Consider the following 57,671-nt stretch of genomic DNA (forward strand, 5'->3'; position numbering starts at 1 on the left):
CTCGAACCCAACTGGCTAAACCTAGGGGCATCTCCATGAGCGAACGCGACTCCAACTGCATGGATTGGGCTTCAGGCGGAAAGGGCGACGTATGCAGAAGCGAGCCCGAAGTTTTCTACTCGGCCCCCCCGGTAAGCTCTCACCCCACGGGTCATGGCGCACGCGGCCCCCACTGAAGTGGGAACTCCATGCCTCCGAGCCTGAGGTTTTTCTAGCCCCCCCGGTAAGCTCTCACCCTACGGGGCATGGCGCACGCGACCCCCACTAAAGCCCAATCCATGCCGCCCTACTGCATGGATTGGCTAAAGTGGGAACTCCATACCTCCGAGCCTGTGGTTTTCTAGCCCGTCCACGGTAAAGCTCTGTAGCTTCCCTGATTCGTTGACTTTCGGTGGCCAGGCAGGAGTATTCCGCACATGGCAACCGACATACTTCGCCGACGCTTAGCTGTTCACCCATTGCACTGGTTCGGTCACATGTTCAGTCTTGGTTTTACCTGCATTTGGATGGCTGCAGCGATCCAAATGCGGTGTGTCGGCGCTTCGCCCGCTTCTTACGTGCAGCCCCGTTTCACCGATCCTCAACGGCTGCAAAAAATTCGAGTCGTGTTGCCCGAGATCGATGAATGGTTTAGCTCTTTCTCGAAGACGGAACACCTTCCGGGCGTGGTGTACGGCGTGGTGGTCGATGGCGAGCTCATCCACCACGCCGAGCTCGGACTAGCCAACCTGGAACGCAAGATCAAGTGTGGCCCGGACACGGGATTTCGCATCGCATCGATGTCGAAAAGCTTCGTCTGTCTCGCGGTCTTTCGCCTGCGCGACGATCGTAAGCTGGGGCTGGATGATGCGGTTGAAAAGTATCTGCCCGAGCTGCGAAAGGTTCAACTACCGACGACGGATTCCCCGAGGATCACCATCCGGAATCTCATGACCATGACCACCGGCTTGCCGGAGGACAATCCTTGGGGCGATCGGCAGCTCGAAATTTCCCAGGAGGCGCTGCGCACGTTCGTCCGCGGCGGCTTGTCGTTCTCTAACCCTCCCGGACAGGAGTATGAGTATAGCAATCTGGGCTATGTGCTGCTTGGTCAGGTCATCGCGAAAGCCTCCGGGATGTCTTTTCAGAAATACATCAACACCCGGTTGCTGCGACCGTTGGGCATGACCAACACCTGGTGGGAGTTTGCAGATGTTCCCCCGGATGCCTTGGCCCAGGGCTACCGTTGGGAGCACAACGCCTGGATACCCGAGCCTATCTTGCACGATGGTGAAGGCGCCGCGTGTGGCGGGCTGATTACAACGCTCAACGATTTTGCCAAATACATGCGCTTTCACTTGGACGCCTGGCCAGCCCGGGATGGCGCTGAGCTAGGACCGATCCGACGGTCCACTGTTCGCGAAATGCAGAAGCCCTATGTGGTTTCTCGAGTAGGTGCCCAGGAGACGCTGCTGGACGGCGTCACACCGAATCCCAGCGTTGGTTTTTACGGCAACGGTTTAGGCTGGTCGATCGATAGCCGCAAGCTCGTGACCTTGGCCCACACGGGAGGCTTGCCTGGCTACGGCAGCCATTTCCGATTTCTCCCTGACTATGGGGTAGGGGTGTACGCCTTTGCGAATCGCACCTATGCTCCCGCTGCGCGGGCGTGCAGTAAGGCGCTGAATCTTCTGGTCGAGCGTGCGGAACTAAAGCCGCGGAGCGTTGTGGCTCCAGGTCTGCTTCAGACACGAGCGACCCAGGTCGCCGAGATGATCACTCATTGGCACCCCAAGCTGGAGGGAGAGATTGTCGCGGAGAATTTCTTCCTGGATCAAGCTCGAGCGGATCGAATGGCGGTTTCCCGCGATGTTCTGGGCAAGCTCGGTAAGATTCTCTCCATCCAACCAATCGTGCCCGAGAATCAACTGCGAGGCACCTTCAAGATGATCGGCGAGAATGGTCACATTCATGTTCATTTTACCCTGACCCCCGAGAAGAATCCAACGGTCCAGCAACTCGACCTGACTTTCGTGCCGAAGCCCTAAGGACCTGCCTTTCCCCCTTCGTTGACGAAGGAGGGAAGGGGATGCGGGCGGGGCCAAATGCCCTCGCTAGACACAACCCGCTACATAGGGAGCGGCCCAAGCCTTCTTGGACTTCTCCTTCGTTCTTCGTCGCTTACGTATTTAGTGCAATACGCTCGCTCCTCACGCCTCGGTTTTCGCAAAAACCTGCTGCGCAACCGCATGCAGTCGTACTGCATGGATTGGGCTACAGGGGGGATGGGTCAGTTCTGCTTCCGTAGACGATAGTGCCTGACTCGATCAAGGGAACGGTTGGTCAGAACCCATTGCTGATTCTGCAGCACGGGGAGCTGTCTGACTGGACGCCAGAGGTTGGTGTTCGAAAGACTGTCCGTAAACTCCAGCACATAGTTTGAACCGACATCCGGCCATCCTAATGCGAGACTCACCAAAGGCACCGTGTTCGTTTCGAGAGTTGGCGCGCCCAGGGGCCCTGTGGCAACGGTCAACCGACTGACGGGATCCACGCGCGATTCCAGTAACTCCAGCCTCGGTGGTGGTGGCAGCCGGTAGGCTGGAGCGAGCAGGGTTAAGATCGCTCCATCGACTTTCAGGTCATGATCACCCATTCCCCCATCTCGCACGGTCACCAGGAACTTAATGCCCTCCCCCGCCGAGATGGACACGGATCCGGACGGCAACTCGTACCAATGCGGCTGGGGATCCGTCGAGGTTGGGCCGAATGCGAATACGGTGGAGCAGGACACCGGCGAATGGATTCGGTTCGTCAGCACCACGTCACTTCCCGGAGACAGCCCGCGGACCCCGACTTGAAGAGCCCCGATCGGGAAGGAATACCCTGAGGGAAGCTGTCCAGAGTGGGGAAGTCTCAGCGGTGCAACCCCTCTGAATGCGAGCTCGGCTCTGGCGGACAGCGTGATCCAGTCTCCGCTGAGGCCAGGCAGCGAAACCACATTGGCTTGCTGAGAATCCAAACGCCCATCCCCGTCGCCGTCCCCCTTCGCGATCGTGACATCCGCCAGGGCGACCTGCAGGGCCAATGGTGCGGGCGAGGGTGAGCTCGGGGACGGTACCTGGTTCTCCACGTCATCGCTCGCGCCGTCCTGCTCCTCATCGGTCGGACCCTGGACCATCACGCTCGGTGAAACCTCTGAGGTGTTGCCATCGGGATCGATGGCGATGGTTGAGATGTATTGTCCGGCGGATAAATCGCCGGTATGTCGGGCTACGAAGGGCGTGGGACGGTCGGGAGACGTGGGTACCTCGATGCTTCCAAAGAAATTCTCGGGATTAGATGTTCCGGTTCGACCCACGTAGATTTCGATCCGCATCTCCACTGGATCTCTCGTCGCGCTCAGCTGCCCGGTCAATGCCAGGTGCGACCCGGAGAGCACCGCCGCCTCCAAGGTTGGGAAATTCAGCAACGTGTTGGGGCCGTCGTCCAGGTCTCCCTCGTCGTTGGTAGCGCTGAGGCTCCCATCCTCGTTGCCGACACCGCGCAGAGAAATCGCAAAACCGGTATTGTCAATTAGGTCATTCCTACTGATGGCATTTCCTAGGCCTGAAACAATATGCACCGCCGCCATGCGAGACGCTGGTTCGCCTGCGCGTCCGTTCCAGGAAATCTCATTGTCGACGATATCGAGGCCATCGACCGGCTCACCATTCCCTCCCACGCGGATGCCTTCGAAGAGTTGGTGGCTGATGAGGTTCCGGCGGATCAGGGCGCCGTCGCTGCCGCTATTGACTACAATGCCCACATACTGGTTCCGGTTCCCCGGCGAGAATTGATACTTCTCGGTGTCACCAATGGAGTTCTCCTCGATAGTCAGCTCTTGAGCATCCCGGCAGCTAATCCCGTAGCCGTTGAACATCAGTAAATTGCCTGCGCCCTGCGCACCAATTTGATTTCCCAGTCCTTCGACGGAGATCCCCACCTCATTTCCCAGGTTGCCGCCATCGAAACCCACGCCAATCTGGTTTCCCAGGACACGATTGTCCTGCCCTGAAACCGCTATCCCAACGAGGCTGTTGCAGACGATGTTCATTCCCTTCGGATTCTCCGCAGAGTCACCTATCCAGTTGCCGTTGGATTGAACGAAAATCCCTATCATCATGAGCCCACCGGAATCCGATGTGCTATCCGTGCCATTCGCAGCGACACCGATATAGTTGCCTTGGACAATGGTCTCGTCGGCACCTTCCGCCAAAATGAGCGCAGTTCCAGAATACAACGTCACGTCGGGATCAACCTCGGACTCCGCAGCAGTCACCGTGTCAACAATCCGGGCGCCGTTGTCCGTTCCGGCGATCAGGTTGCCGGAATCGATGCCCCCGATCTGGTTGCCAGCCCCCGTGACCAAAATTCCACCACCTTTGGTGAAGTTCTCCCAGTCGTCGGAAGTAATCCCGTTCGCTCGGGATAGCATTCCGGTGACGTCGGTGCCGATGTAACAGCGAACGACTGCCCCATCATTGCCATGTAGTTCCAGTCCATAGGAGGGAAACCATTGGATCACCAACCCGGCGATCACGCACCCGCCCGCTTCCACCACCAGACCACTGGCGGTTTGATCCTGTCCGACCGGGGCCGGGGAGATGTTTTCGCCGGAGAGCACCACGGATGGATTCCGGTTGGCCTTGTCCTTCTGGGTGAACCCTTCGATGATGGTCTGCGAGGTCAGTGGGGGCAGTGGGGTTTTAGGAGCGATGATCGCTGGATCGAGACGATCGCCATTCGCATCCTTGATGGCGAATTGGATCGCCTTCACACCCTCCAGATTGTTCGCCACCTGAATTGCCGCCCTCAGCGTGCATTCCTGGGTTCCGTCCGGCAGTTTACGGCCGGTATCGCAGCAGCAGTCGGTCGGATCCTTGTCGGGAAGGTCGGCCTCCGAGTTGACCACCAATTTCGCTGCGGAGATGGAATTCGCCTGCACGGTATCGAGGATCTCTCCGGGTTCCTTTTCACTGCTCAAGGCCAGTCGCGAGCGGAAATAGGATTGTTGATCGACGTTGGTCTGAGCCATTGCCACGACGAGGGAGTGGAACTTGCCTGGGGCCAGCGGGGGTAGCAGATAACCGACGGGAGATCTGATTTCTGCGGTGATGTTTTTGGTATCCAGAAAATAGAGCACTACCCAGTCATTCGATCCCGTCTCTGTGGAGGCAATGCGATAGGATTGGGGCGACAAGGTGTCATTTTGGACGCGGACATCAAACTGAGAAATCCCGGCGGCACCGACTATATTCGTGCGGCTTTGGCGGCCGGAAGGCGTTTTCTGGTAAACGTCGTCCGCTCCGAACGCGGGGCGACTCTCCGCCGCGGTCTTGATCCAAAGATCCCCGAGGACAGTGACCTTGACCGACTGTCGCGCCGTGACAGTGGAGACCTGGCCCGCGCCATCCTTCACTAGGATGGTACTGACCAGGCGCGATTCCCCTTGCTCTCCGGCCTCCACTGGAATGGTGAAGGTGCGTTCCGGCGCCCCTGGCGTGAGGAGCACCGGCCCGGGAAGAGGAATCGAACTGACCCGGAGCACATTGGTTTGTTCCGCCCGCAGAACGACATCCTTAAATTCGACGGTCCGTGCGGTGGTCTCCCGGAGGCTCAGTTTGATGGTGGCTTCAAACCGTTTGCCGGAGGCGTATTGAAGGCTCGGAGTGGTGATCTGAATTGCCACCCCGCTGGTGTTGAGCAGCGCATACTGAATGTTGTTGGCGACGAACCCATTGACCGGTCTGATGCTGCCATCACGCTCGCGCACGAACGTGCCTTGCAGGCTCGCTGGATCGGTTGAATTGCGGGTTTGCGTGAGATAGAGGCGTCCTTCGTCATCCCACGCGCCGGGCCAACTCGTTCGGAGAGTCGTGTCCAAGAACGGGCTTGGATTCAGATGCTGGGTGACCGGGGCGGCAAGGCCCCCTGAGGAGGGAATCAAGCCGGTGTTGAGCTCGAGGTACTTCCATCCGGTCGTGATTCCGGTGCCTGGCATGGGATACGTGTGCCAGCGGATAACTCCGTAGTTTCCAGCAATCTGAGTTCCATCGGGCGACCACACCGGAGCAACGAAGGAGGTTTTCGAGGTCGCGTAGGACGTGTAGGTGGTGTTGTTGTTCGGACCCCCCTTGAATTTGCCCACCTCCACGCTGATATGCGACGGGTCGAAGAGCTGACGTTTCGCGCCAGTGGCGACATTCAATGCAAAAACCGAACCCACTGGGCTCTTCCTCGGACAGGCCTCGTACTGTTGATCGAAGAACTCGCACCCGATTTCGTCAACGAACGCCGTCCCCGTGATTCCGATCTCCGTTTGGTCTGGTGACCAGGTCGGCCGCGGATAGGGCATAAACCGATAGATGTCCGGGAACGTCTTGACCACGGCTCCCTCGGCTGTGAGCACCAGCAAATCACCTTCCAGATCGAGCAGTGCCACCAAATCTCCGCGGGGTGACCAGGCGGGAACTCTGGACCGGGCGCGGAAGAGTCGAGGATTCCGACCACGGACATCGGAGAGGAAGACATTGTTGTTGAACACGTAGAGCACGCGAGTGCCGTCCGGAGACACATTGGCTTCCGACACATTCTGAAACCACCAGCGCCATCGGCTGGTTTCGAAACTCCAGATGGCCGTGCCGCCGTTCGTGGAGCCGGTTTGGTCCGCTCGCGCATCGAACATCAACACCCGCTCCTGGCCGCGAAGCGGCAGCGCAGGTCCGCACCAACCAAGCACCACGATCATCCACGCCGTCCACCGCAGAGTCGGATATTTCCAGGTACGCATAGGAATGATGGTATCGTGAACCGATTCGTAGGATTTACAATCCTGAAGAGCGGGTGAAACAGCTATTGCTCACGGGGGCTTCTGCGGTTCCGAGGCCTTCTCACGTTCCGCCTTCATTTTCGACTACAGCGTGACAAGCGGCTCCCCCACGGAGGTGCAGGCTAGCGCTTGGTGACTCGAAAGAACCGAGCTCTTTGTTCGGGCGAGACCGAGAAGGTCATCGTTCCTCCGGTTCCGATCAGCGTCTGGAGCAGTTGCCACGTCGGGCTGTTGACATCGTCCTTCTGTTCCACATCGTAGCGCGCCTGCGACTCCGTGGGAAAGTTCCATTCGAGTAGACCTTCTTTCCGCTCGGGGCCGCTTAGCCGCAACTCGGTCTGACTCTCGCTGACCACGAATTGGGAGTTTGCCACTGCCGCTGATGAGAAGTTCGGCTGCCATCGCAGCCCGGCAGGCGTCCCGATGAAAACCTTTTGGGCCGCTGCACCGGCGAGATTGTAAGCGATGGAGACCTGGTTCAAACCCGGCAGCAGGTTGAAGGTGGGGGTGTATTCAACAGCGGAACCGGGCAACTGGACGAACCCTTCATCAGGATAGGATCCGACCTCGGGACGAAGGCTCACCCCGATTTGATTCGCTTCGGCGGGCCCTGTGAACCGTAGGGTAGGAGTGACGGATATGCCGGTGGCATCCAAAGCCGGGAAGAGGAGGGCTGCACTGGGCAGGTCCGCCTCAGAGAAGCCATCGGACGTTACTTCGAACGGGTATTCTCCCAGCGGTGTGCCAAACACCGTCTCAGAAATGGTCCACGTTCCGAACATCGAGCTGGCTGCTTGATCGAAGGAGGTGAATAAAAGTCCGAACGCTCCATGGGTGGATTCCATACTGACCACCAGGGTCAGTGATCCATCCGGAGAGGTGAGCTGATAACCATCGACCAGGTCATCGAAGTCATCTGGGGCGGCGTCGAGGGACACGCCGACCCCGTATCCCACCGGTTCAGCCCCTTGGGAGTAACTGGAGACATCGAGGAAGAACTGAAGGCCTTGCACCGGCACGGCGGCGAGGGTCAGTGCGAGAAGGCTGCAGACAGGCTTAGCAAGATGCTGGCTTCGAGAAAGGCTCATAATTGATATCAAGAGTTTTGCGCATCCTTGCTGAGACACTAGCATCCTAGCTACTTGCCACCTGCCAAATCAAGGTTCTTGAACGGCGGGTTCGCGGGGCTTGACCGCGTCATTTTGTGATCAACCAAACCTCGGAGACCTCGCACCCGTAACCATTGCCGGACAAGCCAGGTTCGCGATGCCAACGGCTCCTGGTTCAGTTACAGACGAAAGGTTACCCCCGATGAGGACCTCTCGGCTCAGGATGGAACTCAGGTAGAGGTAGGCGAGGCGCTCGTGCCTCACGCTAACACTCCCGTCGGCTCCTACAGGATGCAGGGTTCAGAACTTGAAGCTGAGCGCGAGCGAGTGGAGATCGAGGCCGGGGTTTCGGTCGCCCATGCCAGCATTGGACATGTGCTGCAATCGATAGGATAGCGACCAGCGATCGCTCAGATGCACGTTAAACCCGAGATGACTGGTGAACTGAAACGGAACGCCGAGATCAACGCCATCGAAACTGTCGCGACTGAGAATGGTGGGGGAGCTACCGATCACCAGATCCACGGGGATGCGCGCACAGTTCAGAATGAGGACCGGACCCAACGAACCTACAAAGCCTTTGTCTTCCTTGGACAGCCGCCCGAGCATTCCTGCTGAAGCATCGATCCCGGCCCGGAGACTCCAATCCCGTCCGAATTCCAGCTGTCCCGGCAGCGCCCAGCGGGCGTAGGCCTCGGCCTGGTAAAAATGTTCGTCGATTCGGGTGGCGGAAAAGGCGGTTCGTATGCCGGCCATCTCCAGCCTCACCTTGCTGCCCGATTTCGGTTCCTCGGCCTTCGCTGTCACTGCCGCCGTCACCACCCACAAGCTGACTACCGTTGCAAATTTCATTTCAAAGTCTGATCGCCATGAGTCCAAACCAGGCGATGGATAGAAGCGGATTTGGAGAATCTTGCAGCAAAAAAATGCACGATTTCCATCTGCCGAGACCAAAGGCCAAGAAGGATAAACCCCCAGCTAATCTGATCTAAATTTTCAGATTCAACTTCCGGTCAGTTTTCGCACCCAGACGTTGCGAAAGCGGACGGGGTTCCCGTGATCCTGCAAATAGAGCGGACCTTTTTCTACCAGGCCATTGAGAGGGGAGGCGGTGGTTCGATCTCCCGCCACGGGGGTATGGTCTTGGATGAGGATCCCATTGTGGAGCACGGTGAAGGAGCCGGGCACAATCTTGCCGTCCGGCCCTTTCTTGGGCGTACGGAAGATGATGTCGTAGGTTTGCCATTCGCCTGGCTGGCGACAGGCATTCACCAGCGGGGCTTTGTTTCCATAGAAGGCGCCGCATTGACCATTGGGGTAGGTCTTGTTGTTGTAGTTGTCCAAGACCTGAATCTCATAGCGGCCCATCAGGTAGACCCCGCTATTCCCCCGGCCTTGTCCATCGCCCTGCACGTTGGAAGGAGTCGCGAATTCCAGGTGAACCTGGCAGTCCCCGAACTCTTCCTTGGAGAAGATGCCTCCGGGAGGCGTGCTTTCCATGACTCCGTCATGCACCTTCCAAGTCGGTTCCGCCTTCTTCTCTCCCCGAAATTGAGACAGATCTTTGCCATCAAATAAAATGATGGCGTCGGATGGGGCGCGGCCAGGGGATCCCGGATCCACGATGGGTGGCTGGGGATCTTCCTTTTTGGCATCGGCCGCGATGAGTCCGCGGGATTGGATGGCGATCAGGGCGATCAGCGGGAGAGCGAGGCCGCAGGCGACTTTGAGAATGGAAGAGTTGGATGTTGTCATGGAGCCGAATCTGACTGGTCTGCTGGGCGGCATATTCGATTTCAGTGCCCCGTTCTCAGCCTGGCTTCTCTCCTGCTCGTTCATTTTCATTGTCTGCTCTGACGTCGCTGGCTAGTTTCGAGAATCATCATTCGAATCGCATCCTTCCATTAGCCATGAAACCTATGCTCAACCGTCGCAGCTTCCTTTCCAAGTCCGCCACCGCCGGGGGTGGGTTGCTCATTCTGCGCAACAGCAAACTGGCGTTTGCCTATGAGGCGAACAGCAAGCTGAATATCGCCGGGATCGGAGTGGGCGGGCAGGGGCGGGGTAGCCTGGATGCCTTCCATCGTATGGGCAACAACCTGGTGGCATTGTGCGATGTGGATGCCAAGCGGGCCGGCGATATCTATCAGAAACATCCCGACGCGAAGTCCTATCAGGATTTCCGCAAGATGTTTGATGAGATGGAAAAGCAGATTGATGCGGTCTTGGTGGCGACCCCCGACCATACCCACGCCGTGGCCGCGGTGGCGGCCATGAAACGCGGCAAGCATGTGTACTGCGAGAAGCCGCTCACTCGCACCGTTTATGAAGCGCGCGTGATGCGTGAAACCGCCGCGCGGCACCGTGTGGTGACTCAAATGGGTAACCAAGGATCCGCTGACCGAGCGCTGCGTCGGGCAGTGGAACTGGTTTGGGGCGGCGTCATTGGCGACGTGCGGGAGACGCATGTCTGGTTTGGGGGCGGCAACGGTCCGATGGTGCGTCCCACCGACACACCGGCTGTTCCCGAAGGACTGAACTGGGACCTTTGGCTGGGCCCCGCCGAAAAACGGCCTTATAGCCCGGTGTATGTGCCGGCGAATTGGCGTGCGTGGCGGGCGTTCGGAAGCGGCATCATCGGGGATTTTGCCTGTCACACCGCGAACATTATGTTTCGGGCGTTACGGTTGGAACAACTGTGGCAGAAGTCGATGAACCCTGGCGCCAAGCAAGTGGTGATCCGGGTTCAAGCCTGGCCCAGTGAGGTCGATCTGGAAGGTTACCCCACCTCGTCCAAGGTGGTGATCGACCTGCCGGCACGCGGAGCTCTGCCTCCAGTGAAATCGACGTGGTATGCGAAGGAAAAGCCATCACCCGATCTCCTGCTCGGTCACAAGCAGGGGGCGTGGGGGGATCTGCTCGTCGGTTCGAAAGGGTCGCTGTACTCCGACAATCCCTGGAACGCCAATTACGTCCTGCTGCCCGAGAGCCGATTCGAGGATTTCAAAGGCGGGCCGGCAGAATCGCTGCCCCGCATCAAGAGTCACCAGTGGGAATGGATCGAAGCGTGCAAGGGCAATGGCAAGACCTTCTCCAGTTTCGACATGGGGGGCCCGCTCACGGAGTTGGCTCAGTTGGCGAACCTGGCAAGTTTAGTTGAAGGACCGATCGAGTACGACACTCTCAGCGGCAAGATCCTAAACTCGCGGCCCGCCCGCAAACTGCTCCATCGAGAATACCGCAAAGGCTGGTCGCTCTGACGTGACAAGCAGCTCCTACAGAGCTTGAAGGGAAGGCCGGGACTCACTCGCGGCGGAAGTTTGGCCCACGGAACACGCGGAGCACACGGAGTCGGAGGGGATTCTGAAGAACATTACCGGCAGTCGGCACGGCCCTGGCAAGTCCTTTCAGATCCGTGTGGTCGGCCTCGTCCGTGGGCAATATGTTCGGGCTCCTTGTGGTTTTCCACCCCCTCCACAGCCGTGTCATCGCGTCGGCGGCGTTTGCTGCTCGCGGTCAGAGGATGTCACTTAAAGCTTCGACCAAGGTTGGCGCTGCTAGGACCTGGGTCTCGGCTCCCAGGGCTTCTCCGCCGGGTCTCACTACCTTGGTGTCGATCCGTGCCAGGTCGGTCAGCTTGAATCCGGTTCGTTTCTCGATCTCGGAGACCTTGACTTGGTACATTTGGAAACGTTCCAGGTCCAAGGCTTCGGCGGCGATGGATTCCAGTTTTCCCTGGATCAGCTTGGCTTGCGACAGGATGAAGGCATGGGCTTTAAACCCGCCGTCGGCGCTGTCGCGGTAAGCCACGATTTTGAAGTATTCGCGCGGGATTCGGATCTTCGGTGTTCCGGCTGGCGCACCTGAAGCCACAAATTCAAGGTCATCAGGACGGAATAAAGGGCCTCCAAAAACGCTCAGTCGGAGGCGTTGTGGCGCCAGCTGCGACATCAGTTCATCTTCGAGCGACTTCCAGAGCGCCGGCGCGAGTCGGTTGAACTTCTCGTGCTGGGGAGTGGCGTTCGAATAGCAGAATGAATCGTCGTTAGCTCGCTTCGCTTCGGCTGGAGGGCCCCAGACGAGGTCCTCTCGTTTGGCGATGTGTCCCTTGTCAAACTTGGTCCGGGCGTAGAGCACGTCCCCGATCTGTGCGGTGTCGGGGATGCGCGAGTCTAGCGCCCAGCTTGCCTCCTTGCTGACCTTGGTGAGCCTGGCTCCATCAATGTTCCACGCCGCCAACGCGCATAGGCGACGCGATTTCCTCTGGGTGAGAGAAAAATGTGTGTAATGGGCATAACGCTGTCCGTTGGCACCGATCAGGTCCTTGGCGAGTGCCGAGGTAGGGACCGGCAAGCGAAGCGGAGTGCCGAGGAAGGACTCGTCGTAGCCCTTGCCTCCAAACGTTCGCGCCGCTTCTGCCCCGACGCCTGTGATGAGTGCCGAGCTGGCCTGGGGCGGGCGGAATGAAATGTTAAGCTTCTCGAAGACCGAGTGCGCGTTGCAGGCGAGGGCGAACTCAGGAGATTCTTCATCGGTCTCGCCGGCGAAATGCAACCCGAGCAGGACATCGGTCAGCTTCCCGGTTTTGGGATCCAGAGCTACCCACGGGGCTCCCGAGTCGCCGGGCTTGGTGAGTTCGCCATCGGATGGTTTGCGGCGGGGATCGAAGCCTATTTCGAATCCTCCAATCACCACCTCTCGATCGCCGTAGGTCATCTTGGTCTGAACCTCAACCCGGACGACCTTCCCGCGCGTGACTCCGGTGGTCCGTCCGGACTTGACCACGCGATCATCCAACTCCGCCTTGCCTAGACGCTGAAGAACGGTCGATATGCCCAACACCTCTGGGTTTATGGCACGGCCCTCGATGGTAGCCACGGCGCAATCTCCAGCGGCTCCCAGATGGCTTCTCAGCAAATGGCCGGCGAAATTGTTCCCCGTATCATTGTCATCGAAAGGCCCGGGTTGAACCACAGTATCCCCAATCTGGCCTTCCGTGGTTTGCAGCACATGCCAATTGCTAAGCAGCAGCGGGCTGCCGGTCTCTCGATCGTAGACGATCGCCCCAATCGTGCCGGCGGTTCCCGAGATATTGGCGACGCTGAGGCCGGGGCGTAATACCTCCTGTCGGCGCTTTCGCGGCTCCTTGACGGCGGCCTCCTCCGGGACGATCTGAAACGCGTGGGCATAGCGGCGTTCCAGGACATCGGTTGGCACCAGGTACCCGTCCACCAGGAACAGCGGTGGTATCAACCTGGATCTGACCGACTCCAGGCCTTCGGGAGCCATTTTGCGGTCCACGGTGAACTGCAGGCACAGCTGGCCTTCTTTGGTTTTGTCCGAGCTTTGTTTGCGTCCGATCCCGACCGAATTGATATTCGGAACCAATAGGTAGCGAGCGGCCTCGGTTCGGACAAACTCCTGCAGGGCTTCAGCGGAGGGGCCAGACGGTGGCGGTTGGTTCTTAGGAGATGGCATGGTGTGGATTGTCCAAAGAGTGGTCGTTTGAGCGGCCCAACATCCGGCTGACACCGGTTTTCCCGACGGCGTCCAGCGGACTTGGAGTTCTGCCAAAGGTTATGCTTGCCTCCCGACCCGACTGCAAGGTCGGATTGTGTGGCCGGGCGGGGTTGAGCGCAGTTCTGTTGAGCTGAGGGCTTGTCTTGCGAACCTCACTCCTTCTTGAATCCATCCCATTCAGAAAATCACGGTTGATCCTGCTTGCCTCCCGTAGGGAGCCCCGCTAATACGCGCGGAAGCAGGATGCCCCTGCAGGGTTCACCTGCCCACGGTCTGACGACGCATGATTCCGGCCCAAACTAACTCGGCTTACGAACGTTGGCGCCGTCGCATTTTTGCCATCACCTGGCTGGCCTATGCGGGGTTCTATCTCACCCGCAAGGGGTTTTCGGTAGCGAAGAATGAGCTGAAGCAGGCGGATGTCATGGGCCTGACCAAGTCCCAGATGTCCGCCATGGACGGTGCCTATTCGGCGGCCTATGCCGTCGGTCAGTTTGTTTGGGGGCCACTGGGGGATCGGCTGGGGACCCGTCGCGTGGTTCTGGTGGGAATGATGGGGTCGATCCTGGCGGCGGTCTGCATGGGCTTCTCCCACGGAGCCCTGGGCCTCGGTATCTTTTTCTTCCTGCAGGGATTTTTTCAATCGAGCGGCTGGGCTCCCTTGGCGAAGAACTTGGGCGAGTTTTTCTCCCAACGTGAACGGGGTGGGGTCATGGGTTTTTGGTGCACGAATTACGCCTTGGGGGGAGTGTTGGCGACGCTCTTGGCCAGCTATGCCGCCAGCCGTTTCGGATGGCGATTCGCCTTTTGGGTCCCGGCGCTGGTGCTGCTGGTCATCTGGGGATTGTTCTGGCTGCTGCAGCGCAATCGGCCTGAGGACGTAGGGCTGCCACCCATTGAGGTGTATCATGCTGCCCTGGCCGACGCCCCTCTGTCGGAGCCTGTGGCGCCTGCTTCTGGTTCTGCTTCGGCTGTGGCAGCGGTGCCGCCCTCCCGCTCGGCTTCGGCGGATTCCGGCGAGAGCTGGGAGGTGGTGAAAGCAGTGTTGCGAAGCCCCATGGTGTGGATCCTGGCCGCGAGCTACTTTCTGGTGAAGCCGACGAGGTATTTGCTCCTGTTTTGGTCTCCGGTGTACATCAACGAGCGATTGGGGACGACCACTGCCGAGTCAGGATTTTTGAGCAGCATGTTCGATTTTGCCGGTCCGTTGGGAACGCTCTTCGGAGGTCTTTTTTCCGACAAGATTTTTGGGGCTCGCAGAATCCCGCCAGCGGTCATTGCGCTGGCGGCCCTCGCGGCGCTCATGATTGCGTTTCCCTATCTTCCCATGTCCCGCACCGGAATGGGCATTGGCATGTTCTTGCTGGGCTTCTTGGTCTTTATTCCGGACTCCCTGATCTCGGGGACGGCTGCGATCGATTTTGGAACCAAGCGGGGAGCTTCCACGGCCAATGGGCTGATCAACGGAGTTGGCTCACTGGGCCAGATGGTTGGGGTGATGCTTCCAGGTGCCGTCGAAGCGTACCTGCGGGCGGGCCAGGACATTTGGCTGCCGATTTTTGTGGGCTTGGGTATCGCACTGGCGCTGGCGGCTTTGCTGCTTGCCCCGCAATGGAACCGAGTGCCGCCCCAGGGGGGGTAGGGATAAGTTTAGATTTTAGATTTTGGATTTTAGATTTTGGATTTTAGATTTTGGATTGGCCGACCTGGGCTGGCAGCTGGTCTTTCCCAGCACGAACAACTCCTGGTGTGCCACCGAACGATTGAAAACGTATCCTCTACCATTCCGACTGAGATGTGGCGCCCTCGTTCATTTGAGCGTTGCCAGTTCGGCCACTTCTCGGGACAATCATCTCCACAATGGATCCGACGCATATTGACTCATTGTCGCTCTCTCCTCGAGTGCGAAGCCTGCTCTCCTCCCAACCTCCCCATCACACGCTGGCCGGCGAACTGTATCGCGACCCGGAGGTTTACCGAGCGGACCTGGACCGTGTTTGGCGCCGGGGCTGGCTGTTTGCCGGACATGGCTGTGAGATCCCTGCCGCGGGGGATTATTTCGCCATGGATGTGGGAGCAGACTCGATCTTGGTGGTGCGATCCGAGACGGGCGAGGTCCGGGCGATGCACAACCTCTGCCGTCATCGTGGATCGTTGCTTTGCGATGAGCCCTGCGGACGGGTTAAGAAGTGGGTTTGCCCCTACCATCGGTGGGCTTACGATTTGGATGGGCGCCTCATCCACTCTCCGGCGATGCCGGAATCTTTCGATCGTTCGCAGTATGGATTGCGGACTGTTCAGGTGCGCGAGGTGGAAGGACTCATCTTTGTATCGCTGGCCGCATGTCCGCCGGATTTCACGGAGGCGGGGGAGATGTTCGGAGCCCTGGCCCGGCCGCAGGGTTTTCGTAAGGCCAAGATCGCCAAGATCGTGGATTACCATGTGAAAGCGAACTGGAAGCTGGTTTGGGAAAACAATCGTGAATGCTTTCACTGCAACGCGAATCATCCCCAGTACATCAAGGCCAACTTTGATCACTACAATGCGGATGACACCTCGCCCCAGATCCGCGCGGAGATGGAGACGGCGGTCAAGCGCAGCGAGGCTCGCTGGGCGGCCACCGGCTTGGCCGTGAGCCACAAGCAAACTGGCATGACCACGTTTCCTGATGCCGAGCGCAACATTTGGTTTTCAGCGAACCGGACCGCCTTGGTGGAAGGTTATCTGAGTGAGACCATGGATGGCCGGCAGGTTGCGCCCCTGATGGGAGATTATCGGGATGCGGACGTCGGCACCCTCCGCATGCGAGCGCTTCCCAATTTTTGGAACCACTCCAGCTGCGATCATGCGGTGAGCACGCGACTCCTTCCGGCCGGTCCCGAGGCCACCGCAGTCCGGGTTTACTGGCTGGTGGACGAGAAGGCCCAGGAGGGACGCGATTACGAGCTGTCGGCCGTGATGCCCTTCTGGCAGCTCACCTCCGAGCAGGATTGGGTGATCTGCGAACGCCAGCAGCGCGGCATCAATTCCAGCGCGTATGCGCCGGGGCCGTACTCGCCTTACAAGGAATACAACGTGGATGCCTTCATACGCTGGTATCTCAAACAAATGGAGTCCAAATGACAGAGCTCAAGGATGCCGAATATGTGATCGTGGGCGGCGGAGCGGTAGGGTGTGGAGTTGCATACACCCTGGCTGCCGCGGGCAAGCGGGACATTCTCCTGGTGGAACGGGCTTCGGATGTGGCCCAGGCGACGTCGTCCCAAGGCGCCGGCCTGTGTGGCCAGCCGCGGCCGAGTGAGGAACGCACCCGTCTGGCGATGCACTCCGTCGCTACCTTTCGCGAGTTGCAGCGCGACCCTAAAGTGCAACCAGAATGGCACGAGGTGGGCTCGCTTCGAGTGGCCTTGACGGAGAAGCGCGCGGCTGAGCTTCGTGAGTTGAAACGAGTTGCTGACCGGGTGGGGCTGGAAACGGAGCTGATTGATGCGAAGGAGGCCCGGGTGCTTTGTCCGCCGCTTCAATTGCAGAAGGCCCAAGCGATCTTGTGGTGTCCCTCGGATGGCTACATGCGTCCGTATGCAGTAGCCAGTTCCTATGCCTATCAGGCGAGGAAGCTCGGTGTGAGCCTGGTGACCGACACCGTGGTTGAGGGAATTGTTTGCCGTGACGGCCGGGTGACGGGAGTCCGAACCAATCGGGGTCAGATCTCGTGCCGTTACGTCATCAACGCGGCGGGAGCACATGCCTATCATGTGGCTCAGCTGGTTGGACTGGAGCTTCCCATTGTTCCGGTGCGCCACGAGTACTTTGTCACCATGGCGTTGTCGGGATGGACACCCGAGCTTCCGTGTTTTCGGGTTCCCGAGCTCACCCTTTATGGCCGGGCGTGTGATGGGGGGCTCTTGTTGGGTGGGTGGGAGAAACAGGCCCTGAACACGGATCCACGCAGCTACGCTTTGGCCGCTCAGCCGCCACCGGTCGAGCCGGACTGGCCGGTATTGCAGAGTTTTGAAGACGATTTTGCGGCCCTGGTGCCAGAAGCCCGTGGGACCCAAAAATCTCGAGTGGGCAAGGGATGGCCCACCTTCACTCCCGATGGACGGTTTATCATTGGGGAGTCCTCGCGAGTCAAAGGCTTCGTCATGGCCGGAGGCTGCAATGCGCACGGGATCAGCGGTTCGGCGGGAATCGGCCGACTGCTCTTGGAGTCGTTGACGGATCCCAAGCCTTCAGAGTATGTGCGCAGCCTGAGTCCGGATCGATTTACCGAGACGACCTGGACGTGGGAAGATGCCCGGCGGCAAGCGGCTCATGTGTACGAGACCTACTACGGAGTCTGAGCGGGCTCGTGGTAGGGTTTGCCGTTTCGGTACAGCTGGAGCAGTTGTTGGTTTCGGGAGAGGAGTACATCGTCTCCCGCCTGAGCGGCGAGGGCGCAGGCCTTTTCGGCGGTGGCAACGGCGTCGGCGAAGCGTCCGGCTTCGGCGTACGCGGCCGCCAGAGTGCCGACCAGGAACGTGCGTTGATAGCCGGTCAGTTCGCAAGCCCGCTCCGCGAGTTGGACTGCTTCCGCTCCTTGGCGCAGTGCGGGGTCAGGACCGGCAGCGAGCAACCAGGCTAGGTTGTTCAGGGCGTCAACGAAGTTGGGGTCTCTTTCCAAAGCAGAACGATAGCGAGCGATGGCGCCGACGAAATTCCCCTTTTGCGTCAGGTGAATCGCGTTCTCGATCAGCGACTTTCCTGGATCCACCTCCACCGCCGCGTTCGTGCGGGACCTCAGGATGGGGTAAATGCTGGCGAAGTCATCGGTCCACAGGCGAACTGTCTCGGGTTGCGTCTGGGCGGGCACTGCCGCCGAGCCGATCGATGGGTGACTCAGAAGGCTGGCCTGTTTCGTCAGGATCATCCAAACGGAATTCATCAGCCACCATTTGTCATCCGGAGCCTCGTCTCGGACCACGGCGGCTTGATAGCCCGCGTGCTGCGCTACTGCGGCGACCACTGGCTCCAGGTTCAGGTGGCGGTTGGAAATGTGGACCGCGATGACGCCGTTGGTTTTGAGGTGGCGTTCGTAGAGTTGGAAGGCCTCCTGAGTGAGAAGATGCATGGGAATCGCATCGCTGCTAAAGGCATCCATCACCAACAGGTCAAAGTGCTGGGCGGGCTCCCGCTCCAACGTCAACCGGGCGTCGCCCAGGACGACATTCAGGGTCCCCTTGCAGTCGGAGAGGTAAGTGAAGTGATGTCGAGCCAGAGCCTCCACCTCCGGGTTTATCTCGTAGATGCGAAGCCCGTCCCCCGGGCGGGCATAGGTTGCAAGGGTCCCCACACCGAGGCCGATCACGCCGATCTGCCGAGTCTCAGCGGCCAAGGATCGGAAGGTCCGGCCGACGCCGCTGTTCTCTCCGTAGTAGGTGGTGGGCATGGCGCGGAGCGCGGGGTCGAGCAATTGCATTCCGTGGGCGGTGATCCCGTGGGTCAGCTTGAGAGCATACGATCCAGAGTGGCTGGGATCGATTTTGAGGACGCTCAGAACGCCGTAAAAGTTCCGGGTCCTTCGGATCTGGTCTTGGCTCGAATCGTGCGCCTGGGCCCAGAGCGAGGCGGCAAGGCAAGCGATCCCGGCCAATCCTCCCCCGAAGGTGTGCCAGCGCCAGCGACTGAAGCGTCCCCAGTCCGACGCCTGCAGCCAAGCGGTCAGGCTCAGTCCCGCACAAAGCAGTAATCCCCAGTGCAGCTCATAATAATCGGTGAAGATGAGCGGAGCTACCAAAGTCACCAACAGGCCACCCAGCGCGCCTCCGGCTGCCATCGTGAGATAGAAGTGAGTGAGGTAAGCGGAGGACGGTCGAAGTCGATAGAGTTCTCCGTGGCACACCAGGCAGCAGATCAGCAGTCCGACTGCATAGACGCCAATTTGGACCGTCATGCTCAACTCTGAATCACCGAACAGCACCCAGCAGAGAGCAGTCAGGGATGCGACGAGGGCGATCCCGAAAGGCATCCGTTGGTACCATCGAGGGCTGTCGAAGCAGATGATGAAGCTGAGCAGGTACAGCGCCAGCGGCACCACCCAGAGCAACGGGATAACCGTGACGTCCTGGCACAGTTTGTTTGTGGTGGCGAGCAAGAGCAGCGAGGCACAAGCGGGCAGGAGGAGCCAGAGCGACCAGGTGAGGAACGGGGGGCGCGATTCCTCTCCGCTGGGTGTTCTCGGGAGAGTCGCTTGGGCACCTTCCTGCGGGGAGGTGGCAGGAGGTGCGTTGGACGCTCGCCAGACAGAGCGGGCGGCGAATCCGCTGCTGATAACGAAGGCACAGAGCCCCCAGGACCAGATGCTGGCCTGGGTAATTCGCGAAAAGGTGGACTCGAAGTAGAAAGGGTAGCTGAGCAATGCCAACAGAGAGCCGGCGTTGGACAAGGCGTAGAGGCGGTAGGGGGAGGCGCCCGGGCTGACCAGGCTAAACCAGTGTTGCATCAACGGACCGGTCGCCGAGAGTGCGAAGTAGGGAAGCCCGACGCAGGCTGCCAGGAGCAGCAGGATCTGAATTCGAGGATCTCCTACTGCTTGCGGCTTCCAGCTGTCCGAGGGGACAACGGGTAGCAGGCACAGGGCGAGTCCGAGCAAGAGGTGATGAACGAGCACTTGTCGACGTGGGGAGTTCCAGCGCGAAAGCAGATGGGCATACGCATACCCGGCGAGCAGCAGGAGCTGAAAGAACAGCATGCAGGTGCTCCAAATCCCGGGGCCTCCACCAAACCACGGAAGGATGTACTTCCCGATCATCGGCTGGACCTGGAACAACAGGAAGGCTCCCAAAAAGATGGTGAGGGCAAAAATCGGCATGGTGGCTCAGGAGTGCCTGGTGATGCAGAGGTTGGTTCGGCACCCGCGTTGCCTCGGGTCCAGAATGAAAATGCGGCCGGCTGCGGTCATGATTCCAGACCAGTGAGGAGCGATTGGGGTCGGGTGACAAGAAGAAACCGCGAACCAAGGAGGCGTTCTTCGAGTCCCTGGTCTGGAAGCTGCTTTGCTCCGGATAAGCAGATCACTCATGGAAAAGATGAGACTCAACCAGTGGTCTGGCGTAGAAAATTGACCATGCGGGACATTTCGCCACTCAAAGATCAAATCTCGGCACTGTACGAGAAGTATAAGGACGACGATGAAGGGGACATCGCCACCTACATCCCCGAGCTCGGGAAAGCGAATCCGGCCGATTTTGGCATCAGCCTCGCGACGGTTTCCGGGGAAGTGTTTTCGGTGGGCAATTGTCAGCAGGAGTTCACGATCCAGTCCATTTGCAAGCCTATGGCGTTCTTAATGGCCTTGGAGAGGCACGGACGTGAAAAGACACTGCAGCATGTGGGGATCGAACCCAGCGGTGATCCTTTCAACTCCATTGAGTTGGACCCGAAGCACGGGCGCCCTAGGCCCTTTAATCCGATGGTGAACGCCGGAGCTATCTCGGTTGCCTCGCTCATCAAAGGCCCAGGGGGCACCGGGGTGGCGGAGTATGTGCAGCGGCTGGGACTGGCGGCGGGAAGAACACTGCGAATCGACGAGGCGGTTCGGGATTCCGAATCCGCTACCGGGCATCGCAACCGTGCAATCGCCTGGCTGATGCGCAATTTTGACATCATTGACGAGGAAGTGGACCAAACGTTGGATCAGTATTTCTCTCAGTGTTCGGTGTTGGTGAACTGCGCGGATTTGGCTCTGATTGGAGCTACTTTGGCGAACACGGGTGAGAACCCGGTGACTCAGAAGGATGTCTTCAACGTGCAGTATGTTAAGGATGCCTTGGCGGTGATGTTTACCTGTGGCATGTATGACTACGCGGGCGAGTGGGCCTATCGGGTGGGGGTGCCGGCCAAGAGCGGTGTGAGTGGGGGGATCATGGCGGTGGTGAACCGTCAACTGAGCATTGCGGTCTATTCGCCGCGCTTGGACACCCGCGGTAACAGCGTGCGTGGCATCAAGGTGTGTACCGAGCTTTCCAACGAGTTTGGACTGCACGCCTTCGACTTCATGAATGTCGGTTCAAACTTTATTGGGGCGATGTGATGAGTGATGGGTGACGAGTGACGAGTGACGAGTGACGAGTGACGAGGTCGTCGGTCGTAATCGTAATCGTAATCGTAATCGTAATCGTCCCTCGTCAGTGGTCAGTGGTCAGTGGTCAGTCGCCCGAGTTGCGAATGAGTTGTTCATTTTCCACACAACTCATCACTCGTCACTCGTCACTCATCACTCATCACTCATCCGTCGGGAGACCTCGACGATCGCACACTGCTCAGCTTCTTTTCGGACCTGAGCAGTGTGCGGTTGGTTCCCAATCCGGTCGTTACGCGATGGTGATATCCTTGTCCAGGTAGACGTCTTGGATGAGGTTTAGGAGCTTGGCGCCTTCTTTCATCGGACGTTGGAAGGCTTTTCGGCCCGAGATCAAACCCATGCCTCCGGCCCGTTTATTGATCACGGCAGTCATGACGGCTTCAGCAAAATCGTTTTCTCCTGAGGCCCCGCCTGAGTTGATGAGCCCCGCTCGACCCATGTAGCAGTTGGCGACTTGGTAGCGGCAGAGGTCGATGGGATGATCCGAGGTGAGCTGGCTGTAGATGCGCTCGTCCAGTTTGCCGTAACTCGATCCTCCGCTATTGAGTGCCTTGAAGCCTCCGTTGTTCTCGGGGAGCTTCTGTTTGATGATGTCCGCCTGGATGGTCACTCCTAGATGGTTGGCTTGTCCCGTCAGATCGGCGCTGACGTGGTAGTCTTTATCCTTTTTGAAGGCATTGTTCCGGAGGTAGCACCAGAGAACTGTAGCCAGGCCATGATCGTGGGCGGCAGCGAAGGCCTGAGCTACTTCTACGATTTGCCGACCACTGTTCTCCGATCCAAAGTAGATGGTGGCTCCGATAGCCGCGGCCCCCATGTCGGCGGCTTCCTTGATGGTTCCGAAGAGGATTTGATCGGCCTTGTTCGGGTAGGTAAGCAGCTCGTTGTGGTTGATCTTAACCATGAACGGGATTTTGTGGGCATACTTGCGTGCCACGGTGCCGAGCACGCCATAGGTGGACGCGACGGCGTTGCATCCCCCTTCGATGGCGAGTTTGACGATGTTTTCCGGATCAAAGTAAACCGGGTTCTTCGCAAAGCTAGCTCCGGCGGAGTGTTCGATTCCCTGGTCCACGGGCAAGATAGACAGGTAGCCGGTGCCGCTCAGGCGCCCACTGCGAAAGAGGCGTTCCAGATTTCCGAGCACCCGGTTGCTCCGATCCGAAGCCGACCAGACCCGGTCGATGAAGTCGCCGCCTGGCAGGTGGAGCATGGAGCTGGGAACGGTCTTGGATTGGTGTTTGAGGAGGCCGTCGGCCTTGTCGCCGAGCAATTGAAGGAGTTCAGAATTCATGAGTTCAAGTTCAAGTTCAAGTTCGTCAAACCGTGTGGGCGTTGTTACATCGCTAAACGACTGCCGGCAAGGGCATACTAACCACGCCGTCTTCGAAAGCCAAACGGTAAACGGCAGTGAGGCCTCGCCGGTGAACGCTTAGGCCCGATTCCTCCTCGTGCCGGTGAAAGCGTCTGAAGATCCGGGTGGTTTGCCGCTCTGCGCCCATCCGCGCAAGACTCAGGTCCACCTCAACTTGCTCAACTGGGGGCTGGAAACAGCCGATGGAAGCAGGAATGGACTTGGGGAGAGCCACGCACTCATGGTTTCAATGCTGCCAATTCATCCAGAGGTGGAAGCATCGGCCTTCCAGCCGTTCTTGGCGCTGTCCCGAGTGGTTGTCCGGAACAGGACTGCTGCCTTGGATGCTGCTTCCCCTCTTGCTACTCGAATGCCGTTCCCTCGCGGACACCGGATCGATCACCGTAGCCATACTGGACTTCGAGTCCAAGGAGGATGCGATTCGCGATGCGGGGGCGAAGTTTTCAGCGGTTGTGGCGGCTCATCTGAGCGCGAGTTCGAAAGTGTGGCTGGTGGAGCGAGCCGAGCTGGCTCTTTTGCTGAAGGAACAAGCAAAGGGTCTCTCGGGCACAGTCACCCCTGAGAGCGCCGCCAGGATCGGCCATCTCACCGGTGCCAAAGTGCTGGTGAGCGGCAAGGTGGTGCGCATCGGGGCGGACTATCTGATCGTCGCGAAGGTCATGGGCAGCGAGACGGGCCGCACGTTTGGCGAAACGGTTCGGGGTAAGGCCGTCGACGCCTACACAACGGTGGCTGAGGAACTCAGTCGAAAGCTGCTGGCGGCAATTGAGGTTAGTGCCGACCAGTTGGTTGCGCCGCCTCCGACCGCGACCGACCATCAGAAGCTCCTGCTTGAACGACTGGGAGCCAAGGCGAGGCCGACCGTTTCCATTTTGATTCCGGAACAGCATTCCGGGTCACCCGTCAACGACCCGGCCGCCCAGACCGAAATTTCATGGTGGCTGACCCAGACCGGGTTTGGGGTGGTGAACACGACCCGTTCAGGTGAGGCGGATGTTCAGATTTCCGGCGAGGCTTTCAGCGCGTTTTCGACGCGCAACGGCAGCTTGGTGTCCTGCCGAGCTCGGGTTGAGCTCAAAGCTGTCGATCGCCGAGGAACAGTCCTTTACGCGGATCGAGAGACCTCGGTTTTCGTCGACAACACCGAGCAAACAGCTGCTAAAGGTGCACTCCAGCGTGCAGCCGCTTCACTATCGCTCCGTTTACTTCCCGCGCTGGTTAACTCGGGTAGCTCCACGAACCGCTGATTCCCTACCATGATTTCCTCTATGCTACCCGATCTGAGACTCGTTGATCCGCCCCCTCAGCGAGCGGGTGGTGCCGTCGCGCTCGCTCGCGTGCTCCGGCATGCCTACATTCTGATCGCGGCCTTCTGCTGGCTGTCGATGGGTTCCGCCCAAGGTGCCACTCCACCCACGGCAAGGCTGAAGGCGGCCTTCGCTCCCTTCTCGGTCGATGGCACCTCGTATCGTGCCGCGACTACTGCTCGCGAATTCTCGGACGCGTTGTTCGCGTCCGTCATGGAGTTTGATGGAGTGGAGTGGGTGGAGCGGGCTGAGCTTCACCTGTTGAAGGAGGAACTGGAACTGTCGAAATCAGGTTTTGGGAATTTGGAATCTCAGGCCCGAGCGGGACGGTGGAGTGAATGCGACCTGCTCATTTCGGGACGCTTTGAGGACGGTTCAGGCCCTGGTTCTACCCTGGTCATGGAGATTGTGAATCCGCGTCGGGGCGAGCTGTTGATCTCGACCAACCTGGTCTTGAACGCCCGACTGAGCAAGGATTCCAAGGCGGTGCTCGAGGAGTTGGATCGAGTTGCCGGGGTGACGCGGCAGTTGCTGAGCGCTGCCGGCGACCTAGCGGCACACCAACGTCAGTTGGTTTCCATCGCCCTGGTGACGACCTTCAACCAGCTGCAACCGCAAAAGGGGATGCACCCGCCCAATGTTCCTAAACTGATCTCCGACACATTTCAGCGTCAACTGCAGTCCAAAACGGGGCTCCGCTCCTGGCGGCATTCTCGGCATCAGCAAGGCCGTGAGGAAGCCCGGTTGATCCGAAGCGGCCTGCTGGGTTCTGAGTCTCGCGATTGGAGCCGCCTCAATTCGAGCTATGTGGTGGTGAATGCCACCAATGTCGCCGTCTTCGCCCGATCCGGTCCGGATGCGGGATGGACCGATCGCTACGACTTACGCTTTGCCATTCTGGATGTTCTGGGTCGAGTTCACCTGGAGGTCCGCACTAACCTGCGCAACGCCGAGTTGGTCGAAGCCGCGGAGGAACTCACCAAACGAGCTTTGAGCCTGGCGACTAACCGAGCACCCCAACAAGTTCCGGAGGGATCCATCCAACGGTTCGCGTCCCTGGTCAGCGAGTGGTCGGGCGAGCGTTCCTACAATCTCGCTGACTATGACGGTCGGTTGAGTTGGCTGGAGCATGTGGGTGGGTTGGAGATTGCCGCACAATTGGGGTGGCAGGTCCCGTCGATTCGGGCGCAAGTTCTCCGTGCTACCTACGATGCCGTGACGGGGCTCCCACGTCAGCCCAGTTTTCGGGAGCATCTTGAAATGCATGACCGGTGGCAGATGCTGTTGGATGAGTTTACCTCCGCCGATCACCCTCAACGAGCGGAAACGCTGCAGGTGTTGGGAGCCCGTAAACTCCACCAGCTGGCTTTGTCCAGTTTGAAGCTGGTCGAAACCGTTCGCATCGGCTCGCAGACATTCGGTGATTTTCCGCCCAGCATTGTGCAGGCTCTAGGCGTCCGACTGGAACGCCAATTCCTTCAGCGCGCCCGACTGACGCTGCGAGCTCCGGACTACACGCCGGCCGATGGACAGTGGATGATAGCTGATCGACTTCTGACGGCTTCCGAGGTGGTTGCCTTAAGTCAGGAGATCGCGGGGGTGAACGCGACGGCTACCCGGCGCGACGCGATTCCACGCCAGCCGTCCCCGTCGTCGGCCGCCCCCGTCGCGGCCGATCCTTATTCCTTTACCAATCTTCCCCGATTTCCTCGAGCCGTCGACAGCGATAAGACCGTGGTAACGGATCTTCGAATGGCTTCCTCGCTTCCTCCTCGCCTGGACTTGCCGATCGAATCCTTTACTCCCGAGGGACTGTCGTCGGTCAAAGGCCTGATCGACATGGTCTGCGGAGGCGATGAAGTCTTCCTGCTGCTCGGCCAGGAGGAAGAGGTGCAGGATCTCGAGCGCGAGAGGAACCTGGGGGTTAAGCTGGGCCTTGCGAAAGTCCCTGTGACTCGGATCTGGGCGTTCAACCCCGCGCTTGGGCGAACCAGGAAAGTGGCTTCTTTGCCGTTAACCAATCGCTTCCAACGATTGGCCTGGCATGAGAATCGACTTTGGGCGGCGGGTGATTTTATCGTTTCAGTGGATCCCCGTTCTTTGGAAGCGGGTCGGCGATATAACTTGCCAGATGGTTTTCGAAGCCCGCTGCTCGGGTTTACCTGGCATGAGGGGGGGCTGGTGGTTGCGTCCGACCGAGAGATTGCGCAACTCGATCTGAAGTCGGGACAGTGGAACGCGGTTGCGGTGCCGCCCGTGATGGGAGGCGGGAGATTAGTGTCTTCGGCTCGCGGCGTTTTTTTGGCGTCGAACCGTCACTTTGGATTCATCGAGCGAAGCGCGCTTCAGGCCATCACGCCTCAGCTTTTCAGGGAAGGAGTCCCTCCTGAGGGCTTTGCCTCGCTCATCGAGCCCAGCTGCTTCGGGGGAATCTGGGTTGCAGGGCAATACGGGTTGATGCATTACGACGCCTCGAATCGGTTTGGGGGTTTTCAAGCGCCCTCACCTCAGTATCCCGCGTTCGACAACTTCTCCGCGTTTGCCAGCTATTGCAAGCGGCAGCGTGAGAGCCATGCCAGCGAGACGAATTACCATCCCTTTCGTCCACTCAGCCGGATCAACGGACCAATCCAGGACGTGCGGGGGGACGGAGAGTTTTTATGGGTTGTCACGGCTGGAGGTGAGCCGATGGGCTATGGTCGAAGGTTCATGCTGATGCACCAGCCCACGCGGCAGTGGATCGGTTATGTGCCGGTTCCCAGTATCGGCAGTCCGATCGCCTTGGGGAATGGCTATTTGTGGGTACTCAACTCGCCCTTCAACTCAGGCGATGGCTTTCAACTCGGGCGGGTGGATTGTCGACGCGCTTACGCGACTCCTCGATCCTCCTGGGTGGACTCTCAGCCGGACCGAGCGGAGCTTGATTTGCAGGTGTCGAGTTGGTCACTCAAGGAACGTATCCTGGATGCCTTCGTAGCAGGCAGCTACTCCAATTGTGTGCGACTCATCGGATTGGTTTCTCCGCTCGACGAAGATCCGCAGCTGGGCTTCATCCTGGCCCTGGCTGCGCAGTCCCCCGAAGTCATGCGTCCGGATCTGAGCGTGGGAGCGCTTCGATCTTTGATGGTTCGGGAGCCGGAAACTTACCCCTGGCACCTGTTGGCCAAAGCCAATTTGGGTGGCGCGCAACTCATGCTTTCCCAGTCCTCCGCGAAGGCTGCGGGGGGCACGCCGACGAGTGGGGCCAGCCTTCCTTTTGAGTTGGCCGAAGCCACGCTCCGAGACCCAGCTGTGGTGAAAACTCTGTTCAGCCAATTTGATTTGGACGCCAACGGCCGTCTGGATCTCGACGAGCTGAGGGCGATGGACATCGAGCGGGAAGCGTACGCTCCTCATATTGCGGTGCGTTTGTTTCTCGTGGATGTCAACCGCAATCAGGAGCTGGACCTCACGGAGCAGCACCTTCTGTATGCAGCGTTGCGTGCTCAAGCGGAGCCCTTGTTGCTTCCCTATGATCTCGACCGCGATGGCGGCGTCAGCCGGGTGGAGGCGAAGGCCATGCACGAAAAGTTCCCCAATACGGTCGGTGGTTTTTGGCCGCTGCATCGGTTTGACTCCATCGATCTGGATCAGGACGGCAAGCTCTCTATTCGCGAGATTTCCTGGACCCTCACCACGCTGTTTGTCCAGCGGGCCACCCCGTCCGACGGTTTCGGTAATCGCATCTACCCGGAACTCCCGCAGCTTCCCTCCTACGATTCTAATTCCAACCGGCTTTGGGATCCGCCAGAGGTCGCCGCTCGCCTGAAACAGATCTATCAGCTCAACCGTACGGCGACAAACGCCCCCTCCGGGTTGCAGGCTCTAACCAAACCCTAACTCGTTGTGAATCCTCTCAATCATCCATTCGTGCTGGCCGTGGTCGCCTGCGTGACCCTTCTTCAGGCTGCATCGGGACAAATCAATTATCGTGGGATCTCGGAGGAAGTTCGCACCGAACGGCGCAAAGGACTGGCGGCCCTTCAGCGTGGGGCGGCCGAGGGGAATGTCGCCGCCATGACCGCGCTCGGACTCGAGTATGTTGGGCGGCTGGAACACTTGGATGATCTGGCTGAAGCCGAGCGCTGGCTGCGCCGGGCCAGCGAGAAGGGATATGCCCCGGCACAAACTGAACTGGGCATCCTGTTGGTGGACTACCGCAGGACCCAGGCCGCGCTCAAGGAAGCGGATGAGTGGCTGGGGAAGGCCACCGCGCAGGGTTTCCAGCCCGCTCTTCATTTTCGCGTGTATGTGTACGTGAATTCGCTGGGCTCCCTGCGCGATCCGGAACGGGCAATTCAATTATTGATTCCGTCTGCCGAGGCAGGAGATCGGGAGTCCCAATTCTTGCTGGGATCAGCCTATTCCAAACGCGCTTTGACATCGCAGGGTGTCGTCGTGGGTAATCAGGAGATCGCGATCGAGTGGTATGAGAAGGCGGCTCAACAAGGTTTGGTCGAGGCTCAGTTTGAAATGGGCAACTCCTTTTACTATGGGTCCAAAAATGATTTCCATCGCGCTGCGGCATGGTTTCGGGTTCCCGCAGAACAGGGTAATGCCGAAGCGATGCGGAAGATCGCTTTTTGCATGCTGGCCGGGAACAAAGCTTCGGAAGATGAAAAGCGGCAGGCGATTCGGTGGCTCGAGCGCGCGATCGATGCCGGGGACACCGAAGCTGCGAGCCTGCTTAAGAACATCCGTGACACCGGCTATATCTCCGCCCATTTCCGGCCCGACCCGGCCTCCCTGGCCGATGCGCTAGGTCGCGCGGAGAAGGGCGATGTCGATTCGATGCTGTTTCTGGCCGTCTCGTTTTGGAATGGTAGCAACACTCCGGTGGACCGCTCCAAGGGGGCTAGCTGGTTTCGAGCGGCTGCTGAGAAAGGCAATGCCTGGGCGATGTATCGTTACGGGATGGCGGTGGAGGGGGGGCAGGGCGCGGCGGCTTCGTTTCCGGAGGCGATCGGCTGGTACGAGCGTGCGGCGGCGGCAGGCCATCGCCGCGCGAATCGCGAATTGCTCCGGCTCTATGCGCTGGGGCTGGCCTCGTTCCCGGCGGGAAAGTCATTCCCAAGCTGGCTCAGGGAAAAGCGCGAACATCTTATGCAGGACAGCCTCGGCTTTCTCGGCGAACTTTATTGGAAGGGCGAGTTGGTTCCCAAGAATGTGGGACGCGCGATCTATTGCTACACGCAGGCGGCGGATCAGAAGGACCCGCTGGCTTTGAACCGACTGGGGGAGATGCATCTCCAAGGGATCGGCGGGACCACCAATCTCAACGAGGCCCTGTATTGGTTTAGAGCCGCCGCGAAGCAACATTGGGCGCCGGCTCAGCTGAACCTGGCGGATCTTTACGTCCAGGGTTCGGTGGACTCTACGAACCTGCCCAAAGCCTGGATTCTGGCATCGCTGGCGGCGCACAGCCGAATCCCTCGCGCCTCCAGCCTGGCGTTCGAATTGGAGTCGAAGTTGGATGCCCTGACCCTCGTGGCGGCTCGGACGCATCTGAACTCCGCTCTGGCATCGATTGTCACCGCACCAGGAGAGGCGGAGGATTGGCGTAACTTCCGGGTAGGCGGGTTCGGGGATCCGACGTACAAGTGGGGACGCCAGCTGGACGGCGCGCTTCTTCCCTGAAGCGGTACGGCCCGAGGGTTCTGCGCGAGGGGGGACAGCTGAGCGGTGACTTAAGGTTTGCTGGAAGCCTCCTTGAGCGTGTCGAGTAGCTTTTCCACACCGTACGGTTTGGTCAGCAAGGCGTACCCCCCGGATTCCGCCAACTCGGCCAGGCGATCCAGCCAGTTGCGATCATCGGCGATTCCGCTGGAAACCACCACCTGGATGGACGGGTTCAGTTTTCGGATGGCCCGAGTCAGCGCGACCCCATCCATTAGAGGCATTTCGAGATCGGTAACCAGCAATTGAATCTCCTTTTGCCGTTGAGTGAATTGGACGAGGGCATCCACGCCGTCACGCGCCAGGAGGGTCCGATAGCCGTTGCGAGTGAGATATTGATCGGTTGCCTTGAGGATTTCGGGCTCATCATCGACGACCAAAACGAGTTCGCCGTTGCCCTGCGTCAGCGGTTTGGAAGGCTGCAGGTCCAACGCCGGCGCCGTGACTCCCGGCGTCGCGGGCAGATGGACGGAAAAGGTGCTGCCTTCATCGACCTGACTTTGGACTTCCAAAAATCCACCGTGTTTTTTCACGATACCCAAAGCCGTCGACAATCCCAGCCCGGTGCCGGAGCCGGGCTCCTTCGTGGTGAAGAATGGATCGAAGATGCGTTCCAGCACTCCTGCCGGGATGCCCGTTCCGGTATCCCGGACGCGTAGCCGCACATAGTCTCCCACGCCAGGTTCCCCTGAGTGTTGGGTGGCGCTCGGAGTGAGCCGGAGATTCTCAGCCAATAAAGTGATCTTGCCCCCGCTGGGCATCGCATCCCGCGCGTTCACGCACAGGTTCAGCAGCACCTGATGGAGCTGAGTGGCGTCCCCCTGCACAGTCCACAGTTCGGGAGATACCCTGGCCTCGATCATGATGCCTTTCGGAAAGGTTTCGCGGATCATCTGGAGCAGGTCGCGGATCAAATGCTTGAGATCGGTGGTGCAGCGCTTCGCTTCCATACCGCGTCCGAACAGCAGGAGCTGCTTGACCAGTTCGGCCCCTCGTTGGGCACTTGTTTCAATGGAGGTGAGGATCTCCTCTGAATCGTGGGCTGGCAGATTCCAGCGCAGCATGGGGGCGGACATCATGATGGGAGCCAGGATGTTGTTCAGATCGTGGGCGATTCCGCTCGCCAAGGCCCCGATGCTTTCGAGTCTTTGAGCGCGGAGAAGTCTGGCCTCGTTCTGCTTGCGCTCTGTCACGTCCTGCTGGACGGCGACGAAATGGGTGATACGACCCTGGCCGTCCGGCAGCGGAACCGTGGACCACTGCATGTGGAACTCCTCGCCGTTTTTTCGGTAGTGGATCGTTTCGCCGCAGAACCCCTCGCCTCGTGCCAGGCTGTCCAGGAGCCGGCTGATGAGGTTCTGGTCGGTTTTGGGGCCGTGGAGGATCCGCATGGTCTTGCCCAGGACCTCATCGGCAGTATAGCCGGTGATGTTCGTGAAGCCCGGGTTCACAAAGACAATTCGGGGTCCTGGGCTATCGAGATCTGCCGTCGTGATGATGATGGACTCCGTGACCTGCTGGATGGCCGTTTCGAGCAGCCGCAAACGTTCGTCCGCCTGCTTCCGGGCCGCTCGCTGCTCAGCTTCATTCAGGGCGCGCCTAACGGCCGGCACCAGTTTCGAGAGTCGGTGCTTAAGAATGTAATCCGTGGCGCCGGTTTTAAGGCTCTCCACCGCCGCCTCCTCCCCCAGGGTCCCGGACACAAAGATGAACGGAACATCCGTATTGGAACCACGCACTAGGTCGAGCGCGGACATGCCGTCATAACCCGCGAGTGCATAGTCCGAGAGAATCAGATCGTAGTCGCCCTGACCCAGGGCGGATTGGAAATCGTCCGCCCCCGCAACGAGCACCCATTCACAGACGATGCCGGCGCCCTGCAGCGCGGAGTGGATCAGCTCGGCGTCCCGGGCGTTGTCTTCGAGATGGAGGATTCGCAGCATTTCTTTCATGGGGTCTTCTGGACTGCGTGCTTTCTCACAGGCCGCCGACTGGAAGGGGTTTGGCGAGCGCGCCGGGGGGAGGCTCGTTGAGCAGCACCCAATACACACTCAGGCTCTTCACCGCCTCGACGAATTGCTGGAAGCGAACCGGCTTGACGAGATACGAGTTCACTCCCAGCTCGTAGCTCCGCAAGAGGTCCTGTTCCTCGCGTGAGGAGGTCATCATCACGATGGGGACACGTTTCAGAGTAGGATCGGACTTGATCTGACGCAAAACCTCGAGTCCATCCACCTTGGGCATTTTTAAATCCAGCAGCACGACCACCGGCAGGCCTTCAATGCGGTTCGCGTAGGCCCCGCGACGGAAGAGGTAATCGAGCGCTTCAGCCCCGTCTCTCGCCACGATGACCTCATTAGCCAGATGGTTTTGTTCCAGGGCATTCAAGACGAGTTCCACGTCGTTCGCGTTGTCTTCGGCGAGCAATATCCTTCCGATGGCAGTCATAGTTTAAGGCTTCTTTGCGGGTGGTAGCGAAAAATAGAATGTTGCCCCGGCGTCCATAACGCTTTCGGCCCAGACCCTTCCGCCATGCCGGGTTACGATGCGGCGAACATTGGCCAGGCCGACGCCGGTGCCCTCGAACTCTTCTGGCCGGTGGAGCCGCTGGAAAACGCCGAACAGCTTGTCGACGTACTTCATCTCAAACCCCGCGCCGTTGTCACGGACCGAAATCACCACCTCTTCGGATGTTTCGTGCACCAGGCTAATTTCAACCTCCGCGCGACTTCGGCGACGGGTGTATTTCACCGCGTTCGACAGTAGGTTCACGATTACTTGGAGGAGCATTGCCTGATCGCCATGGACAGCAGGGAGAGCTCCGATCTTCCAATCGATCTGGCGTCCTTGGGTTTCGGGATGCAGGGTGTTGAGGGCCTCGGGGATCAGCACGTTCAGATCAACCGTCCCCAGTTTCATTTCCTGGCGGCCCATTCGTGAGAAGGCCAGCAGATCATCGATCAACTGTCCCATCTGCGCGGCCGACTCGGAAACAATGCTGAGGTAGCGCCGTCCTTTGTCGCTGAGCGAGCTGCCGAGGTGATCTCCCAGCATTTCCACGTAGCCATTGATGTGACGGAGCGGGGCGCGGAGATCATGGGAGACGGAGTAGGAGAAGGCCTCCAGTTCCTGGTTGGCTGCATGCAGCTTTTGGTTGGCGGTCTGAACCGCTTGCGAGCTCTGGAAGATTTCAGCCTCCATTAGCTCCATCCGAGCGACGAGCTTTGCTCGACTTCGATCATCGCTCTCGCGCGCGGGCGTCGTGCTCCCTCGCTTGCTGAGCACGAATTCGGTCACGTCTTCGACCCGATGAATGATGAACTGGACTTCCCCCCCCGCTCCCAGCACCGGACGATTGACCGGGCTCCAGAACCGTTCTTCAAAACTGCCGTCGGGACGACGTACATCGTACTTTTGAATCGCCATGGTGTCGGTCGTCCGCGTTTGTCTCACTCGATTCAAGGACGACCGGAGGTTGGAGACACCGGTGGCGCCGGGGTCGTCGGGGTTGTCAGGAAACACGTCGAACAGGTGACGGCCGCAGATGGCCTCACGTCGGGTCAGGGTCGCGGCCAGGTAAGCGTCGCTCACCGCGATGATCTGGAGATCCGTCGTCAGAACCAGATAGAGGCCTGGAAGCGATTCGAACAGGCTTTGGAGCTGGGCACGGCTCTTTTGGAGCTCCTCGTTGGCTGCGCGGAGCGCTTCTTCTGCCTGCTTGGTGTCGGTTACGTCGCGTGCGGTGGCATACATGAGCCCATCCGGTTGAGGCACGGACCTCCAGGAGAGAACCCTCCAGCTCCCGTCCTTGTGTCGGTAGCGGTTCTCGAAACGGAGCACTTTTTCCCCGGTCGTGCGCTGCCTTTCCACTTCGCGGAGTGTGGCTTGGTGGTCCTCCGGGTGCACGAAGGAGAGAAACGGTTCAGCCATGAATTCCTTCGGCGTCCAACCGAGAATATCTGTCACTGCCGGGCTGACCCTTTTAAAGTAGCCGTCCGTGCTGGCGATGCAGAGGAAGTCCAGCGAGAGCTGGAAGAACCGATCGAGCTCTGCACGGGCTTGGCGTTGAGCCTTCACAAACCAATAGCTCGCGGTGAGGAGGGCTAGGACAATGAAGCCCGCGATGACGTAGTGCTGCCGGAGTTGGGCCGCGGGCGAGGCAGCCTCCGCCGAGGTTGCTTCCGCTGGGCCAGAGGCGTGCAAGTTTAAGACAAGAACGATGTCGCTGGTCGCGACAATGGCGGCCAGTAGCAGCGGGCAGCGATGGAGGTGGCTTGGCTTCCGTGCCGACATGGTTGGCTAGAGCATTGCTAAGTACTGATCGTTGAGAGCCTTCCGTTCCGGTAACAGCAGGAAAGCTCGTTTTCCGAGGCAAATCAACCCTAGATCCGGCTGACCGCAAGATTCTTGAGAAACTTAAGCAAGTCTTAGTTTTTGCAAAACCTGCGAAATGCAATGCGAGACATTGGTCATCCCGCAAAATGCAATGCGAGACGTGCAGACTGTCCAGCACAACTGACAGCGAAAGGCGCAGTGGCAGTCAGGCATCGGAGCTAGGATATTTCGTCCGGTGCTGTTTTGGGAGCCTTCGGAACCTGAACGACGAAACATCACTTCCTTCCGAACGGTTGAGCGCTCTGGACCCCGTGGGGCGGGGGGGAGAAGGATTTCGTTTCGGCACGAATGTTGCAGTTCCGTGGACAATATCCGTTGGAGGCAGCGCCAACGCAACCCGATGAACGAATGTTGATCGATCCAGCCACCACACCGAGAGCCGCTATGTCCACCCAAACCCTACCCTCCCCCGACGTGGGGCGTAATACCTTGACGCAGCCTGATATTCGCAAAGTGAGAATCTGCCCCGATTTTTGGTATCCCGTGGCATGGTCGCGCGAACTGCGAGTTGGCAAGGCGCACGCCACCTCGTTTGCCGGGCAACCTGTGGTTCTGGTCCGGGGTGAAGCGGGAGATGTTTTTGCGCTCGAGAACCGTTGTGCGCATCGCCAGGTTCCGCTGCATCTGGGGGTGGTGGAGGACGAATGCATCCGGTGCACCTACCATGGATGGAAGTACAATGCCGACGGCCGGTGCGTGGCGGTTCCCTATCTGGAAAAATGCAGCCTTCGCCCCGGGAATGTTCGCAGCTATCCGTGTCGGGAAGCGTATGGGATGATCTTTATTTTTCCAGGCGATGTGGCCAGTCCGAATCGGGCCGACTTTCCCGAAATTCCGACCGCTGCGAATCCCGATTATAAAACCCGTCGATTGGATAGCATAGTGGGGTGCCACTTCACCTTCATGCACGAGAATCTCATGGATATGAACCATCAGTTCCTGCACCGCAGCCTGATGGGCGGCATCAAGACCACCTTGCTGGACACGCGTGTGGGGAATGATTGGATCGAAGCGGACTACACCTTTTCCCGTCCTCGAGGGAAACAGCCTTTGGGAGAAAAGCTCATGTTGGGCAAACGAAAAACATCGGGGCAGGACTCACGCGATGTCATGACGATCCTGACTAAATACCCTTACCAGTTGCTGCGGTTTACCACGGGAGGCAGCCAGAAGCCCGTCCTCGATTTGTGGAACGTGTATGTTCCGCAGGACCTGGAGCAGCGCACCAATCGCACTTTTGGTCTCATGATGATCAAACGGCCTTCTGTTCCGGGTTTGATCGAGTTGTTCTGGCCATTCATTGTGTGGTTCACCAACGGAATTTTTCTGCAAGATCGTCGGATCTGCGAGTTGGAGCAGGCCGCCTTCGATCGTCAAGGGGCCGATGCGAACCAGGAAATTTTCCCTCTGATTGTTTCCCTCAGAAAAGTCCTGACTGCGAACAGTGTGTGTTCTGATGTTCACGCGGATGAGAATGGCTCCGAATCTCCCTGATGGACCTGGGGCCAGCCCCCAAGCATCTGGTGAGATTGAGAAAGAGGGAGGGGGCGGTGAGGGTGAAAACAGACCGGCCGTTGAATCCTGCGAACAGGATCCAACGGCCGGGTGAACTTAGGTCAGATCAGGCTTATTCCTGGATCCGATAGAACTTGCGCGTTCCGGGTGTGGCAGCCTGGTAAGGGCTGGCCGGGTTTCCGGCCACGGCAGTCCACGTGGTGAGGTCGGTCGATTCCTGGAGCACTCCAGTGCCGACCCAGCTGATCACGACTTGGCCGCCCGCGAGGACCGGGGCGTTGAACCGGGCCTGAGGCGCCGGAGCGAGCGAGGACAGGAACTCGGCCGGGATCGGTTTCAAGGAACCCGCGGGGGTGGTGTCCGTCTCTTCTCGCCAGGCCACTTCGACAAAGTCTCCGCCGCCGCCCTCTTTGTTGAGGACTTCGATGAAGTACTTTTGTCCTCCGATCAGCGCCTGCGGAGCGGAGGTTTCGGTGACTCCTTCGGCCGGCTCCTTGAAGCCTTCACAGCAGGCGGCTTCGAAGGCGATCTGGGTGGTCGCCGTGCTTTCGTCACCGCTGAGGAGGAGTTCGGAAGCGTCGTCGCTTCGGAGGAAGAACGTGTAGTTGCCGCTCTTAGGAGGAGTGATCCAACCATAGATGCGAACGCCGTAGTCCGAACCGAGGTTGCGAGGTCCAAACGCCGGGTTGCTATTCCAGTCCCCGGCGGTCAGCGCCAGGGTGCTGAAGTTGGTGAGAACCAGGTTGGTGTAGACCCCGTTGGGGTACTGCGCGTCGGTGCGCAAGCTGTCAACGCTAGTGCCGGGGATCTTGGCGTAGAAGTCCAGGGCCAAGGTTCCCGGTGTCAGCACGTAAGACTTGAAGGTCGTGCTGTTCGGTTGAATGAGGTTTTGGCTCGCGCGTTGGTCCTTCACCCCGCTGATGCTGAGGGTGTAGGAGGTGTTGGGCGCGAGTCCGGTGGTGATCACGTCGAGGACGGCGGGATCGGTGGTCAAGGCCACGCCGGTGGCGGTTACGCCTTTGTCGAAGACGTAGTTGGCCGGTACGCCGGCGGTGTCGGGCGACACCCATCGGTCGAAGGCGACCCGCACGCGGGAAGCGCTGGCATCGGCCGTCACGTATTGGATGGTGGGAGACGTCAGATCAGCCGCGACGGTGAGCGCCACATTGACCGTGGTGAGGTTCAGCAGGGGATGACTGATCTCGAGATGGTAGGTGCCCGAGTCTTCCAGAGTTCCCTGGGCGATCACCAGGGTGGGAGAGGTGACCCCCTGGGGGTAGTGAGGGGTGCCATCTTGGTTGTTCGCTGCTTCGATGGCGACGCCATCCTTGAACCATTGAAAGGTGTTGGGATAGCCCGTCACGGTGGCCGCGATGGTGATGGTGCTGGCTTCCACTGCATTGAGGGTTTCCGGAGGCTGCTGGGTGATGACTGGGTTTACCCACGACGCGCTCCAGTGCTGCCGGATTTGGTCGGCGCTCAGCGTGCTTTGGTAGAAGGCAACTTCATCGATCGTACCGTTGTAGGGCACGGATCCGTTGAAGCGGCTGCCGATTTCAAGCGGCTGGCTGAGGTTGTTTCGATGCGGTCCGTTGACCGTTGCACTGGCTGTGTCATCCACGCCGTTGACATAGATCTTGGCGATGGTGTTCCCGTCCCAGGTCACCACGACATGGTCCCATCGGCCGGCCGTCGGGGCGGTTCTTCCTTGAATGAAGAGCACCGTTTCAGCGAAGCCGAGATGAGCTTCCCATCCATTGACGTTGAAGCCCTGGTAAACCGCCCAGCCGGCGCGGCCGGTGTTACGGTTTTGGGTGCCGATGACTGCACGGGCAATGTTGCCCGAGACATTCGGCTTAGCCCAGAACTCAACCGAGAACGGTCCGGTCGGGTTGTGGTTGGGAGTGTAAGGAACCACGGCATTGGCGACGGGGCTGGCGGAGCCGCTGAAGGTCGCGGCCAAGTCAGGGATTGTGTCCTGTCCGGGCACGCCGAGACCAACGGTGCTGGCATAGACGCCGTCATGTCCGCCGGCGTAATCCTTGAGAACAGTTCCGGCGGTCTCGTTGAGTCGCCAGTAGCTGACCGGGTGGTCAGCCAGCACGAAGGAGGCGTACTTGTCGTCGGCCGGCGGGGCCGCGAAGTTCACGGTGAACGGATCGCTCGTGATGCTGCCTTGGGGATTGGAGACCGTGACGGTGTACTCACCTGAGGAGGCAACGGTCGAGTTCATCACAGTGAACGAAGCCGTGGCGGCTGATGGATTATCCAGGATAGGATTTCCGTTCAGCTTCCACTGGTAGGACAAGGGAGCTGTTCCCGAGGCGTTGACGCGGAACACGGGGGCGCCGCCCGCCAGCAGGTTACGCGTGCCGGAGGGGGAGGCTTGGATGGTGGGGGCAGTGACCGCGGTGCCATAGATGAAACGGGAGTTGTGAACGGCGATGGCGCTCTCGGAGAGAGCATCGCTGTAGATCGCGATTTCATCGATGGTGCCGTTCCAGGCATTCGCCGGGAGTCCTTCGTTGTTGACACCGATGGAGCCGATGTTGGCTTGGAGTCCCGAGGTGGTGCCGAAGCTAGCATGATCCTTGGTACCCAGGGAGACACCGTCGACGTAAGCCGTCACTTTTCCGGCCGTGAAGACGAAGGCGACGTGTGCCAGGCGACCCAGCAGTGAGGGCGAGACGGACCAGCTGGCGGTCACGGCTGCGTCATTGCGATAGACGAGCGCGGTGCCATCGGGGCTGGCTTCGAACGCGTAATAAACCGTGGCGGGGTTGGCCGCCACGGAGAACAGCGTTTTTGGATTCTGTGTCACCGGGCTGTCCAGGTAGACGAGCGCTTCGATGGTGCCGGTGCCGTCGGTGAACTCGAAACCGGTATTGGCCGCGAGCATGGCATCTCCGTCACCCTTCAGTCTGAGGGCGCGCTGTCCGTAGGATCGGTTGGAGCGGCCGTCGAAGGAGGCGGTGCCTTTGAGCTCCGCGCCCGCGCCGGCGTTCTTGACGTTGGTCAGGTTGCCGCCGCCGTCCCCATCCACTGGGAAGAAGGCGATAAGACTCGACTCGGCCTGGATGGCGCTGCGGAAGAACTCGTTGTTCTCGGTCTGGTTCGGAACCACCGTCAGGGTGGCATCCGGCGTGGTGGTAGTGACCGTTCCATCACTTACCGAGACGCTGTAGACCTTGCCGCTGTCCGCCGCGGTGACCGCGGGGATGTAGTATTCGGAAAGGGTTTCACCGGGAAGATCGACTCCGTCGCGCTTCCACTGGAAACTGTTGTCCGGGCTGAGCGTCGTGATGACTTCGAACGGGGCAGGGCCGCCGCTCCAGACGGTCATGGATTCAGGGCGCTTGATGAAGCCGGGTCCTGCGGGAAGGACCAGGAGATCGCTGGGCTGGAAGGCGCCCGGAGCGAAGGTTGAATAGCGCAACTCATCCAGATAGCCGTTGAAGGGGTTGCCGGTGTCTTGTCCGGAACCGATATAGGGGACCGTCCCGGTGATGGGACCCTGGTCGTACGCGGCACCATCTCCGCTAGGCACCCCGTTGACGTAAAAAGTACTGACTCCGTTGTCATTCACCACCGCCACATGGATCCAGCGGGTCTTGTCGGACACCGCGGGTTCACCGATCTGGAAATTGCTTTCCGGCGTGGGTCCGATGGCATGGGCCGAGATGATCACCGTGTCCGTTTCCGCATTGTACGTGGTACGGAAGGCTGCTCCGCGGGGAGTTCCGCCGAAGTGTCCGGTGCCGGTGCTCATGAACTGAGAGGTCTGGCGATTCCCCGAGCCGCCGTTGCCCACAGGCAGCACCCAGCATTCCATGACCCAGTTGGTGGCGGGCAGGCTCCACTGGCTGGCGGGAGGTACGGTATTGTTGGGACCTTGAATCCACATTCCAGAGTTGCCACAGCTGAAAGACCCCCATCGCGTGGAGAAGGTACTGGTGGCACTGGTTCCTCCCAGCGGGCCGCCGGCGGCGACCGCCGAGATGACGGCAGCCGTGAGGCCTCCGCCACCTGCGCCGTCCTGACACCCAGACGAGAAGGCGGCGTTAAAAGGATGATTGCTTCCGCTGGAATCTGCCATCAGGCCAGCTTCGCCGGCTCGAATCCAGGAGTAGGGAGTCACCGCGGCCGAAGCTGATCCCGCCATCAGGCAGGTGAGCAGCGCGACCCCGGTGGTTAAGCTCGATTGTTTTCTTTTCATAGGCACCGTATTAGTTTTTCGGTTGGATACAACTGCAGGGAGGTCCCATGAATCGTGCCCGGGGAGTAGGCAGTGATTACGCCACCGGGTGGAAACTGGGAACTCCCGGTATGAGTTATCCTGTTGAAAATGCGTGAAGCGCGCAAGCCTATTCTAGGAGTTGGGCTTCAATTGTTTTCCCATTGAAACTGAATAATTCCCAACATCATGCCGTCCGCGACACCCGGATTCGACATCGGCCGCTCCGAGGTGTAGGGATTCCTCCCGCGAGACGGGATGCCAAGATCACCGCCGACCAGGACGGTTTCTACAGTCTCTAAAGCCGGGGCAGCCACTGAAGGTTTCGGGAACGCAGCACTAGGGTCAAGGGGGCAGGGGCGGCGGTCCGAAAGGCGCGCTGGGCGCGGGCTTTAACCTCAACGTCCTTTAGGACGGGGCTACCAAGGACCAGGAAAGGCAAGCGGCTGATACCTGCGAGACGTCCTTCGGAGATTTCGTCGGACTTGTCTCAACGCGGTCCCACGAAGATGGTCTTGACCGTTTCCAGCAGCTTGTCCCCCGAATAAACACCTACTTGGATCGGAGTGTTCACGCCGGTCAGAACGTTCGGTGGCAACTCAATCAGCACGGAGCTCTGCAATAGGTTTTCCTTGGGTAGCAGGAGTTTGCTGCCACTCATCACGTTCAGTTTCCCATCGAGGTGGTGGAGCCGCAGTTCGATGGGGATATCATGGCTGGTTTTGTTGACGATCTTGAGAGTGTAGAGGTTGCTCAGCTTCCCATCGGCAGTTTGCTGGAACATGGCTCCCGGAGCCCGGAAGAGTGTTGTTTTGACATCGGCGCGCGTGAAGAGCAGGACGAGGAAGAGGGTGATGAGTCCGCTCAGGACCACGGAGTAGATCTTCATCCGCGGGGTGAAACGCTGAGGCTCGCCTCGTTCGATGTTGTTCGAGGAGGCAAATCGGATCAAGCCCCGGGGTCGATGGATCTTCTCCATCACGGAGTCGCAGGCGTCGATGCAGGCCGTGCAATTGACGCACTCCATCTGCGTGCCATTTCGGATGTCGATGCCGGTCGGACAGACCGACACACACTGGTGGCAGTCAATGCAGTCGCCGGCACCCAACTCGGACCGCTTTTGAATCGGTTGATCCCGGTGCAATGGGGCCCTTTTCTCGCCGCGCTTGTGATCGTAGTTCACGACCAGGGTGTTTTCGTCGAGCAGAGCCGATTGAAACCTTCCGTAGGGGCAGATAAAGGTGCAAGCCTGCTCGCGGAACCGGGCGAAGATCGCGTAGAAGATCAAAGTGAAGGCGATCATCATGGTCAGCCCGGAGAGATGCCGTCGTGGGTCGTCCGTCACGATCGCGATCAGCCGGTCGCTCCCGATGATGTAGCTGAGCAGGGTGTTTCCGATCAGAAAGGAGAGGGCGAAGAACACTACTTGTTTTGCTCCTTTCACCAGGAGCTTTCGCACGGTCCAGGGAGCTTGGTCCAGCGCGCGTTGTTGGTGGGCGTCTCCTTCGATCAGGTATTCAATCTTCCGGAACACCATCTCCATGAGCAGAGTCTGCGGGCAGGTCCAACCGCACCAGAGGCGGCCGAACGCGGTTGTAAAAACCATGATGCTCATGAAAAAGATGAGCATGGCGACCGCGAAGATGAAGGTGTCCTGGGGCCAGAAAATCTGACCCAGGATAGAAAATCGCCGATCGATGATGTTGACCATGAGCAGGGGGTTGCCGTTGATCCGGATAAAGGGACCAGCGAACATGATCGTGAGGAGCGCCCAGCTCAAGTACGTGCGCCCGCGATAGAATCTTCCGCTGGGTTTCTTGGGATAGATCCAGCGACGGCTGCCGTCCTTGTCCGCGGTGGCCAGATGGTCGCGAAAGTCCTGCCAATCAATGTTCTGGGTGAAGTCGGCGGAGCCTGGGCACGCGGGTGTCGCGGAATGGGGGGGGACATTCGGCCTGGGGGAAGGCTCTGAACCGGATCGCTGCGGATTCTTAATGCTCATACTGTCAGTTCGGTCAACCGACCGTGTTGACAGTGGGTAGTGAGCCGCCGCCTGCCCAAAAGTTACACTGGATTTGATGGCCTAAATGCGTCGGACGTACGTCCGGCCACCGCCATAGGTCACCGTGATGGTGTCCGAGTCCCTGATACCCGCTTCTTCGCGGCAAGCTTGGAAGGGGAACGATGTGGCTTGCGTTGGCAGACGGTCGCTTCGATCACTGTTCCCTTTCCAGGTGTAGCCTTGATGCTTAACCGTCCGCCGACCATTTCGATGCGCTCCCTCATGCCTAGCAAGCCTAGGTGCTTTCCGCGAGTGGCAAGCACCCATCCATCCGCTTTGAACGCCTGGCCATCGTCAGCGATTCGCATTCGGATTCGAGAGCCCACCCGCTCGAGCGTGACCGTCACCTGGGTGGCTTGCGCATGGCGGGCGACGTTGGTAAGGGATTCTTGAGCCACTCGAAAGAGGGCGGTGCGGGTGGCGGCGTCCAGCTTCTCCACGCCCGGGAAGGTTTTGAGTCGCGTGACGAGTTTGGTTCGCTCCGCGAAGCTTTGCAGGAAGGACTGCAGGGCGGGGATCAAGCCCAGGTCATCGAGCACCGCTGGTCGCAACTCGCGGGCGAACTGATGGATCACATCGACCGATTGTTCCACCAAGTGCTGGGTATCGGTTATGGACTTGCGCAGCTTTCCATCGCTCAGGCTTGAAGCCTTGAGGGTGGCGAGCCGGATGTTGATGCCAGTCAGCGCTTGGGCGATGATGTCGTGGAGTTCGCGGCTGATGCTCCGTCGCTCCTCCTCCTGCACGCGAATGACTTTGCGCGCGAGGTACCTCAGTTGTTCCTGAAGCTCCTGCGATTGCTCGAGCATCTCGCGCTGCTGCTTCTCGCTGGATTGGAGAGCCTTCTCGCTTTGCTTGCGTCGTCGGACCTCGGCCCTCAATCCCTCATTCGAAGCAGCCAACACGGCCAAGCGCTGCTGAGCGGCTTCGCCGCGCTTTCGCTCGGTGATATTGTTGAAGAAGCAAACCACCGCAAAATGTCCCGCGGGGAGCCTGATGCGTTGCAGCTGCCACTCATAGGACTCTACCATCCCGGTGTCGCGACGGACTTCAGTGAACGCGGTCGAGAGGTAAGACTCCCCTGTTTTGAGAGTCAGCTGAAAACGGTTGACGATTTCCTCGGCGACATGCTTCGGCCAGAGGGAGCGAACGACCGTCAAAAAGCTCCGATCGGTCTGCTGGGAAGTGCTCTTGAAGATCTCGGTCGCCAGGGGATTCATCTCCTGGAGGCGGAATCGATCGTCCACGATGTAGACCCCCACAGGTGCCAATCGGATGATGGCCGACAGCATCGCCTGGTTCTGGCGAAGAGCCGATTCGGCGAGCTTCACCGAGGTGACATCCGAGGCGGAGACGCGGCACCACGGCTTGGTGCGGCTCGGGCCGTGGCCGCGTGTCCCTCGGAGCAAAGCCCAGAGTGGAGTGGCGTCCTTCCTGAGAAACAGGACTTCGCAAGACGGGTTGTCCGCGCCGGCGCAGGCAGATTTGAGAAATGAGAGAAAGCCCGGGCGACCTTCGGGAGCCAGATAGGAGAGTAGTCGACGCCTCGTCAGCCCAGAGCGTTCCAGCCCCAGCATGGCGGCCCCCGTGAGATTGACCTCCAGAATCGTCGCTTTCTCGTCGAGTGAAAAGTAGCCGACGGGCGCGAAGTCATAGAGATCGGTGTACTTATCCACCTGCAACTCCGTCCGGGTTCGCGATTCCTGCAGCTCGGCGTTTTGCATTTCGAGCTCGATCTGGTGAACCTGCAGTTCGTGGAGCGCTCCCTCAGCGTCGGTACCTTGTTGGTACGCTGTTGCTGTGCTCGCCCGCTTGGTCCGTTGAGCCCTGTGCTTGGGACGGGGGGGCCAGCGAGAGGGGGTCCGCCCCTGGGCTTCGGCTTGCTTCAATCTCGCTTCCGCTTGTCGACGGAGCGCTGAATGCTTTCCGGGAGTGTGCGACGATGCCTTCATGATCGGTGCTGACGCGCCGGGCGACTGGTGAGGATTTGGTCGATGAGGGCGCGGAGCTGGGTAGCCTCAAATGGTTTGGCCAGGGCGGCCTGAAAGCCGTAGGCCGCATAGCTCTGGACCATCGGGTCTTCCCAGTAGCCGCTCATGACGATGGCTTTCACCCCCGGATCGATGCGTTGGAGAGCGAGGATGGTCTCCCTGCCGCCCATTCCACCCCGGACGGTGAGGTCCAGCAGTACCACTGCGAAAGGATTTCCTGAGGAACGAGCGAGTTCATAGGCGCTGAGCGCACCCAACCCGTCCTCCACCAGTTGAACGGTGTAACCCATTCGCTGGAGAGTGGTCCCCAGGATTTTTCGGATTTCGGCCTCATCCTCCATGACCAGGATTCGGCCACCGGTCCCGGCGGGTGAGGTGGGCGACAACGACGATGTCAGCATCCGTCGATCGCAAGCGGGGAGATAGATGTGGAACGTGGTCCCGACGCCGGGTTTGGATTCAACCCGGATGGTGCCTTCGTGCATCCGGACTACGGAATGGCAGATCGTCAATCCCAGGCCCATGCCTTTCTGGGCCCCGCGTTCCTTGGTGGAAAAATAGGGATCGAAAATCCGCCCGAGGACCTCTGGGGGGATGCCCGTACCCTGGTCAGCAATGGTCACCTGAATGTAGCATCCGGCGGTAAGCCCCGCCCCATTGTCCGGCGTGAGACTCCGGTTCACGGCGCGGATCTCCACCAGGCCGTCACCGGTCGTGGCTTCGGCCGCGTTCTGGACGATATTGCGGACGACCTGGCCCAATTGAGCCGGATCCACCTCAACCGGCCACAGGTCGTCCTCCACCTGGATATGGTAACGGAGCGGACGTCCTCCGAGGGCCAGTCGACTCGATTCTTCGATGACTTTCCCCACCTCGGTCGGAGTGCGGATTGGTGCGCCGCCTTTGGCAAAGGTGAGGAGCTGCTGCGTGAGTCCGCGAGCCAGGAGCAGCGCCTTCATCGCAGCGTCCAGATGGCTGGCGGCCTCAGGCTCGCAGCTGGGCGTGCAGCGAGCCACTTCCGTGTTCATCAAGATCACCGAGAGCAAGTTGTTGAAATCATGCGCGATTCCTCCCGCGAGGATGCCGGTTGATTCCAGCTTTCCGAGCACCAGTTGCTGCGCCTCTGTCCGTTTCCGTTCGGTGATGTCCGTGAGCACAAGTCGGCACTCCCGACCGGAGGCGGTGGCCAGACCCTCGATCCGAACCTCCACCGCCGCCCGACCCGCGCGGCAAAGCGCCAGCTCGCAACTGGCCCGCGACTTTAGTTCAAACAGTGTTCTGAGGAGCGCTCCGAAAACCTGCTGGTCCTTGCTTTCTACATAGCGGCTAAATGGACGGTGGAGCAGCTTGGATCGCTCTGTTTCGAGCAGCCGCGTGCAGGTGAGATTGACCTCTGCGATTCCCCCTTCGCGGTCGAGGGAGAGATAACTCACCGGTGCGAAATCGTAGAGGTCACTATATTTTTCGCGTTCCAGTTCCAGCCGGTCGCACGTGTGGGTCAGTTCTTCCTGTTGCATCTCCAACTCAATTTGATGCACTTGAAGCTCGTGGATGAGTTTCGCGCGGTCGGCATCGGACGAGGAGGAGGAGGAGCGATTGAGATGCTGGTCGCGCAATGCTGCCTCCGCACGTGCTCGCAAGTTGGTTTCGGCGGAGCTGATGGGAGGCTTTGGTTTCATGACCTGGACCTTTTGCGAGGAGGGCCGGACGGGATGATGGTCTCAGCGTTGGGAGACGACTTGGGGGGGGCTCCACTCGCCCGGCGACTGCGCGCTTTTTCTGCCAGCTTGCCCACGTGTTTCGCATAGCGCTTGGCCAGAATCGCGTGATCCGCTTTCTGCTTTCTGGCCGTCGCACGCGACGCGCTGATGTCTGCAAAGGTGATCACCACGCCGTCGATCCGGTCATCCAGTGTTCGATAAGGCATGATGCGCACCGTAAACCATCGGCCGTCCTTGCAACTGATGGGTTTCTCCTGCGCCACCAGGCTGTCGATCACGGAATGTCCGTCGGCGGCGAGCTGCGGATACTCCAGCTCGGAGGCTAGATCAGTGATGGGACGCCCGATGTCGCTGGGGATGAGCTTGATAATCTTGGCGGTCTGAGGAGTGAAGCGTCGGATGTGGAGGTCGCGGTCGAGAAACAACGTGGCGATATCGGTGCTGTTCAACAGGTTTTTCATGTCGTCGCTCGCCCGGGAAAGATCATCGACTTTGGACTGGAGCTCGGCATTCACGGACTGCAGCTCCTCGTTGAGTGATTGCATCTCCTCCTTGGAGGTCGTGAGCTCCTCATTGGTGGACTGCAGCTCCTCATTGGTGGACTGGAGTTCCTCGTTGGCAGAGGTGAGCTCCTCCTGCGAGGACTGGCGGTCATCGCGCAGGATCCGTAGATTTTCCCGCGCCTCGTGCAACTCCCGCTCCAGTTCCGCCACCTTCGCCTGGTGGCGGATGGATTTCGAAGGATGTGATGGGCGAACGGTGAGTGCCGTTGTCGGGAGGTCCCGAAAGATAATCATCAGGGCCCCCTGGAGGGGACCGGGGTCCTCCATTCGCTCCACAGTGCCCTCGATGGAGCGGTGATCCTCTTTCTCACCGGCGAGAGAACCGCGAAAGGGGACGGGGCCAGGTTCTCGAAGCGCTCTCTGAAAGGCGCTGGCGAGTTCGTAGCGCAGGCCTTCGCGAGCCATCGCGAAGATGTTCCAGTTGGCCTTGCCGGCGGCTGGCTCGAGGTAGCTTCCCGTGCGCCCGCTCACGTACAGGATGTCGCCTTTGGTGTTCACCAGGGTGGCTGGCGGAGCGTAGCGCTGCAGAATCAGCTGATCGGCCAGGCTTTGTAGGTTGGGAGGCGATAAGGGCGACTGCACAGCCGAGGCGCTTGGTATCGAGGCAGTGCTGAGTGGAGAAGGAAAGGAGAGGGGTTCAGGACGAATGACTGACGCATTTCTGCGGTAAATCCTCACCTTGGTGCTCACGGGCGCGAAAAGCTCGCTGGAGCTGCCAACTGTTTCTGAACTGCCTAGGAATAGCAGTCCGCCGGGATTCAGGTTGTAGTGGAACAGGGGTATCAGCCTCTTTTGCAGCTCAGGGCTCAGATAGATCAGCAGATTTCGGCAGATCAGGATGTCCAGCTTGGTGAAGGGCGGATCCATGATCAGGTTCTGCGGCGCGTAGATGACCATTTCTCGGATTTCTTTGCGCACTCGATACGATTGTTCCTCCTTGCTGAAGAACCGGGTCAAGCGCGCTGCGGAGACTTGCGATGCGATGGTGGCTGGAAAAGTGCCGCGTCGTGCTTTGTCGATGGCATCGCGATCCAAATCGGTGGCGAAAATCTGAAGGGTGAGGTTTCCCTTGGGTTTGATGTCGTCAAGCGCCTCGCGGAAGATCATGGCAAGAGAGTAAGCTTCTTCTCCGGTCGAACAGCCTGCCACCCACGCCCTCAGGGGATGGCTGGAGGATCGGCCTGCTAGAAGCTCCGGAAGCGCCTGCTGCGCCAAGATTCGCCAGGCTTCCGGGTCGCGAAAGAATTGCGTCACGCCGATCAAAAGCTCTTTGAAAAGGAGGTCCAGCTCCTGCGAGTTTTCCTGCAGGTAGCGGATGTAGACAGAAATCTTGTCGATCTGATGGATACCCATTCGACGCTCGATCCGACGGTAGAGCGTGTTTCTTTTGTAGAGGGAGAAATCGTGGCCTGAACGTGCGCGCAGCAGCGTCACCACCTTTTGCAAACTGCCGTGAAGAGGCTCCGATTCAGGCGAATCCAAACCTGGCGAACTGAGACCCTGGTTCACGGCGGTCAGGATCTTGCCTGCCAGTTCCTCGGCGGGTGCCACGATATCGGCGAGACCGGTATCGACAGCGCTGCGGGGCATGCCGTCAAACTTCGCGTTTGCTGGCGTCTGGACCACGACCAGCCCCCGTCTTTCCTTGATTGCGCGCAGGCCGAGTGTTCCATCGGAACCCATTCCTGAGAGGATGACGCCCACGCTCCGATCCTGCTGATCCTGAGCCAGCGACCGGAAAAAGAAATCGATAGGCAGGCGTAGTCCTCGGGCGCCCGTGGGTGGCAACAGGTGCAGGACGTTGTGCAGCAACGAAAGGTCCTTGTTGGGTGGGATGATGTATACGCAATCGGAATGGACGCGGGTGTGGTCTTTGACCTGCACCACGGGCATGGAAGTCCCACGCTGTAACAGTTCGGCCATGATCCCCTTCCGCGTGGGGTCCAGGTGCTGAACGACGACAAAGGCGAGACCGCTCTCAGGCGGCACGCCCTTGAAGAACTGCTCCAAGGCTTCCAGGCCACCCGCCGAGGCACCGATTCCGACGACGACCAAGGGCGCGTCCTTCGCGGAGGGTGGTTGGGTCGGGAGGATCTCTGGCAGCGATGCCGCAGATTGGGATTTTTTTGTGCGTCTGAGTTTCATGTCTCGCCGAGCCGTTTGGACGGGTGACAATCCGCTCAGGGCTGATTGTAGCCCCCAAACCAGGCGCGATTGTGATCCTTAAGGGCAATCTGCTCCAAAGCCTCGGAGCCCTGCAACTTGAATCGTCGATGCGAAAGTATCGGGATCCCGGAGCTTCTCGTCTATGGGGTGCATACCGGAGGAAAATTCCGCAGCCCCCTTGGTAAACAGGTGGCTGCGGTGGGGAGAAAGGGCCGCCCGTCGCTCCGCCTTCAGTCCTTATCCTGGTATGATGAGCATTTCCTTCAGGGAGTTATTCGCCTACAAGTCCGACAGGCTGCTACTGATGGGGGAGCACATGTATCTCTCCCCCTCCAATGGTCAGGACGTCCGTCCGACTGTCTCCTGTCAGATCCAGAGCGAAGATGCGTTTGGACTCCGCTTGGTTGCTCGCGGAGGTGTTCATGAAGTGGAATCCAGCTTCGTCAAACCCACCGGATTGCTGAGCCAAGTAGACTTGGAGGGTCATCGACCCATCCTCCAGGAGCAGATCAAGTAAGCCGTCTTGGTTGATGTCTGCCCATTGCATGTCGACCACGGTGGTGCGTGAGGGATCAGTGATCTGAAGCAGCGTTGTGCCGGCCCCGAGTAAGCCGTTGGCCGTGGGGTATACCTTGACCTTCGATTCCGTTTCACTGTATTCGACGGTCAGGAGGTCGAGATCCCCGTCGTGATCATAATCGGCGAGCAACGTTTTCATCGTCGATGAGCTGTTCGGCAGTGTCTGCGCTGCGACGATGCTCGTCCCATTCCAACTTAGAATGTTGATCTCTTCGGCGTAGCCTTGGGCGACGATCTCCTCCTTGCCGTCACCATTGAGGTCGGTGGCGAGCATCGTTGAAGGGAACCCGATGAGTGCTGAGGCGGTCTGAGGCTGCCAGGTGCCCCCCACCCCTTGGAGGAAAGGCAGAAATCGGAAGTTGTCGCCTCCGATGAACAACAGATCCTTGCGTCCATCCCCATTGAGATCCGCCACCACCAGAGACCGTGGAGCTTCTGGAAGCGCGAGAAAGGTGGGTGCAGCGAAAGTGCCATCGCTCTGTCCCATCATGAAGTGAACCCGATTCGTCCCGCTGACCCTCGTGCCGAATGCGAACGAGGAGGTGTAGGCGATGGCATCGGCGATGCCGTCGCCGTTGATGTCCTTGAGTTCCAGCCCAGCCAGATTGTTCGTGAGCGTGATGGTCTGGACAATCCGGAGGCTGGCCAGACCGTTGAGTTCCACCACTTCCACCGAGTTGCTCACGTGATTCAGGGCGGCCCATCGGGGTGGGTGGCCTGCGGTGGTGAGCAGGCCGGGGTGGGACCAATCTTTACCCGCCTGGAACAGCACGACTCCGGCTTTGAACGACCCGTCGCCGTTCCCCTTGAGAAAGCTGTAGCGACCGCTGATCCCAGTGAGGAGATCCAGCTTCTGATCCTCGTCAATGTCCACCACGATCGGAGCTCCTCCGGTGATCGCCGAGATGAGCGATGGACTGGTCAACGTCTGGCCGGATGTTCCCAGGATGCGCGTCACGACCGACATGAGGTGTCCGATCACCAAATCGCCCTTCCCATCGTTGTTGAGATCTCGAATGATGGGCTTGAGCGGGTTATCGGCGAGTGCGAGTCGGACTTGTCCGGAGAAGTTGCCTTGACCCAGGCCGAAGAGCACCGACACCGAATCCACGGTGCTGCTGGTGGTCGCGATGTCCGGAAGCCCGTCACCATTCAGATCGCCGACGGCGACATGATTAGGGAACAGGTCGACTTCGAAGAATTTCGCAGCCTCGAAATCGCCATTGGCTTTACCCAAGAGCACCACCGCCAGGTTGGCGTTCGCGCTAATGGCGAGATCGGCTTTGCCGTCCTGATTCAGGTCCCCGGACGCCAGGTCGTTGAGGAATCCCGTTCCGGGCACGGCCAGTTCACCGAGCGAGGAAAAGGATCCGTTAGGATTGCCGAGGTATCGGCTGACGGACTTCGACCGTTCGTTGAGTACCACGAGATCCAGGCTTGCGTCCCCGTTGAGGTTCATTGGCAACACCCGTCGGGGGTTCGATCCGGTGACCAGTTCCAACCGGAACTGGAATCGGCCGTCTCCCAAGCCCTGATAGACGTAGGCCCGCTGCTCCACCAGCGAGGTGATGACCAGGTCCGGAAGCGCATCCGCATCGAGTTGACCGATCTGCATGTCGGTTATCGAGCTGAACTCCGCGATTCTGGCGCTTTCCAGGCCCGCTTGGAAGCTTTCGTCGGGGTTGCCCAGCTGGACCAGGATGTTGCCGGTTTGCGGGTGGATCGAGACCATATCTCGTCTTCCGTCCTGGTTCACGTCTTCCAAGAGCAGTGAGCTGCCGAAGTCCAGCGCCTGGATCTGAGCGGGGTAGAAGCCCGGGTCCGACTCGGGAGGCGCATCGGGCACCTCCGGATTCGTGCCGTTCTCATACTCGGCCTTGTTCGTGTAGCCGTCGTGGTCGGCGTCCTCACTAGCATCGGTCGGATCCAGTGGATTGAGGATCTGGGGACGGTCCAACTCGTAGAGGTCGTCCAGACCATCGCCATCCGCATCGACCGGACGCTCCAGAGGAACAGCCAGCAGGCGGTAGTTTTCGAGCGTGGCTCCAGCCGGGGCGGTGGAGTCGATGAAGGTTCCGGTTCCGTCGACCCCACGCTGGAGGGCGATCGGAGTCTCGGTATGGGTGATGAGATTGGTTCGGTAGAGCGTGAAATAGAACTCCCGCGAGGAGGAGTAGGGGATTACGAGCGAGCCATTCGGCTGGAACGATGGGCCGTGGAGTTCGAAGAATCCCCCGAAGTCGCCGTAGCGCATCGATAGACCGCTTCCGTAGCTGAGAGGATCGCCCACATAGGCCTCCGCAACGCAGTCGCCGTCGCAGGGGTTGTTGATGTTGAGCGGTCCCTTGGCGGTTGCTTGGAGAATGTAGCGAAGCTCGAATGACGCACCGTCGGCGATGTCGCTGAGGTCGATCTGCCGGGTAACGTCCGGGAACTCGACCGTCATCGAGTAAATGCGCCCTTGGGAATCGCTTTCAAAAGTGGGAGTTGGAGGGCCAAAGTAGCCTTCATGCGTTTCGATGCGGAAGGTGTGCGCCGTCGTGTCGTCCTGGCCATGACCCACGATGTGTGTGCGCGCGTAGAAGATGTTCCGCCACTCTGCATTCGTGGCCGCTCCGACTCGGCGCTGCAACAGGATCATGGTCTCGGCGCTCAGTTCATTGGTGTCGGGATGCAGATCCTGGTCCGCCAGACGCAGATGGATTGGCTTGATGTGGTATTTGGGAAACGCAACCCCTGGCAGCTTGGTGAAGGAACGCTTCCAGCTCACATCGGCTCGGTAGTCGGCTTGCTTGTCCGGGGGGGCGGTCTGGAAGGGGGCGCTCTTGGCCCAGGCGTAGAGAGTGGCCTGATCATTGGCATAGGCCTGCGGTGGGTTGCCGGTGGGGTCGGAAGTGGCCAGCTCGGTGATAAGTGCGGCCACGGCCTTGGCCTTCGGGTCGGAGACCAGCTCGGCGTGCTGAGGGTTTTCGGTGGCGAACTTCACCGTCATCTCGACGATGGTGAGGTCTACGGCAAAGTCGCCGCCCCGGTGCACCGCAGTGGGTTTCATGGTTCCGATGGAGCGGGCTAGCACCACGCGTCCATCGGCCAGTTGAATAGGATCTGTCGCCACGTAGTATTCTTGGCCCACCGGAACCGTATAGATTTGGGTGTCGTTAGTGCGGCTAAGTCGGAAGGGCTGGTAGAGCTTCGCCCCCGTGGTTGCATTTCTGACCCAGACCAAGGCTTCAGGGAAGGTCGGCTCTTTGATCAGGAGGGACTTCCCGGAAACCACCAGGTCCAGGGAATCGATCAGGGTATCGAGATCGGTAACCTGATAGATCGGGTCTTCCCAGAGGCCGGATGCCTGCAACACTTCCAAGTCAGTGTATTCGATGGTGCCAAGCGAACCGGCCATCTCGAGCGTGTCGCTCCGATTCATAACCCCATCGCCATTGAAGTCCCCGCGGGGGTGAAACTTGATCTCTCGATCGGCCTGGTACTCGCCGTCCTGGTTGGCGTCGACTTTTGGGTTGGCGTCGGAGCCGTTGAGACTGTGGTTGAGAGTGAACGACTCTTCACCGTTCAACAGCCAGTCACGCCAGGTTCGGAAGTCGCCCATATCGATCTTGCCATTGCCGCGATGTCCCTGGCCAGGGGTTCCAAACTGAGTGTTGTCCACTGTGCCCGCGATGCGATGGAAGCTGCGATCGCCTAGATCCGAAATGGCCGGCACATCGATCCGCGTGACGCCATCAGGGGTACCGTCGTCCACATCGAGCAGGCCGCGTAGGATTTCGTTGTTCCGGCCAGGGAGGGAATCGATGGACAGAAGGCTGATGTAGGCGTCGACGGCGCCGGTTCCGGTAGTCAGGAGGAGGTTCCGAATCTCGGCAACCGTCAGATTGGGATCCGCGGCCCACAGGAATCCCGCGAGGCCGGTAACGAAGGGCGTGGCCATGGAAGTGCCGCTCTTCACCGCGTAGCCGCTGCTGGGGGCCAAGGACAAAATCGTTCCACCAGGGGCGAGCACATGCGGCCCGGGATTTGAGAAGTCCGACATCGTGCCGTCGGACTCAAAGGATCCGATCACCAGGACATTGGGTGCGTTGTAGATCAGTCCGGCCGCTCCCCAGGGGCTGTTGTTCGCCGCAGTGACGGCGCCGTAGTCGTTTCCAGCGCTGCAGACGAACAGGGTGTTGGGATTGGAGATCGCGACCACGTAGGACATCGCGCCGGATTGCAGCGCATACCTTGTCGCGTTGGCCTGCTCGGCTGGGGTCAGAGGAGTTCCGTGAGGCGACCAGGCGAAACCGATGCTGATGTTCACCAGCTTAGTATCGGGAGCCAGCGTAAGTCCGGTGATGATGTCCTGGTAGAACGAGGAGAGGGTTGGGAAGTCGAAGGAGTAGCCCCGAAGCACTCCAAACGGATTAACACCATCGATGCCCATTTGGTTTCCATACTTCGCTCCAATGATGCCAGCGACGTGAAGTCCATGGTCTTCATGTTGGCCTGGCATGGCGGGATTGAGGACGTCGATGTCCAAGTCGGTATGCGTCGGAAAACCGCCATCGACCACCAGAGTGGGTGTCTTGGGTCCTCCTGCTTTCTCGATGGCTTCGCCGAAGTTCCAAAGTTCCGGAACTCGGCACCATTCGAGTCCCCAGTTGCCGCCGTTGGGATTCCAGTAGGTATCCCAAAGCCAGGTAAGATAGTTGCCCGCTGAGTCGGATGCTCCCACGGGGGCGGTATCCAGGGTCATGTTGTCCGGGGACAGCTGGATATCGGGGATCGCCGCGGCAACTCCGGGCTCGGAGATCAAGGCATCGGCCAGTGACTGCAAGGCTGACGGACTTTCGGTCGGAAAGCGGATCAGGAGGAAGGACTGATTCGCCTTGGGACTTTGCGGACGACAGGACACGATCGAGCCCTGATATTTGGAAAGGAGGCTGTTGATCTGGGCGACTGTTGCCTCGGGTTTCAACGTGACCACTGCGAGTTGTTTCGCGACCCCTTTTCCTGCGAAATTGGGCACCGAGTGATCAAACTCAGAGGCAGCGGGGTAGCGGGGGAAATCCGGGAGGAGAAGGCCGGTGGGTGTGTTGGCGGCCCCTTTGACCTGGGTAAAGACAGGTGACCCGATCGTTCCGGACAGATCGGCTCCCTGGAGGCCGACGCTGTTGAGGTTGATCTTATCGATGTTGGCTCCGGATAGACTGGCCTGGGCTAATTGCGCATCCGTCAGTAGGGCACCGGAGAGGTCCGCGCCTGTGAGGTTGGCTCCGGTGAGATTCGCATTGGCCAAGTTGGCTCCCGCCAATTGCGCGCCGCTCAGGTCGGCTCCCCCGAGCTGAATGCCATTCAGGTTGGCACCGGGCTGCTGGAAAGTCCCGAGCACTCGGAAGAACTGCGCTTGGTCGGAGGTAGGGAACTGTCGTGCCCAGTGGACCGCCGGTTGGGTGGACGATCCGCCGAGGAAGGACGGTTCGGTATCGTGCCAAGTGACCAGGTCCGAACTGCGCTGAGGCTGGAAAGTGTTGTGATAGAAAGGAGCCAATGCGGTTAGCGAATGGGAGTCCCACTCGAGCTGGATCCCGGCGTCGACGATGGAAATGTTAACGGTCAGATCCGCAGCGTTCCCTGGGCAGGCTCCAGCTAGCATCGCGAGCAATGCCAGCCCCCTCGACCACCGGCACACGCTGGATGAGGCTACTGTGCGGTGCTGGTCCCTGGAGAAGAACGACTTCCGCTCTGGGTTGGCCTGCAATCGTGTGGGTCCCGCCGTCCGGTTCATAGATGTAAGCGTCATAAACACTTACTGATACCGACCCCAGGGCGGAATCTTTCAGAGAATTTTTTGGCGGCTATGGGATCGCCTTGCGATCGGCACCAAAACGGTTCGAGATCCAGGTGACGAATGTGAGGTGAGGTAGCGCTTTCTTTCTATTGCACACGAGTTGCTAGGCCAACCGCTGGAATCCCACCGGGATTCCGCCTCAGAGCCCTGGGTTGGCGCGACGCAGGAGCGCCTACCCGCTTATCGCAACCCCCTAAGCCAGCAATCAATGACTCACCTGCTTCGATAAGCTTCATTGGGAGGATGGCCGTGACTCAGATGATACTGGAACCGATACTGTGGGAAGCGAAAAAAGTGGTTCAAGACAGGATCGTCAGGCGGGATGACCCCATTCACGAAGAGCTTGGTGGCATCAACTCGACTGCGTCGGTTACGCGCAAGGGGCTCCACCACGCCGGTTAGAAACTGAAAATCGTTGCGGTTAGCGGTTTCACTTTCGTAATGGCCGGTCGCTGGGTTGGAGTCGAAATCCAAAACCGAAGTGCTGTAGAAGGCCACATCGTTCTCTATCAGCTCCAGGTGAAGCGGCTCGTCCGGGAGGAACGAAATGTTGGGAACCATCGCCTCCATGGATAGAGTCTGACCCTCATCCCACTCGTCCAGCAACGGACCGAGGCGAAGGATCCGCCGGAACAGTCCATCATCAGGCACGGAGATTCGGAACACCAGATCGTCATCATCACCCCCGAAGCTATCGCCATCCGTCTGAGTGGCGCAATGCATGGACATCACCTGAGCCGAGACGCTGCCGTTCGGGTTCGGACTCAAGGTCGTCAAGTCAGTGTCCCAACCGACGTACAGCTCCAGAGCCTCGAGATGCGGTGGAATCTCAACCCGCAGGTATCTGGGCTCGCCACCCAAGTCACGATGTTCAATGAAATACGGACGCCTCGGATCAGCAGGGGTTGCTTCCACCCCCAGGTCGGCACGGCGAAGCTCGACGCTCGGAAGGGTCGTCGTAAACCAATTCGACGCATACGCGTGCAGCAACTGAGGACGCCGGGTCACGGACCGTTCGGTGAAAAACTTAAACCACCGAACCTCCGAAGATGCGGGGTTAGCAGCCGCCGAAATCCGAGGTGGTGGAAACCGATTCGGATGGAGATGAACCACATCCCGCAGATCCTGGCCTTGGTGGTGGCGGAGTTTCAGGCGAAACGCGCCCGTTCGACGAGGATCCTCCGACCACACGCGAATGAAGCACCTGCCCTGGGTGAGCGAGAAAACCTGAGCCGGAAAGGTGCCTGACTCTCCCACGGCCCGCAACGCTCTGGACTCGCCGAGCAATGGCAACAAGGGACGCGACAGGTCCTCCTCTGTGTAAACATGGAACCGAAAATCGCCCCCAGAAGTTTCCGAGGAGGGCGAATCCACCTCGATGGCGAACGTCCCGTTGGTATCGAGCCTGAACCAGTGCATGCCGCCCGGCCACGCGATCCGTCCATTGAACACAACGGCTCCATCAAATGTCGGCCCCGACAAGGAGTGAACCGGGAGATTGCTGGCGGTCTGGGGACTGGAATGGGGTCCTTCCAGATTCAGATCCGCGATGATCCCCAAGTGGTCGCTCAGATCAGTGACTCCGGCCAGCCCGAAGGCTGCCTCCCGGTAGGGCTCCCCCCAACGCAAGCCATAAGCTACCGCGACGTGCTGCACCGTCATTCTGAAACCGGCATCGTCTGGAGGGTTGCTCAGGAGGACATAATCCAGTCGCTCACTCGGTCCCCCAGCACCATCCGTCCGTTGGGTAAGGCCCGGATCCCGATGCACCTGACTGGCGACCGGGAAGCCAGTATAGCGCTGATCCTGCCAGGTATCCCTCAGCACCCGGCGGAAGAACCCGCCCGCGGGACCAAACGTTTGTTGATACTCCGGTAAACCATCACTCCCAACCACGTTGAGATCCCCCATCATGATCACGGTCTCGGTGTTCAGCTTGTCCCCCAGAAACCGGCGCATGTGCCACTCGATCGTGTCCAACTGATGCTTCCTCGTCCACCGATCGGACACGCTATGGCCGGCATCCAGGTGGGTAAAAAGCACATTGTAAGGCCTTCCCGTTTCCCGATGCCGGATCCTGACATAGGCACATCCCTTGTTCGCCCAACAATCGTCATTCTCATTGTTCTCGCACTCCTCACCAAATGGCACGAAGGCCACATCCCTCCAGTCACCCACTGCCCCCGCGCGCGCCACCAGATTCCCTCCACCGGGACGGTAGTCGGACGCGTTCCCATCCAGTTCGGTGAAGGGAGCGAACGGATGTCGACTCAGCAACATCAATCCGCTGTCCTGATCGAAGTCCATCCCCGGCACCTCCTGATCGATATGTCGAATCTGATAGGGGTAATCCGCCAGCAGCAGATCCGGCAGGCGGGTCTGGATGTCGCTGATGAAGGCCTCGGAAAAGGCGATGATATCATAGCCCGTGGCTCGAATCCGCTCCGCGAGCTTCCCCACCCGGTCAGGGATATCCTCGCAGCAGCCGGAGGTGAGGGTGGGAACCACCAGCAAAGAGGCCATGCTCTGCACATTGTAGGCGCCGATCCGGAGCGATTCGCTGCGGAACGTGCGTGGCGCTGGCGGCGAGCAAACATCGGCCAAT

General features: G+C 59.4%; 27 protein-coding genes (1 of these 27 running past the window's edge). 10 read left to right on the forward strand and 17 right to left on the reverse strand.

All coding sequences use genetic code 11. The annotated features are described in order from the left end of the window. Nucleotides 1–506 precede the first annotated feature (506 nt). Nucleotides 507–2,027: a beta-lactamase family protein gene (locus JNN07_07825; protein ID MBL9167634.1), complete on the forward strand. Its 1,521-nt coding sequence runs from the start codon at nt 507–509 to the stop codon at nt 2,025–2,027. A 242-nt stretch (nt 2,028–2,269) separates the two neighbouring features. Here the strand turns inward: JNN07_07825 and JNN07_07830 are convergent, their stop codons facing one another. From JNN07_07830 to JNN07_07845, 4 genes are all read right to left on the reverse strand, one after another. After that, on the reverse strand, nt 2,270–6,811 hold the full coding sequence (locus tag JNN07_07830; GenBank protein MBL9167635.1) for a hypothetical protein: 4,542 nt from the start codon (nt 6,809–6,811) through the stop codon (nt 2,270–2,272). A gap of 161 nt (nt 6,812–6,972) precedes the next feature. Next, nucleotides 6,973–7,938, reverse strand: a complete 966-nt coding sequence (locus tag JNN07_07835; protein ID MBL9167636.1) for a hypothetical protein — start codon at nt 7,936–7,938, stop codon at nt 6,973–6,975. 321 nt (nt 7,939–8,259) lie between these two features. Next, nucleotides 8,260–8,811 (reverse strand): acyloxyacyl hydrolase, encoded by a 552-nt coding sequence (locus tag JNN07_07840; GenBank protein MBL9167637.1) that lies wholly within the window; start codon nt 8,809–8,811, stop codon nt 8,260–8,262. A 150-nt stretch (nt 8,812–8,961) separates the two neighbouring features. Further along, nucleotides 8,962–9,714, reverse strand: a complete 753-nt coding sequence (locus tag JNN07_07845) for a DUF1080 domain-containing protein (GenBank protein ID MBL9167638.1) — start codon at nt 9,712–9,714, stop codon at nt 8,962–8,964. A 155-nt stretch (nt 9,715–9,869) separates the two neighbouring features. Here JNN07_07845 and JNN07_07850 point away from each other — a divergent pair, with 155 nt between their 5' ends. Then, complete coding sequence (locus JNN07_07850; protein MBL9167639.1) at nt 9,870–11,219, forward strand: Gfo/Idh/MocA family oxidoreductase; 1,350 nt, start codon at nt 9,870–9,872, stop codon at nt 11,217–11,219. Nucleotides 11,220–11,475: 256 nt separating this feature from the next. Here the strand turns inward: JNN07_07850 and JNN07_07855 are convergent, their stop codons facing one another. Then, a complete protein-coding gene (locus JNN07_07855; GenBank protein MBL9167640.1) occupies nt 11,476–13,437 on the reverse strand; it encodes a DNA/RNA non-specific endonuclease in 1,962 nt (653 codons plus the stop codon). Between the two features lie 325 nt (nt 13,438–13,762). Between JNN07_07855 and JNN07_07860 the strand changes: the two genes are divergently transcribed. From JNN07_07860 to JNN07_07870, 3 genes are all read left to right on the forward strand, one after another. Next, a complete protein-coding gene (locus JNN07_07860; protein MBL9167641.1) occupies nt 13,763–15,121 on the forward strand; it encodes an MFS transporter in 1,359 nt (452 codons plus the stop codon). A gap of 242 nt (nt 15,122–15,363) precedes the next feature. Continuing rightward, entirely contained in the window at nt 15,364–16,602 is a 1,239-nt protein-coding gene (locus JNN07_07865; GenBank protein MBL9167642.1) for an aromatic ring-hydroxylating dioxygenase subunit alpha, read from the forward strand. Next, complete coding sequence (locus JNN07_07870) at nt 16,599–17,822, forward strand: FAD-binding oxidoreductase (GenBank protein ID MBL9167643.1); 1,224 nt, start codon at nt 16,599–16,601, stop codon at nt 17,820–17,822. Before JNN07_07865 ends, JNN07_07870 begins: the two co-directional genes overlap by 4 nt. Here the strand turns inward: JNN07_07870 and JNN07_07875 are convergent. Beyond that, nucleotides 17,810–20,329, reverse strand: a complete 2,520-nt coding sequence (locus JNN07_07875) for a fused MFS/spermidine synthase (protein ID MBL9167644.1) — start codon at nt 20,327–20,329, stop codon at nt 17,810–17,812. The genes JNN07_07870 and JNN07_07875 overlap by 13 nt on opposite strands. Before the next feature lie 255 nt (nt 20,330–20,584). Between JNN07_07875 and glsA the strand changes: the two genes are divergently transcribed. Next, entirely contained in the window at nt 20,585–21,550 is a 966-nt protein-coding gene (gene glsA / locus JNN07_07880; protein ID MBL9167645.1) for a glutaminase A, read from the forward strand. A gap of 280 nt (nt 21,551–21,830) precedes the next feature. On the opposite strand, the gene JNN07_07885 is transcribed toward glsA, so the two are convergent. After that, entirely contained in the window at nt 21,831–22,895 is a 1,065-nt protein-coding gene (locus tag JNN07_07885) for a class I fructose-bisphosphate aldolase (protein ID MBL9167646.1), read from the reverse strand. 404 nt (nt 22,896–23,299) lie between these two features. Here JNN07_07885 and JNN07_07890 point away from each other — a divergent pair, with 404 nt between their 5' ends. From JNN07_07890 to JNN07_07900, 3 genes are read left to right on the forward strand one after another with little or no spacing between them, the layout of a single operon-like run. Further along, nucleotides 23,300–24,223 carry a hypothetical protein gene (locus JNN07_07890; GenBank protein ID MBL9167647.1) on the forward strand — a complete coding sequence of 308 codons (924 nt, stop codon included), beginning with the start codon at nt 23,300–23,302 and terminating at the stop codon, nt 24,221–24,223. A 9-nt stretch (nt 24,224–24,232) separates the two neighbouring features. Continuing rightward, nucleotides 24,233–28,162, forward strand: coding sequence for a hypothetical protein (locus JNN07_07895; protein MBL9167648.1), 3,930 nt, complete (start codon nt 24,233–24,235; stop codon nt 28,160–28,162). A gap of 6 nt (nt 28,163–28,168) precedes the next feature. Beyond that, entirely contained in the window at nt 28,169–29,959 is a 1,791-nt protein-coding gene (locus JNN07_07900) for a sel1 repeat family protein (protein ID MBL9167649.1), read from the forward strand. 50 nt (nt 29,960–30,009) lie between these two features. Here the strand turns inward: JNN07_07900 and JNN07_07905 are convergent, their stop codons facing one another. The 3 genes from JNN07_07905 to JNN07_07915 are packed head-to-tail and all read right to left on the reverse strand — an operon-like array spanning nt 30,010 to nt 34,291. Beyond that, the gene (locus tag JNN07_07905) at nt 30,010–31,950 is read right to left on the reverse strand and encodes a response regulator (protein ID MBL9167650.1); all 1,941 of its coding nucleotides are present in this window, start codon (nt 31,948–31,950) and stop codon (nt 30,010–30,012) included. A 25-nt stretch (nt 31,951–31,975) separates the two neighbouring features. Then, entirely contained in the window at nt 31,976–32,446 is a 471-nt protein-coding gene (locus JNN07_07910) for a response regulator (protein MBL9167651.1), read from the reverse strand. Nucleotides 32,447–32,449: 3 nt separating this feature from the next. Then, a complete protein-coding gene (locus JNN07_07915) occupies nt 32,450–34,291 on the reverse strand; it encodes a PAS domain S-box protein (protein MBL9167652.1) in 1,842 nt (613 codons plus the stop codon). Nucleotides 34,292–34,777: 486 nt separating this feature from the next. On the opposite strand from JNN07_07915, the gene JNN07_07920 reads away from it, so the two are divergent. Next, nucleotides 34,778–35,887 (forward strand): Rieske 2Fe-2S domain-containing protein, encoded by a 1,110-nt coding sequence (locus JNN07_07920; protein ID MBL9167653.1) that lies wholly within the window; start codon nt 34,778–34,780, stop codon nt 35,885–35,887. A 133-nt stretch (nt 35,888–36,020) separates the two neighbouring features. Here the strand turns inward: JNN07_07920 and JNN07_07925 are convergent, their stop codons facing one another. The 7 genes from JNN07_07925 to JNN07_07955 all read right to left on the reverse strand — a co-directional run. Next, the gene (locus tag JNN07_07925; protein ID MBL9167654.1) at nt 36,021–40,124 is read right to left on the reverse strand and encodes an immunoglobulin domain-containing protein; all 4,104 of its coding nucleotides are present in this window, start codon (nt 40,122–40,124) and stop codon (nt 36,021–36,023) included. Nucleotides 40,125–40,632: 508 nt separating this feature from the next. Beyond that, nucleotides 40,633–42,144, reverse strand: coding sequence for a cytochrome c oxidase accessory protein CcoG (ccoG, locus tag JNN07_07930; GenBank protein MBL9167655.1), 1,512 nt, complete (start codon nt 42,142–42,144; stop codon nt 40,633–40,635). Between the two features lie 119 nt (nt 42,145–42,263). Continuing rightward, complete coding sequence (locus JNN07_07935) at nt 42,264–43,928, reverse strand: PAS domain S-box protein (protein ID MBL9167656.1); 1,665 nt, start codon at nt 43,926–43,928, stop codon at nt 42,264–42,266. Nucleotides 43,929–44,152: 224 nt separating this feature from the next. Continuing rightward, the gene (locus JNN07_07940) at nt 44,153–45,874 is read right to left on the reverse strand and encodes a response regulator (protein ID MBL9167657.1); all 1,722 of its coding nucleotides are present in this window, start codon (nt 45,872–45,874) and stop codon (nt 44,153–44,155) included. Further along, nucleotides 45,871–48,624 (reverse strand): PAS domain-containing protein, encoded by a 2,754-nt coding sequence (locus JNN07_07945; protein MBL9167658.1) that lies wholly within the window; start codon nt 48,622–48,624, stop codon nt 45,871–45,873. The genes JNN07_07940 and JNN07_07945 overlap by 4 nt, the downstream gene beginning before the upstream one ends. 319 nt (nt 48,625–48,943) lie before the next feature. Further along, on the reverse strand, nt 48,944–55,018 hold the full coding sequence (locus JNN07_07950) for a VCBS repeat-containing protein (GenBank protein ID MBL9167659.1): 6,075 nt from the start codon (nt 55,016–55,018) through the stop codon (nt 48,944–48,946). A gap of 261 nt (nt 55,019–55,279) precedes the next feature. Beyond that, a protein-coding gene (locus tag JNN07_07955) for a DUF4082 domain-containing protein (protein MBL9167660.1) crosses the window boundary here: on the reverse strand, nt 55,280–57,671 show its 3' portion. Its footprint extends 6,209 nt past the window's final position; the window shows 2,392 of its 8,601 coding nt (coding positions 6,210–8,601); its start codon lies off the right edge, out of view — the gene reads right to left on this strand; the stop codon is at nt 55,280–55,282.

The sequence above is a fragment of the Verrucomicrobiales bacterium genome, from assembly GCA_016793885.1.
In the GTDB taxonomy this organism is placed as follows: domain Bacteria; phylum Verrucomicrobiota; class Verrucomicrobiia; order Limisphaerales; family UBA11320; genus UBA11320.

What these genes read in the sequence shown, in the direction of transcription:
- JNN07_07850 (MBL9167639.1), top strand. Translation starts at nt 9,870, where the DNA reads ATGAAACCTATGCTCAACCGTCGCAGCTTCCTTTCCAAGTCCGCCACC.
- JNN07_07835 (MBL9167636.1), bottom strand. Translation starts at nt 7,938, where the DNA reads ATGAGCCTTTCTCGAAGCCAGCATCTTGCTAAGCCTGTCTGCAGCCTT.
- JNN07_07825 (MBL9167634.1), top strand. Translation starts at nt 507, where the DNA reads ATGGCTGCAGCGATCCAAATGCGGTGTGTCGGCGCTTCGCCCGCTTCT.
- JNN07_07855 (MBL9167640.1), bottom strand. Translation starts at nt 13,437, where the DNA reads ATGCCATCTCCTAAGAACCAACCGCCACCGTCTGGCCCCTCCGCTGAA.
- JNN07_07870 (MBL9167643.1), top strand. Translation starts at nt 16,599, where the DNA reads ATGACAGAGCTCAAGGATGCCGAATATGTGATCGTGGGCGGCGGAGCG.
- JNN07_07860 (MBL9167641.1), top strand. Translation starts at nt 13,763, where the DNA reads ATGATTCCGGCCCAAACTAACTCGGCTTACGAACGTTGGCGCCGTCGC.
- JNN07_07935 (MBL9167656.1), bottom strand. Translation starts at nt 43,928, where the DNA reads ATGCAAAACGCCGAGCTGCAGGAATCGCGAACCCGGACGGAGTTGCAG.
- JNN07_07910 (MBL9167651.1), bottom strand. Translation starts at nt 32,446, where the DNA reads ATGACTGCCATCGGAAGGATATTGCTCGCCGAAGACAACGCGAACGAC.
- JNN07_07905 (MBL9167650.1), bottom strand. Translation starts at nt 31,950, where the DNA reads ATGAAAGAAATGCTGCGAATCCTCCATCTCGAAGACAACGCCCGGGAC.
- JNN07_07940 (MBL9167657.1), bottom strand. Translation starts at nt 45,874, where the DNA reads ATGAAACCAAAGCCTCCCATCAGCTCCGCCGAAACCAACTTGCGAGCA.
- JNN07_07845 (MBL9167638.1), bottom strand. Translation starts at nt 9,714, where the DNA reads ATGACAACATCCAACTCTTCCATTCTCAAAGTCGCCTGCGGCCTCGCT.
- JNN07_07925 (MBL9167654.1), bottom strand. Translation starts at nt 40,124, where the DNA reads ATGAAAAGAAAACAATCGAGCTTAACCACCGGGGTCGCGCTGCTCACC.
- JNN07_07885 (MBL9167646.1), bottom strand. Translation starts at nt 22,895, where the DNA reads ATGAATTCTGAACTCCTTCAATTGCTCGGCGACAAGGCCGACGGCCTC.
- JNN07_07920 (MBL9167653.1), top strand. Translation starts at nt 34,778, where the DNA reads ATGTCCACCCAAACCCTACCCTCCCCCGACGTGGGGCGTAATACCTTG.
- JNN07_07915 (MBL9167652.1), bottom strand. Translation starts at nt 34,291, where the DNA reads ATGTCGGCACGGAAGCCAAGCCACCTCCATCGCTGCCCGCTGCTACTG.
- JNN07_07950 (MBL9167659.1), bottom strand. Translation starts at nt 55,018, where the DNA reads ATGACGCTTACATCTATGAACCGGACGGCGGGACCCACACGATTGCAG.
- JNN07_07840 (MBL9167637.1), bottom strand. Translation starts at nt 8,811, where the DNA reads ATGAAATTTGCAACGGTAGTCAGCTTGTGGGTGGTGACGGCGGCAGTG.
- glsA (MBL9167645.1), top strand. Translation starts at nt 20,585, where the DNA reads ATGCGGGACATTTCGCCACTCAAAGATCAAATCTCGGCACTGTACGAG.
- JNN07_07895 (MBL9167648.1), top strand. Translation starts at nt 24,233, where the DNA reads ATGATTTCCTCTATGCTACCCGATCTGAGACTCGTTGATCCGCCCCCT.
- JNN07_07890 (MBL9167647.1), top strand. Translation starts at nt 23,300, where the DNA reads ATGCTGCTTCCCCTCTTGCTACTCGAATGCCGTTCCCTCGCGGACACC.
- JNN07_07945 (MBL9167658.1), bottom strand. Translation starts at nt 48,624, where the DNA reads ATGAAACTCAGACGCACAAAAAAATCCCAATCTGCGGCATCGCTGCCA.
- JNN07_07830 (MBL9167635.1), bottom strand. Translation starts at nt 6,811, where the DNA reads ATGCGTACCTGGAAATATCCGACTCTGCGGTGGACGGCGTGGATGATC.
- ccoG (MBL9167655.1), bottom strand. Translation starts at nt 42,144, where the DNA reads ATGAGCATTAAGAATCCGCAGCGATCCGGTTCAGAGCCTTCCCCCAGG.
- JNN07_07875 (MBL9167644.1), bottom strand. Translation starts at nt 20,329, where the DNA reads ATGCCGATTTTTGCCCTCACCATCTTTTTGGGAGCCTTCCTGTTGTTC.